Here is a 55,904-nt window from a genome sequence, read left to right as displayed (position 1 = left end):
CGCCGTACACGACGAGCGCATGCGGGTGCTCGGCGACTTCCGGGTCGAGGTTGTTCTGGATCATCCGGTAGGCCGCTTCGGCCAGCCAGGTCTTGCAGACTTTCTCGCTGCCGCGCGGCGCGCGGATCGTGCGCGTCGGATCGAGACGGGGATCGATGTGTTTCGGATGGTTCATGACGACTGCTCCCGAAGGAAAATGACTATCAAATAGGAATCAGAAATGCCCGGTGAAGCGATAACGGCTGCCGGGATGCCACAGATTCGCCACCGAGGCGACGACGCCCTGCGACCAGGTGCGTCGATGTAAAACCAGACACGGCTCGACGTCGTCCATCCGCAGCTGCTCGCGCCGCTCCGGCGCCGGGGCCGCCGCTTCGATCCGGTACTCGACGCGCTGCAGCGGAGCCGCGCGCATCAGGTACAGGTTCGGCGTCGTGTTCGTGAAATCCTGCTCGGCGTAATCCGGCGCGACCGCCGGATTCACCCATCGTTCTTCGAGCTGCACGGGCTCGTCGTTCTCGAAGTGCAGCACCTGCGAATGAAACAGCTTCGTGCGCACGGCGACCTGCATCTCGTCGGCGAGCGCGTCGTCGGCGCGGATCGTGTCGAGGCCGAGCACGCTGGCGTGATACGCATGCCCGCGTGCGCCGACTTCCTCCGAGATGCTGCGGATCGCCACCAGCGTCGACTCGTACTTCGGCCGCGCGACGTAGGTGCCCGCCCCCTTCATGCGCGTGAGCACCTGCTCGGCCGTCAACTCGCGCAGCGCGCGGTTGACGGTCATGCGCGCCACCTTGAATTCGCGCGCCAGCTCGTTCTCGGACGGCACCTGATCGCCCTCCTCCCACTCGCCTGCGTGGATGCGGGCCAGGATGAAATCCTTGATCTCCTGGTAGACCGGCGCGCTCATGGGCTTACTGTTCCGACGCGAACGAGAACGGCGCGACCTTTGCGAACGCGCGCTCGCCGACCAGCTTGGCGATCACGGCGATGTCCGGTGCGAAGTAGTGATCGAGCTCGTAGTGCGCGACCTTGGCGCGGATCGTTTCCATCACCGGCGCCAGCTTCGGGCTCGTGTGGTACGGCGCGCGCAGGTCGACGCCTTGTGCGGCGGCCAGCAGTTCGATCGCGAGGATGTGCTTCGTGTTGTCCGCGATGTCGGCGAGCTTGCGCGCGGCGAACGTCGCCATCGACACGTGGTCTTCCTGGTTCGCCGAGGTCGGCAGCGAGTCGACCGATGCCGGGTGCGCGAGCGTCTTGTTTTCCGATGCGAGTGCGGCCGCCGTCACGTGCGCGATCATGAAGCCCGAGTTCACGCCGCCGTCCCGCACGAGGAACGGGGGCAGGCCCGACAGCGTCGCGTCGATCAGCAGCGCGATGCGGCGTTCGGCCAGCGCGCCGATTTCCGCTGCGGCGAGCGCGAGATTGTCGGCCGCGAATGCGACGGGTTCCGCGTGGAAGTTGCCGCCCGACAGCACTTCGCCGGTATCCGGGAAGATCAGCGGGTTGTCCGACACGGCATTCGCTTCGACCAGCAGCACGTCGGCCGCATGGCGCATCTGGTCCAGGCACGCGCCCATCACCTGCGGCTGGCAGCGCAGGCTGTACGGGTCCTGCACCTTGTCGCAGTCGCGGTGCGACTGGTTGATCGGCGAGCCTTCGAGCAGGTCGCGATACGACGCGGCCGCGTCGATCTGGCCTTGGTGGCCGCGCAGCTCATGAATGCGTGCGTCGAACGGCTTCACCGAGCCGGCTGCGGCGTCGACCGACAGCGCGCCGGCGACGAGCGCGGTGCGGTACAGGTCTTCGATCGCGAACATGTTGTCGAGCGCCAGCGCGGTCGATGCCTGCGTGCCGTTCAGCAGCGCCAGGCCTTCCTTCGCCTGCAGCGTCTGCGGCGCGAGGCCCGCGACGCGCAGACCGTCGAGTGCGCTCGCACGCTCGCCGCGGATGAACACTTCGCCGACGCCCAGCAGCACGGCCGACATGTGCGCGAGCGGCGCGAGGTCGCCCGATGCGCCGACCGAGCCCTTCACCGGGATCAGCGGCAGCACGTCCGCGTTGAACAGCTTGATCAGCGCGTCCATCACTTCGCGACGGATGCCCGAGTGGCCGCGGCCGAGGCTCGACAGCTTCAGCGCCATCAGCAGGCGCACCGACGAGCGTGCCATCGGCTCGCCCACGCCGACCGCGTGCGACAGCACGAGGTTCTTCTGCAGCAGTTCGAGCTGGTCGTGCGGGATGTGCGTGCTGGCCAGGCGGCCGAAGCCCGTGTTGATGCCGTAGGCCGGCTCGCCCTTCGCAGCGATGTCGGCGACGGCCTTCGCGCCGGCGTCGATCTTCGCGAAGCTGGCCGGGTCGAGCGCGAGCTGCACGGATTCGCGTGCGATCTGGCGCAGTTGCGGGAGGGTCAGATGGCCGGGGGTCAACGTAATCATGTGAGCAATCCTGTCTAGACAAGTTCGGAATGGATTGAAGTGTAGCCACGCCAACTTGTCTAGACAACCCGTTTTTCATCGATTTCGACTCGGGAGTTTCCCTGATGCCCGGCGCGGCCCGCCGCATCGGCCCGTGTGATCCGGCGCTTAACAGTTGTTGCAATTATTTTGTTTTTGGCAACATACGGATCACCATTCGCCATGGAGACCGCCATGTCCTTCCCGTCACGACTCGCCATCCGGTTCGGCCGCCCCCTGCTATTCGCCGCGTGCGCACTCGCGTGCGGCGCGTCGCTCGCCGCGGAGCCGCTGTCCGGCACGCTCGAGAAGATCCGGCAGAGCAACCTGATCTCGATCGGCCACCGCGAAACGTCGGTGCCGTTCTCCTACGCCGACGCGAACGGCAAGGTCATCGGCTTCTCGCAGGACCTGTGCGACCGCGTGATCGCCGCCGTGAAGGCGCGCATCGGCAAGCCCGACCTGCAGGTGCGCTTCATTCCGGTCACGTCGCAGAACCGCATTCCGCTCGTGCAGAACGGCACCGTCGATCTCGAATGCGGCGTGACGACCAACCTCGCCGCGCGCCACGCGCAGGTCGCGTTCTCGACCACCTTCTTCGTCGCGACGACGCGCCTGCTCACGCGCACGACGTCGGGCATCCGCGACTTCCCGGATCTCGCCGGCAAGACGGTCGTGACGAACCAGGGCACGACGTCCGAGCGCCTGCTGCGCAAGATGAACGAGGAAAAGAAGATGAACATGCAGATCATCAGCGCGAAGGATTACGGCGAAGGACGCCTCACGCTCGAATCGGGCCGCGCGGCCGCGTACATGATGGACGACGTGCTGCTCGCGGGCGTGCGCCAGCTCGCTGCGAAACCGGCCGACTGGCAGATCGTCGGCACGCCGCAATCGTCGGAGGCCTACGGGTTCATGCTGCGCAAGGACGATCCGCAGTTCAAGGCGCTCGTCGACGGCGTGCTCGTGCAGTTGATGAAGCACGGCGAGATCGACGCGCTGTACGACAAGTGGTTCATGAAGCCGGTGCCGCCGAAGGGGCTGTCGTTCGACTTCGCGATGAGCGACGTGATCAAGGCGCGCTATGCGGCGCCGAACGACGCGCCGCTCGAATGAGCGCCGCGCGCTGACCGCGGCTCACGCACGCGTCCACGCGACGCACGCCGCATAGCCGGGCGCCGCGTCGAGCCACGCCGCATCGAACGCCGCGACGCCGGCGGCGGGCGCGGCCGGCTCGACGATCGTCGTCGCGGGGGTCGCGCCATCGCGCGGCGGCATGACCGCGAACGCGCTCAGCCCGCCGACGATGCCCGTGCCGAGCGCCTTGAGCAGCGCCTCCTTCGCACTCCAGACGCGCATGAATGCGCCGGCGCGTTCGGCCGGCGGCAGGCTGTCGAGATAGGCGGCCTCGGCGGGCGCGCAAACTTCGCGCGTCAGCGCACGCCAGTCGGTCGCGCGGTTGCAGCACTCGATATCGACGCCCACGCGCCCCGCGGGGGCCCACGCAATCAACGCATGATCGCCCGCATGCGACACGTTGAAGTCGAGCGACGCGCGATGCGCGCCGTCCAGCGACGGCCGACCCGATGCATCGACGACGATCGCCACCGCCCGCGGCGCGATGCCGAGGGCCGTGCCGAGCACGTCGCGCAGCGCGGCGCGCGTCGCGGCGCTGCGCACCGTATCCTCATGCCGCATGAAGCGTGCGGCCCGCGCGCGCTCGCCGTCGCTCAGGGCCGCATACGCGGGCGACGCAAGCGGTACGCACCAGTCGAAATCGACACGCGCGATCTGCACGCCGGCGCGCGCCGCGGCGGGCGGCGCGTCGAGCCGCTGCATGCGCCAGGCGCGGGAGCTTTCAGACGGAGAAACGGAATCGGGCGGGACGAGCATCGACGTGCGGCGGCCTGTGAAAGGAAACGTCCGATGTTAATCGATCAGATGGTATGGCGACCCGTTGCGGCCCGCCGGCGTCAATGCTGCCGGCACGGGACGCCGCGCTGACGCTCGTCGTTCTCGCGGCAGGCACCGGCGTGACATGGCCGCCCGGTCACCCGTTCGCTGCAACGCCCGGCACGCCGCTGGCGGGCCCACGCCCGCGCGATGCCGGGTGAATCGCATGCACGTTGCCCGGCGCATCGGCCGGCAGCGCGCCGTGTTGCAGCCAGTAGAGCGCGAGCGGCCACAGTGTTTCGGTGAAGCGGCTGTGGAAAAACGCGAAATGGCCGATCGCGTCGACGCCGATGTCGGCCGGCGCGATCCGCAGATGCGTGACGTCGCTGCCCGTGTAGTAGCCGACCAGCCGCTCGATCGCCGCGACCGTGCCGAACCCGTCGTCGTCGAGGCCAATCGCGAGCATCGGCGCCGACAGCCCCGCGAAGCGGGCGGGCAACGCGGCGCGGCTCGCGGCGGGTTCGGCGAGCGGGCCGCTCGTATAGCCCTCCTCGAAGCGTGCCTGCGAGCGCACCCACGACAACGCGACGCCGCGCGGCGTGTCCTCCATCCAGCCGAGCCGCTTCGCGGGCACGTAGCCGAACACGGCCGCGAGCACCGGCATCGCGACGTGCCACTTCCACCACATGCGCCGCCGTTCGGCCGGCCGGTAATCGCGCCAGTACGCATACTGCGCGCCGACCGTCACCGCATGCCGCACGTGGACGTTCGATGCGGCGAGCCCCAGCGCGAACCCGCCGATGCTGTGCGCGACGACGTCGATCGGCTGGCCCGGAAACGCGTCGCGTGCGTAGCGCAGCGCGGCTTCGCAATCGAGCCGCCCCCAGTCGAGCCAGTTCGCGCGCAGCTTCGCGAGCTGCGCCGGGCGCGACCCGCCGATGCCGCGATAGTCGTAGACGAGCACGTCGCGCCCCTGGGCGAACAGCCAGGCCGCGAAACGGAAGTAGTAGTCGCAACGCACCGACGTCGCGCAATTGATGACCGTCACCGGCCGCACGACACTGCCGCCGCGATGGCGCCATACATGGCCGCGCAATGCATAGCCGTCGGCCGCGCGCAGCGTCACCGGCTCGGGCGGCAATGCGTCCGCCGCGCGGGTGCCCTGCGTCATTTCGCTGCCCTCGTTCGAAATCGTCATCGTGTCTCCGGTCCCATGCTTCGCGGTCCGTCCGGGTGAGCGCGTCAGTGCCTGCCCACGTCCATGCTTCGCAGCCGGCCGGGGCGTCGCCCGCCCCATCCTTCACCGCCCGCGCCAGCCTCCATTGAACTTGACGCGCCCCGCGTTCTCAACCAATCTTGCTGCTCCGTTCGCATGAGTCACGCGCATGTCAACGCCGCTCGTCCGTCTCCCGTCGCTCGACCTCGTCCGCGGTTTCGTCGCCGTCGGCCGCCGCATGAGCATCACGCTCGCAGCGCAGGACCTCTGCGTCACGCAATCGGCGGTCAGTCGCCAGGTACATGCACTCGAAGCGCACCTCGGCGTCGCATTGCTGCAGCGCGGCTACCGGAAGATCGCGTTCACGCCGGAAGGCGAGCGGCTGTTTCGCGTCGCGGATGCGGCACTGCACGGGCTGCAGGACACCATCGCCTCGCTCGCGGCCACGCGCGAGCGCCAGCCCGTCACGATCACCGCCAGCATCGGCGTCACCGCGCTGTGGCTGCTGCCGCGGCTCGGGCGGCTGCAGGCGCGCCTGCCGGAGATCGACCTGCGCGTCGCCGCGAACGACAAGGTACTCGATTTGCGCGCCGAAGGCATCGACCTCGGCATCCGCTATTGTCCGCGCGACCGCGCGCCGGCCGGCGCGCTGCGCCTGTTCGACGAGATCGTCGTGCCGGTCGCGCATCCGGCGCTCGCCGCGCGGCCTGTCACGAACGCGGCCGCGATCGCCGACCACGTGCTGCTCGAATTCGACGGGCCGCCGCAGCCGCAATTGCAGTGGCGCGCGCACCTGCACGCGGCCGGGCTCGGCGACGCGCGCCCGAAAGGCGTGCTGCGCTTCAACCAGTACGACCAGGTGATCCAGGCGGCGATCGCGGGCCAGGGCGTCGCGCTCGGCCGGCTCGCGCTCGTCGCGCCGATGCTCGCGGACGGGCGGCTCGCAGTGCTCGGGCCGCACACGCAGGCGCTGACGGATGCGTACGGCTACTGGCTGTTCCAGCACGATCCGGCCCCGCGCCGCGAAGTCGCCGACGTGCGCGACTGGATGCTCGCCGAAGCGGCCGAATGCGATACCGCGATGCGTGCGCACGGCGCGGCGTCAGCGTAAGCCGGCGCGGCCTTTGCGAACAAACCTGACCGCTGCCGGGCGCCTGCGCCCCACTCCGCGCGCCCCACATCGCATTCCTGCCACGCATGCCAACCTGACCGAATGATCGCTTGAGCGACGACGGGCACGATCGTCTAATCGGATCGAGCGCGGCCGTGTTGCCGCGCGCCTTCATCCGGAGACACGCATGACCCCGATCGAGCAGGAAGTCCGCCGCCGCTGGCTGCCCGTCCTGGCCGGCGGCCTGATCATGGGCGCCGCGCTCGGCATCCGCCACGTGCAGGGCCTGTTCCTCGCGCCGGTGTCGCTCGACCACGGCTGGTCGCGCGAAGCGTTCGGGCTCGCCCTCGCGCTGCAGAACCTGATCTGGGGCGTCGCGCAGCCGTTCACCGGGATGGTCGCCGATCGCTTCGGCTCGCTGCGCGTGATCGTCGCCGGGATGCTGCTGTATGCGGCCGGGCTCGTCACGATGGCGCATGCGGCGACGACCGGCATGTTCACGGTCGGCGCCGGGCTCGTGATCGGCATCGCGCTGTCGGGCTCGGCGTTCGCGTCGATCTATGGCGCGCTGAGCCGCCTGTTTCCGCCCGACCGCCGCGGCTGGGCGCTCGGCGTCGCGGGCGCGATCGGCGGGCTCGGCCAGTTCTGCATGGTGCCCGTCGCGCAGACGCTGATCGGCGGCATCGGCTGGCGGCACGCGTTCATCGCGCTGGCGCTCGTCGCGGCGCTGCTCGCACCGCTCGCCCTGCTGCTACGCGACCGACCCGCGCGGGCTGCCGCCGCCGGCCCCGACCAGTCGATCGGCGAAGCCGTGCGCGAGGCGTTCGCGCATCGCGGCTTCTGGCTGCTGAACGCGGGCTTCTTCGCATGCGGCTTCCAGCTCGCGTTCATCGCGACGCATCTTCCCGCGTACCTGCTCGACCACGGGCTGCCGGCACGCCACGCGAGCGTCGCGCTCGCGCTGATCGCGCTGACCAACGTGGCCGGCACCTATGCGTGCGGCCATCTCGGCGGGCTGCTGCGGCGCAAGTACGTGCTGTCGGTGCTGTACCTCGTGCGGGCGCTCACGATGGCCGCGTTCGTCGCAGCCCCCCTGTCGCCCGCGAGCGTCTACGTGTTCGCGGCCGTGATGGGATTCACGTGGCTCGGCACCGTGCCGCTGACGAATGGCGTGATCTCGCAGATGTTCGGCGTGCGCTACATCGCGACGCTGTTCGGCTTCGTGTTCTTCGGGCACCAGCTCGGCAGCTTCTTCGGCGTCTGGCTCGGCGCGGTGGTGTACGACGCGACGCATTCGTACATGCCGCTGTGGATCGGCTCGATCGCCCTCGGCGTACTCGCGGCGTTGCTGCACCTGCCGATCAACGACGCGCGCGTCGCGCGCCCGGCATCGGGCAACGCGGCATGGGCATGATCCGCGCGGCGCTGGCCGCCGGCACGCTCGCGTTCGTCGCGTGGTGCGGCGCGGCCTATTTCAGTTCGGGCGTCGTGTACGCGCTGCTCGAACACGTCGCGTTCTGCAATTGATGCGGCCGTCCGGCGCGTGCGGTCAGCGGCGCTTCGGCAACGCCGCCAGCGCATCGAGCGCACGAGCACGCGCGGCCGCATGCTCGACGAGCGGCGCCGGGTAATCGACGCCGAGCCGCACGCCGGCCGCGTCGAGTTCCAGCGGCGACGCTTCCCACGGCGCGTGGATCGATGCGTTGTCGAGGCCGGCAAGCTCGGGCACCCAGCGCCGCACGTACGCGCCGTCCGGATCGAACTTCTGCCCCTGCGCGACCGGATTGAAGATGCGGAAATACGGCGCGGCGTCGGCGCCGCAGCCGGCCACCCACTGCCAGCTCGCCGCGTTGTTCGCGGGATCGGCGTCGACCAGCGTGTCCCAGAACCACGCTTCGCCCGCACGCCAGTCGAGCAGCAGGTGCTTGATCAGGAACGACGCGACGACCATCCGCACGCGGTTGTGCATCCAGCCGGTCGTCCACAGTTCGCGCAGGCCCGCATCGACGAGCGGATAGCCGGTCAGCCCGCGCTGCCATGCGCGCAGCGCGGCGGGATCGTCACGCCACGGCATCGCGTCGAACTGCGCGCGGAAGTTGTCGGTCGCGAGCGCCGGGAAGTGGTACAGCAGCGTGTAGCTGAATTCGCGCCAGCCGAGTTCGCTCAGGAATTTGTCGGCGTCCGCGGCAACCGCCGCGCCGCCTGCGCTCGCGGCACCCTGCACCGCGTGCCACACCTGTCGCGGCGACACGTTGCCGAAGCGCAGGAACGGCGACAGCCGGCTCGTCGCGGGACGGTCGGGAAGATCGCGCGCGTCCGCATAGCCGGCGAGCGATGTCGTCAGGAACGCGTCGAGCTGCGCGTGCGCGCCGGCTTCGTCGGGCATGGGCCACGCATCGCGCAGGCCGCCGGCCCAATCCGGCGAATGCGGCCGCAACGCAAGCGCGTCAAGCGCCAGCGCGCGGTCACGCAGGGTTTTCGGCCACGGATGAAACGCGATCCGCTCGGGTTCCGGCAGCGGCGCGGCGACCGTGCGATCCCGTCGCGCCGCACGCCAGTACGCGGTGAACACCTGATACGGGGTGCCGCCGCCCGTCAGCACCTCCCACGGCTCGTTCAGCAGGCTGCCGTTGCTGCTCTCGACCGTGACACCGCGCGCCTTGAGCGAGGCCTTCAGCGCCGCGTCGGCGTCGCGCTGCGGTTGCGCGTAGCGGCGGTTCCAGTACACGGCTTGCGCGCCCGTGTCGTGCACGATGCGCTCGATCTCGCGCGGCGCGTCGCCGCGCAACAGCAGCAGGCGCCCGCCATGACGCGCGAGCGCCGCGTCGAGCCCGGCCAGCGACCCGTGCAGCCACCAGCGCGCCGCGCCGCCGAGCGTTCGTCCGGCGCCGTCGCCCGTGTCGTCGACGAATACGCAGATGAGCGGCCGGCCAGATTCCACCGCGCGCGTCAGCGCGGGCTGATCGGTCACGCGCAAATCGTCGCGAAACCAGACGATCACGGGAGCAATGGACGACTTGGCGGACACGGGCACCTCGAAGACGAAAGCGGAAAGAGACCCGTATTGTCGCGGCTGCGCTGCGTGGTGTCGACGTTCTGCGTGCATGATGCGCCGGCGCGCCCCTGCCGCCGACCGTCGCGGCGATCGCACCACCCTGCCGCCCCGGTGAAACGCCTTAGTCCATTCCGACGATTCTTCGCCGCGTGCGCCGGCCTACGCTCGATGTCGGGTGCGCTGCGCTGCGCGGCACGTGCCGGCGAAAACGCCCCCGCACGTCCCGAGCCACACCCGTCACGCGCGCCGACCGATACCGGCGCGACTCCTTGCGACTGCCGCGACGCGTCCCGCCACCCGGGTAGGCGCGGTTTCATCCGATCCGATACATCGCCATGACCAAACCCTCGAATCTCGTCACCTCGATCACCGTCGACATCGACGCACCGGCCTCCGTCGTCTGGGAAGTGCTGATCGACTTCCCGCGCTACGGCGAATGGAACACGTTCTGCGTCGGCTTCGAAACGACCGGCAGGCTCGGCGATTTCGTGCACATGCAGGTGCGCATCCCGGGCACGGAGACCGTGATTCCCGTCAACGAGATCCTCGTCGCGTACGAACCCGAACGCCTGCTGTCGTGGGAGCAGCGCCCGACCGACGACAACAAGGACGCCGCGCGCCGCGACCAGTACATCGACGCGATCGGCGCGGAGCGCTGCCGCTATTTCACGACCGACCAGTTCCTCGGCGTCAACGCGGACACGATCATGCAGAACCACGGCGCTTGGGTGAAACAGGGGTTCGACCAGTGCGCGCGCGACGTGAAGCAGCGCGCCGAAGCGCTCCACGCGGCACGCCGGCGCAACGGCGCGTGACCGGGAGCCGCCGGTGCCCGATCTGCAAACGCTGTCCGACCATCACGACATCCGCGAGTTGATCGTCGCGTATTCGAGCGCGATCGACACGCGCGACTTCGACGCGCTCGACGCGGTGTTCACCCCTGATGCTGCAATCGACTATCGCGCGATGGGCGGCATCGCCGGCCGCTATCCGGAGGTGAAGGCGTGGCTGCGCACCGTGTTGCCGCAGTTTCCGCAGTACCAGCACATGGTCGCCAACCTGTCGATCCGGCTCGACGGCGATACCGCACGCGGCCGCACGATCTGCTTCAATCCGATGGAAGTCGCGCTGCCGGACGGCGGCACGCAGGTGATGTTTCTCGGGCTGTGGTACGTCGACCGGTTCGTGCGCACCGCGCAAGGTTGGCGCATCGCCGAGCGCGTCGAGGAACGCTGCTACGGTCACAACGTGCCGGCCGTGCTCGCGGGCGCGACCGGTTGATCCATTCGCGATGCGCGCGTCGTGCGCAGGTGCACGGCGCACGCATCGTCGCAGCCCGCTGCGTCAATCGAGCCTGAACGCGGCCTCGAATCGCTCGGCAAATGCGTCGAACTCGGTTTCCGGCAGATGGTTGATGCCGCCCGCGCGCTTGCGCCCGCCGCCGGTCGGAAAGCCGCGACAGAATTCGTCGGCGCCGAGCGGCCGGCCATCGGGCACGCGCACGCTGACGACGAGCCCGCCGTCCGCGCGCGGCGACAGCACTGCGAGCGCCGCATGCGGCGCGTTGCGCATCCGCTCGTTCGCGAGCATGCCGGTCGCGCGCCGCGCCCACGGATGATCAGGCATCCGGACCAGCGTCGCACCGGGCACCTCGCGCAGCGGCGCGAGTGCGCACGCGCGCGCCATGTCGTCGCGGTAGCCGTCGCGCAGCGCGGCGAACACGGTTGTCGCGCGCACGAAATCAAGCGGGTCGACGCACGGCAGCATCGCATCGGCGAGCGCGGCCGGGTCGAAATGCAGATCGCCGACACACTCGCCGTACGCGTTGTAGTTCAGGTAGAGCCCGAGTTCGGCGAGCGTGTCGCGTTGCGCCTCGTCGATCCCGTGCTCACTCGCCAGCGCGTGGCCGAGCGCCGGCAACTCGTCGCCGAACGCCGCGACGATCGCCCAGCGCACGTGCCGGCCGTCGAGATAGCGGTTCACGATCGCGCTCGTGCACACGTCGGCCGCCGTGTCGATATGCGCGTCGAAGCGCGGATCGTCGGGCAGTTCACCCGCGAAGTGATGGTCGAAATAGCGGACCGTCGCGCCGTCGCGCAGCAGCCGCGCACACGCGTCGCGATTCTGGTCGTGCGACACGTCGAGCACGGTGACGATGTCGCCCGCCCGCGCGTCGATCCGCTCGAGCAGCTTGATGTCGCGTTTCACGCCGGTCACGAGCGTGCCGTGCACGCCCTCCGCGAGCCGCAGCTGCTGAAGCGCGCACAGCCCGTCCGCGTCGCCGTTGAATGCAAAGAAGTGTCGTGTTTCGTGGTTGTCCTGCATGATCCTTTGCTCCATCGTCAGGGCATGAAATCGCCGCCATTCGCGTCGAGCGTCGCGCCCGTCACCGCATTCGCATAGTCCGACGCGAGGAACAGCGCCGCGCGCGCGCAGTCGTCGTCGGTCGGCAGCTTCGCGAGCGCGATGCTCGACGCGATCGGCGCGATGACCTGCTCTTCCGTCATGCCGTACTCGGCAGCCGCCTGCCGGAAATACGTCTGGGTCGGCACGCCCCACATCCACCCCATGTGGATGCTGTTCGCGCGAATGCCGTGCACGCCGAGTTCGCGCGCCAGGTATTTTGCCGCAACCGCGAGCGCCCCCTTCGATACAGCGTAGCCGCCTTCCCCTGCAAACGGCTTGCGGGTCGCCTGCGTGTTGATCATCACGATCGCGCCGCGCTTGTGCCGCTTCATGTGCGGCACGACTTCCTGCGTGAGCGCCATCGTGCCGAACACGTTGGTGTCGAACACCGCACGCCAGCCGTCGAGGTCGGCCTCCTCCACCGGTTCCGGAAACGTGCCGTGCACGAATGCGCTGTTCACGAGCGCGTCGATCCGGCCGAAGCGCTCGACGGCCTGCGTCGCGAGCTGGCGGCATTGTGCACGGTCGGTGATGTCGGTCTGCACCTTCAGCACATCGCAGTCGACGCCGAGCGCATGGATTCGCGCTTCGGCATCGTCGAGCTTTTCGAGGGTGCGCGCCGCGACGACCACGCCGCGCGCACCCTCGCGCGCGGCCTCGGCGGCGAGCTTCACGCCGAGCCCCGGCCCGATTCCGGAAATCACGACGATCTTGTCCTTCAGCAACATGGGTTGTCTCCTGGTTGTCGTTGATCTCGCGAGCAATGGCCGTCAGCCGGCTGCCCGCAGGTGCCGCGCGCGATACGCGGCGAAGTCGCGCGCGAGCTGTGCATCGGTGAAGCCGAAGCGCGCGATCGAATAGTCGTGCGGGGCGCGCTTGTCGCGGCCGTTGCGCGCCATCCAGTCCGTCATCGCCGTGCGCTGCCGCGCATCGAGCGGCATCCCGGCAAACGCGTACACGGCCTCGGCAACGCCGAGCGGATTCGACACCGTGTCCTCGAAGCGCACGTCGAGGAAGCGGTCGGCCGGCAGCGCATCGCGCGCGGCCATCGCCGCACCGATCGCGCGTGCCATCCCCGCGTTCCACTGCGCACCGACGGCAAGCGGATCCGGATCGTCCGCATACATCTGCCACAACGTGTGCGCCATGCTCGCCATCGACGGAATCGTCTGCGCCGGATCGCGATGCGTGAGCACGACCTGCGCACGCGGAAATACGCGGCACAGCACGTCGAGCGCATGCAGGTGCTGCGGCGTCTTCAGCAGCCAGCGCGCAGCCGGCGCGACGCCGCGCTGCGCCTTTTGCCATTGCAGGAACTGCAGCATCCGCCTCAGGTACGTATAGACCGGCGTGAGATCCTGCCGCGCGAGCCACGCGGTGTAGCGCGGCACGTTCGCATACGAATCCATCGCGCACACGAACGCATGCTCCATCAGCATGAACTCCTCGTCCGCGAGCATCGCATCGAGCGGATGGATCGTCAGGATCTGCGGAATGCAGTCGATCATCGTCGCGACCTCGGCCCGCGCACGCGCGATGCGCACCGTCGGCTCGGCGAGCGTCTCGCCTGCAAGCGGCGCCGGGTAGCGGGTTTCCCACCACGCGGCCGCATGGAAGCGCGGGTCGACGGCCAGCAGGCGCTGCAGCAGCGTCGTACCGGTGCGCGGCAGGCCGACGATCACGAGCGGATCGTCGATCGCGATCTCCGCGATTTCCGGATGACGCCGGAAGTAATCCTCGATGACGAGCCGGTTCACGAGCTGGCCGACGAGCTTCTCGCGCATCATCTCCGCGCCGCGTGCGGACAGCTTCGCTTCGTCGATCAGCGACGCGCACATCACGTCGAGCGCTTCGCGATACGGCCCGTCACCGAATGCGGTCAGTCCGCCCGCGCGCGACACGGCTTCGGCGATCAGCCCGTCAGGCGCGAGCAGCGTGCGGGTTCGATCCAGCGGCGCGTTCATGCGGCCTCCTTCAGCGTCGCGAGCTTCACCACCCGCGTGCGCGGATGCACCGGCTGCGCGGCGCCCACCCAGCGCCAGCAGATCGTGCCGGTGCGATGCCCGGCCGTATCGAGCCAGTTCGCATCGCCCGGCCGTGCGGCCGCGACGACCACCGTCACGCCGCCGTCCGCATTCAGCCGCACGCTGTGCTTGTTCACGCAGATATCGAAGTGCCGGTAATCGAGCGATTCCATCCAGTAGTTGTTGAGCTGCACGTTCCAGAAGTCGCAGTCGGGTACCGTGTCGACGTCGATCACGAGTGCTTCGTCATCGGCCAGCGACCAGCACGAGTGGTAGTAATAGATGTTCGGATCGCCGCCGACCGACTGGCACAGCGCCTGGTCGGCGGGCGGCAGCGCATTCACGTGCGACCGGTAGCTCGCGGCCCAGTCCGCGAACAGCTTCGACGTCTGCTCGACGAACTGCGCGGCGCGCGTGAGGCCGCCCTGCAGCACGAGCGGGTCGAGCGGCGCCGGGCGATCGTCGGCGCCGATGCGCTCGATCTTCAGTTGTGCCGGCGTTTCCGCGCGCCGGTCGAGGAAGGTCTGGCGCACCAGCAGCGCGTTGGTGCCCGGCTCCATGCGCACCCAGTTGCCCGCACGCGGCGTTTCGCTCAGCACGATCTCGAAGCTGCCGTCCGGCGCGATATCGAGCTGCTTCGCGTCGAGAAAGCCCGTCTGCAGCATCTTGCCGTCGGTCTCGTAGCCGCCCTTCTGCGTGCCGAAGCTCAGGTAGGCCACCGTGCCGCGCCGCCCCGTCACGCGATATTCGCAGCGGCCGTCGAGACGCGCGTACTGGTACAGGTTGTCGGGATTGTCGGCGCCGATCTTCGCGGTCTCGTGCGACGGCGAGAAAAAGCCCGGCCACGCACCGTCCGCGAACTCGACGTGCATCTCGAGCGCGATGCGCATCAGCCTGCTCAGGTAGCGGAATCCTTCCGCGCGCGTCAACGGATCGTCCGGCGCCTCGGCGCGCAGGATCTGTTCTCCGCTGCGTTTCAGGGTGTCGCAGAAGTCGGCCCAGGTCTGGCCCGAAAGCAATTGCGTGGCACGTTTGTCGTCCGTCATGTGTCGTCTCCGCCGATGGTCGAGCGCTCACCTTAAGCGTCGCCGTCGCGCGCCACTTCGTCCGGGTGGACTAAGGAAAGATCCGCGTCACCGCCGTGCCGCGGCTTAGTCCACCCGGACGAAGATCGGCATGCCGCTCGCCCGATACCGTCGGTGTCATGCACGAAACGCCGCACATGTCGCGCGGCGCCGGCATGAAACAAGGAGACGAACGATGTTGACCCACTTGGAGCGGCTGGAGGCCGAAAGCATCCACATCATGCGCGAGGTGGTCGCCGAGAGCGAGAACCCGGTGATGCTGTACTCGATCGGCAAGGACAGCTCGGTCATGCTGCATCTCGCGATGAAGGCGTTCTACCCGGCGAAGCCGCCCTTTCCGCTGCTGCACGTCGATACGACCTGGAAATTCCGCGAGATGATCGCGTTTCGCGACGAGACGGCCACGCGCCTCGGCCTCGACCTGCGTGTGCACATCAACCCTGAAGGCATCGCGAACGGCATCGATCCGTTCACGCACGGCTCGGCCGTGCACACCGACGTGTGGAAGACGCAGGGGCTCAAGCAGGCGCTCGATCACTACGGCTTCGACGCCGCGTTCGGCGGCGCCCGCCGCGACGAGGAGAAATCGCGCGCAAAGGAGCGCATCGTGTCGCTGCGCTCGGAACAGCACCGCTGGGACCCGAAGCGCCAGCGCCCCGAACTCTGGTCGCTGTACAACGCGCGCAAGCGCAAGGGCGAAAGCCTGCGCGTGTTCCCGATCTCGAACTGGACCGAGCTCGACATATGGCAGTACATCCAGCTTCACGACATCCCGATCGTGCCGCTCTACTTCGCGAAGGAACGGCCCGTTGTCGAACGCGACGGCGCGCTGATCATGGTCGACGACGAACGCCTGCCGCTGCGCGAAGGCGAAGTGCCGCAGATGCGCAAGGTGCGCTTTCGCACGCTCGGCTGCTATCCGCTGACGGGCGCGATCGACAGCGACGCGACGTCGCTCGACGACATCCTGCAGGAGATGCGCGAGACGCGCACGTCCGAACGGCAAGGACGACTGATCGACAGCGATTCGGCCGGTTCGATGGAAAAGAAGAAACAGGAGGGATATTTCTGATGGCACACGTTCTCACCGCGCCCGAGGCAAGCGCCGCCGACGAAGCGCACGCACCAACCCAGGACCTGCTGCGCTTCATCACGTGCGGCAGCGTCGACGACGGTAAGAGCACGCTGATCGGCCGCCTGCTCTACGAATCGAACATGCTGTTCGACGACCAGCTCACGCAGCTCGAGGCCGATTCGAAAAAGGTCGGCACGCAAGGCGGCGAACTCGATTTCGCGCTGCTCGTCGACGGCCTGTCGGCCGAGCGCGAGCAAGGAATCACGATCGACGTCGCGTACCGCTTCTTCGCGACCGCGCGACGCAAGTTCATCGTCGCCGACACGCCCGGCCACGAGCAATACACACGCAACATGATCACCGGCGCGTCGACCGCCGATCTTGCCGTGATCCTGATCGATGCGCGCAAGGGGGTACTCACGCAGACGCGCCGCCACAGTCATCTCGTCGCGCTGATCGGCATCAAGCGCGTGGTGCTCGCGATCAACAAGATGGACCTGGTCGACTACGACCGCGCCGTGTTCGAGCGCATCGACGCCGACTATCGTGCGTTCGCGGCCGAGCTCGGGCTGGCGGAGATCGTCAGCATCCCGATGTCGGCGCTGCGCGGCGACAACGTGATCGCGCCAAGCGCGCGGATGCCGTGGTACGCGGGCCCGACGCTGATGCAGCATCTCGACACGCTGCCGCTCGCCGCGCGCGTGACCAGCGACGAACCGTTCCGGCTGCCGGTGCAGTGGGTCAACCGCCCGCACCTGAACTTCCGCGGTTACGCGGGCAGCATCGCATCGGGCGAGGTCCGCGTCGGCGAGCGCGTGCGCGTGCTGCCGTCCGGCAAGGAGAGCCGCGTCGCGTCGGTGATCACGCAACGCGGCGAAAGCGACCTCGCGCGCGCCGGCGAAGCGGTGACGCTCACGCTCGCCGACGAGATCGACATCAGCCGCGGCGACATGATCGCGCGCGCGGATGCGCCGCCCGAGGTGGCCGACCAGTTCGAGGCGACGCTCGTGTGGATGCACGACGCGCCGCTGCTGCCCGGCCGCCCGTATCTCGTGAAGCTCGGCACGCAGACGGTCGGCGCGACCTGCGCGACGCCGAAGTACAAGATCGACGTGAACACGCGCGAGCATCTCGCGGCGCGCACGCTCGCGCTCAACGAGATCGGCGTGTGCAACCTGAGCCTCGACCGGCCGGTCGCGTTCGACCCATACGACCGCAACCGCCACACGGGCGGCTTCATCGTGATCGACCGCGTCACCAACGACACGGTCGGCGCCGGGATGCTGCACTTCGCGCTGCGCCGCGCGCACAACGTGCACTGGCAGGCGGTCGACGTCGACCGCGCCGCGCGTGCCGCGCAGAAGGCGCAGACGCCGCGGATCGTGTGGCTGACGGGCCTGTCGGGCGCCGGCAAGTCGACGATCGCGAATCTCGTCGAGAAGCGCCTGCATGCACTCGGCAAGCACACGTACCTGCTCGACGGCGACAACGTGCGGCACGGGCTCAATCGCGATCTCGGCTTCACCGAGGCCGATCGCGTGGAGAACATCCGGCGCGTCGCCGAAGTCGCGCGGCTGATGCTCGACGCGGGGCTCATCACGCTCGTGTCGTTCATCTCGCCGTTCCGCGCGGAGCGCGACATGGCGCGCGCGCGGGTCGGCCCCGACGAGTTCGTCGAAGTGTTCGTCGACACGCCGCTCGCGGTGGCCGAAGAGCGCGACCCGAAGGGCCTGTACAAGAAGGCGCGGCGCGGCGAGCTGAAGCACTTCACGGGCATCGATTCGCCGTACGAACCGCCCGCGCAGCCCGAACTGCGCGTCGACACGGTCGCCGAGTCGCCGGAAGAAGCGGCCGATCGGATCGTCGCGTACCTGCTGCGCGAGCGCGCGGCGTAAGCGCCGCAAGCGGGCAGCCCGGCGGTTGCCGGCCTGCCCGCGTCGCCTACTCCGTTCGGATGACGCGGGCCGCCGGGCGGCCGGTATGCTGGTCCGGGAATCCTTCATCCCGACCAGGAGAACACGAGCATGCCCATCGCGCTGGCGCCCGGCGACCCGGCCGCGCACGACGGTTTCGACGACGCGGCGTGGACGGCGCGCGAACTCAGCGCGTGGCTCGGGCTCGTCTATCAGGGCCCGTCAGAGACAACCCCGTGGGCCGGCTTCCTCGAAGCGGTCCGCGCGCGGCTCGACGCGCGCTTCACGACGCTGGTGCTGCGCAACCCCGGCGGCGCGCGGCACGGGCTCATCATCAACGCGTCGGCGCATGGCCCGCTGCTGCCCGGCGAGCCGTCGTACAGCGAGCAGTTCTACGCGCTGTGCCCGTTTCTCGACCAGCCGCCCGGCCAGGTCTTCACGGCCGACCGGCTGTTCGGCGAAACCGCGTGGCGCGCGCACGATTTCTACCGGCAGTACCTGCAGCCGCTCGACCTGCGCTACATCCTCGGCGCGAACCTGCGTGGCGAACGTGGCGTCGAATGCGCGTTCTTCGTGAGCCGCGCGCACGGCGGCCGCGATTTCGACGCGGCCGAGCGCGCGCAGGTCGCGACGCTGCTGCCGCACCTGCAGCGGGCGGTCGAGCTGCACGCGGCGTTCGACGTGCTCGATGCCGAACGCGCGCTGTATGCGGGCACCGTCGACCGGCTCGACGTCGGCACCGCGATCGTCGACGAGGACGGCCGCGTGATCAAGCGCAACCGCATCGCCGAGCGGCTGATCGAGCAGCAGGACGGGCTGTGCGTGCGCCAGGAGCGGCTCCACGCATCGTGCCCGCTCGACGAGCGCCGGCTGCAGAAGGCGCTGCAGGCCGCGCTCGAGCATTTCCGTGCGGGCGCGCTCGCGCGCATCGAAGCCACCACGCTGTCGCGCCCCGGCGGCGCGATGCCGTTGAGCGTGCTGCTGCGCCCGCTCGCGCCCTACCGCGGCGCCGAGGACCGCCAGCATCGGCCAGCCGTCGCCGTGTTCGTCCGCGATCCGGCGTCGTCGCCGCAGACGTCGCGCGACATGCTGCACCGGCTGTTCCGGCTCACGCCGATGGAAACCGAAATCGCGCTGCTGCTCGTCGACGGGCTGACGCTCGACGAAGCGGCCGCCGCGACCGGCATCACGAAGAACACCGCACGTGCGCACCTGCGCGGCATCTTCGCGAAGACGGGCGCCACACGGCAGGCCGTGCTCGTGAAGACGCTGCTCAACAGCGTCGTGTCGATGGCGTAGCAAAGGCGACGGCAGCCGCCGGACGGGCGGCCCGTCCGATGCCCCCCGCGCGCAGTGCGGGCCGCGACCGAAGACGCGGCAATGGGCGCCTACCCGTCTCATGTCATACGTCATCAGACATGAACGAGTCACTGACGCTCCTCATGAAATTCCCCAATTTCTGGGCAATTTCCGGGTAAACCCGCGACGTCTTCATCGACACTCAGGCGTACCATGTCATACGACGACATACTACACAAACGGCCACCCGGATGCCGACGCGGGCCACCGCCCCGTCCGCCGCCGCCCGACCGGAGACACGCTTGAACCCGCCCTCGCCCGCCCTGTCCGGACGCGACCCGCTCGCGTCCGCCGTCTCGAAAGTGAAGTGGCACGTGCTGCCGCTCGTGCTGATCATGTTCATCGCGAACTACATCGACCGCGTGAACGTCGGCTTCGTCGATCGCCACCTCGAGGCGTCGATCGGCATCGGCGCGGCCGCGTACGGCCTCGGCGCCGGGCTGTTCTTCGTCGGCTATGCGCTGTTCGAGGTGCCGTCGAACCTGCTGATGCAGCGCTACGGCGCACGCATCTGGCTGGCCCGGATCATGGCGACGTGGGGCATCGTCGCGGCCGCGATGGCGTTCGTGTGGAACGACACGTCGTTCTACGCGCTGCGCTTCCTGCTCGGCGCGGCCGAGGCCGGCTTCTTCCCCGGCGTCGTGCTGTACCTGTCGCAATGGCTGCCGCCGCAGGAGCGCGGCAAGGCGATGGCGATCTTCCTCGGCGGCTCCGCGTTCGCGTCGGTGCTGTCCGGGCCCGTTACCGGCGCGCTGCTGTCGATCCGCGGTTTCGGCCTCGAAGGCTGGCAATGGATGTTCCTGATCGAAGGGCTGTTCTCGGTCGCCCTGTGCGGCGCGAGCTGGCTGCTGCTGAAATCGCATATCCGCGACGCGACCTGGCTCACGGCCGAAGAACGCACGGCGCTCCAGAACGCGCTCGACGACGAGCGCGCGACGCGCGACGTCCGCTCGAACGTGCCGGTGCGCGCCACCGCGCTGCTGCGCGATCCGCAGATCATGCTGTTCTGCTTCCTGTATTTCTCGATCCAGCTGACGATCTACGCGGCCACGTTCTGGCTGCCGACGATCATCCGCAAGATGGGCGGGCTCACCGATTTCCAGGTCGGCCTGTACAACACGATTCCGTGGATGATCGCGATCGGCGCGATGTACGGCTTCGCGGTGCTGTCGTCGAAGTGGAGGCATCCGCAGCGCTGGCTCGCGGTCGCGCTGGTGCTCGCCGCGTGCGGGCTGTTCGCGTCGACGTCGCGCGATCCGGTATGGTCGTTCGCGTCGATCTGCTTCGCCGCACTCGGCTTCAAGGCCGCCTCGTCGCTGTTCTGGCCGATCCCGCAGGGCTATCTCGACACGCGCGTGGCCGCGGCCGTGATCGCGCTGATCAACTCGGTCGGCAACCTCGGCGGCTTCGTCGCACCGACGGCGTTCGGCTATCTGAAGCAACATACGGGTTCGATCACGGGCGGGCTGTATGCGCTCGCGGTCGCTTCGCTCGTCGCCGCGGTCGCCGCGCTGTTCGCGCGCACGCACCGGCGCAGCGATCCGCCGCGCGGCCTGCCGGCCGACGCGTCCTTCACGAACGCTTCGATGCTCCGCCATGCCGAACACTGACCGCCTGACCGTCGTCGTCTCGAATGCCGCCGACGGCGACCTCGCCACCTTCTCGCTCGCGGCCAACGGCACGCTTGCGCCGCTCACCCGCTATCCCGCGGCCGACGTCGCGATGCCGATCGCCGTGCCGGCCGATCGTGCGCGGCTCTACGTCGCGACGCGCGGCGAACAGCCGACGATCGTCGCGTTCCGCGTCGTGGCGGCCACCGGCGCGCTCGTGCGCATCGGCACCACCGCGATCGACGCGAGCCATGCGTACCTGTCGCTCGACCGCAGCGGCCGCTGCCTGCTCGGCGCGTCGTACGGCGGGAATTCGCTGAGCCTCTACGACGCCGCGCGCGTGCGCGACGGCGACGGCACGCCGCTGCAGGTCACGGGCGGCATCGCGAACGCGCACGCGGTGATCGTGTCGCCGGACAACCGTTTCGCATACGTCAGCTCGCTCGGCTCGGATCGCGTGTTCAGCTTCGCGCTCGCCGAGGACGCAGCCGGCCTGCGCGCGCTCGAACACGGCGAAACGCGCGTGCCGGCCGGGTTCGGCCCGCGTCACCTGCAATTCGCGGATGACGGCCGCACGCTCGTCGTCGTCAGCGAATTCCAGGCCACGCTTGCGACGTTCGCGCGCGACCCCGACACCGGCCGGCTCGGTGATGCACATGTGAGCGCGCGCCATCCGGCCGTCGCCGAACTCGCGCAAGGCCATGCGCGGCCGCCCGCGCCCACCGAACCGTCCGTCTGGGCCGCCGACCTGCACCTGACGCCCGACGAGCGTTTCGCCTATGTCAGCGAACGCACGTCGAGCCGCCTGCTCTGCTATCGCCGCAGCGAAGACGGCACGTTCGAACCCGCGCACGCGACCGCCACCGAAACGCAGCCGCGCGGGTTCGCGATCGACCCGTCGGGACGCTGGCTCGTCGCCTGCGGCGAACAGTCTGAATTCGTGTCGGTGTATGCGATCGCGCCGGACGACGGCGCCCTGTCGCCGCGCGCACGCGTGCCGGGCGGACGTGGGGCGAACTGGGTCGCGATCGTCTGAAGCCGTGACACGCGGCGCATGCCGCAGCAGGCCCGCCACGCAGGCCGGTGCGTAACCGCGTTCAGCGCCGCTCGCTCGGCGCGACGCCCGTCCAGCGCTTGAACGCCCGCGTGAAATTGGCGCGATCCGTATAGCCGACGCGCGCGGCGATCTCGTCGACCGGCAGCCGCGTGCCTTCGAGCAACCGCAGCGCGTCGCGCAACCGGATCTCGTCGAGCAGCGTCGAATAGGTCGCGCCGTACTCGGCGAGCTTGCGCTTGAGCGTGCGCGCCGACACATGCAGCTCGCGCGCGACGTCATCGACCGACGGATAGCCGCCCTCACCGCAAATCAGCAGGTTGCGCACGCGCTCGACGATGCTTTCCGCATAGCCGAGCCGCGCGAGTTCGGCCTCGCACTGCTGCACGATCATCTGCGCGGTGTGCGCGTTCGCGGTGCCGATCGGCTCGTCGAGCAACGCGGCATCGCAGCGGATGCGGTTCGCGCTCGCGTCGAAATGACAGCGCGGCAGCCGCGCGCGATAACGCTCGAACCACGGCGGCTCCGGCCATTCGAAATGGAGTTCGGCACGCGACTGCAGTGTGCGCCCCGGCACCGGATGCAGCAGCGAGTTGAACAGGATCGCCGTCTCGACCAGGAAGTTCTCGACCGCGAACTGGCGCAACCGGCCGAGCGGAAACGCTTCGAACACGTCGATGTCGACGATTCCGTCGAGTTGCGCGAGCCGCACCGAGAAGAACGGCACGCGCGTCGGCAGGTAGCGGATGCCGAGCGCGATCGCCTCGCCGAGCGTCGCGCAGCTCATCAGCCCGAAGCCGATCAGTCCCGCTTTCGTCAGGCTGCTGCGCAGGCCGATCTCGATCGCGATCGACGGGTCGTCCGTCGCGTCGAGCAGGTTGAACACGATCGCTGCCTGCTGCAGCGGCGTGATGCGCGCATCGGGCTGCGCGAGCCGGTCGCGCTCGACGCCCGAACCGGCCAGCACGCGGCCGCCGTCGATGCCGCGCTCCTCGGCCAGCATCAGCATGAACAGCGCATACGCGGACGACACCGTCGCCTTGTTCAGCTGGCGCGCGGCATCCGGGACGGACAGGACCATGCGGCGGACTCCGGAGCGGTTTCGGCGGATTGTAGCGTCGCTGGCCCGCAATGACACCGGGGCGTGACTCTAGCCGCGCCGGTCGGCCATCGTGGCCCGAAATGACACCACCATTGGCACCCGCGGCCCTCGCGCGCGGCCCGGTGCGCACCTATGCTTGTCACATCGGCATTGCGCCCCACCCTTTCCGCAGGAATCCCGGTCGATGAGCCAACCCGCACGAACCGCCTTTCGCCACGACGCGGACAAGGTCGCGTACGTCCGCCGCGAGGTCAACGCCGCGAGCGACGCGATTCGCGCGCGCTTTCCGCTGCTCGACAACCAGAACCTCGTCGGCGCGACCGTGATGGCCGTCTCCGTGAGCGCGATGCTCGCGATCGCGTGGCTCTATGCGCGCGGATCGATCGCTTGGTACGTCGCGCTGCCGCTCGCCGCGTTCGTCACGTCGCTGATCCACGAGCTCGAGCACGACCTGATCCACCTGATGTACTTCAAGAAGACGCCGTGGGCCTATCACCTGATGATGGCGCTGTGCTGGCTCACGCGGCCCGGCACGATCAACCCGTGGACGCGGCGGCGCATGCACCTGCATCACCACAAGGTGTCGGGCGGCGAATCGGATCTCGAGGAATTCGGCATCACGAACGGCGAGCGCTGGGGCGTGAAGCGCCTGCTGATGATCGCGGACGGCATGCTCGCCGTCGTGCTGCGGCCCACCGCGATGCGCCGCAAGGTGAAGCAGTACGTGGCCGCGCAGCCGGTGCAGGATCCGTCCGAGCGCCTGCAGTTGCGCGTCGAGCAGGTGTCGTCGTACATGCCTGTCGGTCACGTGTACTACGTGCTGTGGCATGCGTTCATCGTCTATCACGTCGGCCTGTTCGCGCTGCGTGCGTTCGGCTACCCGGTGACGGCGCCGGCCATGGTCGAGCGCGTGATGAGCGTCGTCGATTTCCTCGCCGTGGTGTGGCTCGGGCCGAACTTCGTGCGCAGCTTCTGCATCAACTTCGTCAGCTCGAACATGCATTACTTCGGCGATATCGATTCACGCAACGTGATCCAGCAGACGCAGGTGCTCAACCCGTGGTGGATGCTGCCGTTCCAGCTGTTCTGCTTCAACTTCGGCAGCACGCACGCGATCCATCACTTCGTGGTGCGCGACCCGTTCTACATCCGCCAGCTGACCGCACGCACCGCGCATGCGGCGCTGCGTGAAGTCGGCGTGCGCTTCAACGACGTCGGCACGTTCGCGCGGGCGAATCGCTGGGGCAGTTATCGTGCGGCGCGCGGCACGCGCCAGGCTCAGGCCGACGCGTAACGCACCACCTCAAGCGCCGATCGGCGGCATCGGCCCTTGCCCGCGGATCCACGACCAGTTCGCGAGCTCGGCCATTTCCTTGTCGCCACGGCTGTCGCCGTACGCGAACAATTGTTTCGGCGGCCGGTCGCCCCACCACCCGCGCAGCCGCACAACCTTCTGCGGCCCCCAGCAGTTTTCGCCGTCGAGCCGGCCGGCGAAGGCGCCGCGCTCGAATGCCAGCCGCGTCGCGAGCACCGCATCGAAGCCGGCCGTCTTCGCCCACTTCTCCAGATACAGCGACGGCGACGCGCTCACCAGCACGACTTCGTGCCCGCGTGCCCGATGCTCGCGGATGCGTTCGAGCATTTCCGGGCGCACGAGGCTCGGCAGATAGGTGTCGACGAACGTGCGCGCCTGCGCATCAAGCGCATCCTCGCGCACCGGCCCGAACGCGAACGATGCGAATTTCGCTTTCGCGTCGCCACGCGACAGCAGCCCGGCCTTCATCGCAATGATCCACGGCAGCGCGCGCAATCCGGCCCACGCGAAGCGCGGCGTGCCGACCGCATAGCGGACGAAATGGCGAAAGCTGTCGGTCGTCGTGATGGTGCCGTCGAAATCGAATGCGGCAACGATGCGGTCAGTCATGGAGAATCGGCGGGAAAGCGATGAGATGCCCGGGAAGATAGCAGACTCGGGCCAGCGCACGTGAAATGGCGTGACGCGACGTGGCCTGCGCAGCGAACACGCGCGCCGCAGCGCACGCGTTCGTGCCCGTCGCGCCGTGTGCTCAGCGCTGCGGCCGCGCCGCCAACGCCGCCGGCAGCACGACGTTCATCAGATGATCGGCGCGCGACAGCAGATCGGTCACGCGCTCGTCGAGCCCGCGCAATTGCGCGGGTTGCATGCGGATCTGCTGCACCGCCTGCCCGACGATGTTGCGGCGGTCGAACAGCGTGCGCTCGACACCTGCATCGTCCGGCGCGCGCACGACGTCCGACACCGCACTCAGCGCCGCGAGCACGACCACGAGGTTTTCTTCCGCATGGCGGACCTTCGCGGCGAGTTCTTCGGTACGACGCGGGAAGAAGCCGAGCGACTGCTTGAGCGCCCCGATCGCCGCGCGGTAGTCGACATGGCCCGTCGCCGCGCCGAACCAGCGCTCGAACATGCCCGCCTTGCGTGTCGCCTGCGCGAGCATGCCGGCCATCATGTCGGCCGCACCGAGCTCGTTGAATTCGCGCGTCGTGGCCGCCACGGCTTCGACGAGGTTGCCCGCCGTCTCCAGCGCGCCGTCACCGATCGTCGCGATCGTCGCGAGCTTGAGCGGCACCAGTTGCCGGATGTGCCGCTCGATGCGCGGCGCGTAGTCGGGATAGAGATTCGGGAAACTGGCCTGCGCGGCGCGGAAGCACGCTTCGAGCTGCGGATGGTTCGATTCGCCGAACACCGCACGGCCGACCGCCTCGGCCGGCGCCGTGCGCACGGTCTTGCCGGACGCGGGCGCCGGCCCGAAGTCGAGCGCCTGCGGCGCCGGCCGCTCGGGCCCGCGTGCAACCGGCGCCGCGGCCGCGGGCGGCGCGTCGAACGCAAGACGCCCGGGCGTGCGCTCGGGCGTCGTATCGAACTCGAGCCGCTTCGGCTCGTCGGACGGATTCGTCATCGCTGCTTCCTGCCCGGCGCGGCGGTATCCCGCCGGCCGGGCTGCCGCCAGTCAGACCGCGCCGCCGTACGCGCGCACGAAGTCGCCCAGGCCACGGTTGTAGCCGGCGCCGACCGCCTTGAACATGAAGTGACCGTCGCGGCGATAGAAGCTGCCGACCTGCACCGACGTCTCCATCGAGAAGTCTTCCTCGAGCGCGTACTTCGCGATCACCGCGCCCGACACTTCGTCGGCGATCTGGATGTAGCTGTTGCGCACCTGGCCGAAATTCTGGCGACGCGCTTCGGCCTGGTCGATCGTCACGACCACCGAGATTTCCTCGATGTCCGCGGCCAACTTCGTCATGTCGATGAAGATCACCTCGTCGTCGCCGTCGCCGCTGCCCGTGCGGTTGTCGCCGCTATGCACGACGCCCAGGCACTTCGACGCGGGCATCCCGCGCTTCGGGAAATCGTCGCCCGGCTGGATGAACGTGTCCTTGCGCTCCATCGTGCGCACTTCGCTGTTGTAGAACACGAAGTGCTGATCCGAGATCAGCTTCGGATTGCTCTGCGCGTCGTACTTGCACAGGAACACCGACACGTCGAGATCGAAGTCCGTACCCGTGTCCGTGGCGTTCGCATCCCAACCGAGACCGATGCGGAACTTCTGCGTGCCGGGCGCTTCCTTCGACAGGTTGACGCGACCGCCTTTCGACAAATTGATCATCTGAACCTCTTCTGCTGGAACCGCCGTTGTGCCGGCGGCAATGCCGGGCCGCCCTGCGCGGCCCCTCGTTGATGGTGTTCGACCCGCGCGCGACGCCAGGTCACTCGCCCGCTACAGCCGTGCGGTCTTCCTTGCGTTGCACGACGATCGACGACCACACGGCCGCCGCGATCATCGCCGCACCGACCAGGCCGGTAATGACCTCGGGCACCTCGAACTTCACGCCGAGGAACATGATCGTTGCGAGCGCACCGATTGCCCAGAACGCGCCGTGCTCGAGATAGCGGTATTGCGCGAGCGTGCCCTTCTTCAGCAGCACGAGCGTCATCTCCCGGATATACGCCGCACCGACGCCGAGGCCGAGCGCGATCAGGAAAATGTTGTTCGACAGCGCGAACGCACCGATCACGCCGTCGAAGCTGAACGACGAATCGAGCACTTCGAGGTACATGAAACCCGCGACGCCCTCGCGCACCACGCGCGTACCCGTCTCCTCGCCGCCGATCAGATCGCCGATGCCGTGCGCGATCACGAAGCTGATCACGCCGAACGCCCCCGCGAGCAGGAAGGCCACCTGCTCGGCTGCCGGCACGTAGAGCGACGCGACGATGACGATGGCGAGCGTCAGTGCCACTTCCAGCGCCGTGATGCGGCCGAGGTGGCTCATCGGGCCTTCCAGGAAGCCGATCCAGTGCTCGTCCTTGCCGGTGTCGAGCATGAACTTGAAGAACACCATCAGCAGGAACGCGCCGCCGAATGCGGATACCTGGTGATGCGCGGACGTGAGGATCGACGCGTACTGCGCCGGCGACTCGATCGCGAGCTTCAGCGCGTCCCACATGCCGATGTGGCCGATCACCGCGACGATCAGCAGCGGGAACACGAGCCGCATGCCGAACACGGCGACCGGCAGGCCGAACACCATGAAGCGGTTGCGCCACTTCTCCGACCAGTTCTTGAGCACCGATGCGTTGACGACCGCGTTGTCGAGCGACAACGAAATTTCGAGCACCGACAGGACCGCGACGATCAGCATGTCCTTCACGCCGCCGAGGAGATAGGCCGCGATCAGCGCGAGCACCGTGAGCGACAACGGGATCTTGAAGTCTTTCAACATGATGGGGGTAATCGAGTTCGGGATAAAAGGCGGGCGGGCTGCGCTTACTTCGCGCGCACCCAGTCGCAGAATTCCTGCGTGATCAGCTGTTCGTAGATCTGTTCGTCGCTGACGTCGAGCGATTCGAGATGCAGGAAGCCGACGTTCGGCATCTCGTCCGCGACTTCCGCGAGGAAGCCGAATTCGCTCGGATCGCCGACGCCGACGAGCGACCAGTACAGCGGGTAGTGCTGCGACTCGGCGAGCAGCTGGCGCACGCGCTTGCGGTCGTTCTTCGGGTTCTGGCCGTCGGTGACGAACAGCACCCATGCGGGCAGATGGCCGTTCACCGGCGCGGCGGCGGCCGGCGCGGGCGCCTCGTCCGCGCCGCCGAACAGCCGGCTCAGGAAGCCGCGCTTCTCTTCGCGCTTCGGCGACGGCGCCGGCGCACGGAAGAAGAAGTCGACGATGTCGTTCATCACCGGTGCGTACTGCGTGCCGCCCCACTTGTCGATCCGCGCGTTGAGCACATGATCGGAAATATACGAGCCGTAGTTGTCCGGCGTTGCGGTCGGCAGGCGGTCGTAGCCTTCGGTGAAGGTCCACGTATCGACTTCGCCGTTGTCGTCGAACTTCAGTGCGATGCCGAGAATCCGGTCGTGCGTGTCCTGGATCACGCCCGACTGGTACAGCGGCTTCGCGGAGCCGGAGATGTCGAGCGCCGCGCCGACGCGCACGACGGGCGGCTTCAGGATCTGGCGTTTTTCGAGGACGATCGCGACCTTCGCCGCGCGTTTCTCAAGCGTAATCATGCGGTGTTCTCTCGGTTCTTTCAGTTGTGCTTCGGAGCGAATCGGGTGATCAGGTCCTGTTCGAGCTGGCGCAGGCGCGGTGCGTCCTGCTCACGCTGGCGACGGCCGTCGGCGATGATCTGCGTGATGTCGTCGAATGCGCCGAACAGCTGCTGCTGCGCGTATTCGAACGTGTCGGTCGAGATCACCGGGCGCTGGCTCAGCTTCGCGACTTCCTGCGCGTTCTGGCGGTTCAGGTCGGCCTGCGCGCGGATCGCCTCGTCGGCCGCGTCGTACGTCGCATTGGCGAGCGCCGCCGCGCGCTTCGTGCTGAGCTGCTCGAGGTAGAGCGCGAACGCGTTGGTCCACGCGGGGATCAGCACGGTCTTGATCGTCATGAACTTCGACGTCAGCGTGCGTTTCTGGTCCTGCTCCATCCGGATCTGCGGCGCGAGCTGCTTCGACATCAGCATCGCGCGATCGAGATCGTCGAGCTTGCTTTCGAGCGCGTCGACCTTGCGCTTCACGTCGAGCAGGCGCTGTGCGGCAAACGCGTCGTCCACCGGCTGCTGGCCGGCCGCGAGATGCGCACGCAGCGTCGCGAGCGCCGTTTCGCCGTGCGCCTTCGACTGCGCGAGCTCCTGGTGCAGCGCGTAGTTGTCGTTGTACATCCGCTCGAGCTCGTCGATGCCGGCCTTCTGGCGCTGCGCATGGTTCTCGAGCTCGACGACGAGCGTGTCCATCCGCTTGCTCACCGACTCGTATTGCGACAGCAGCTTCTCCTTGGTCGAGCGGAACAGCCGCGTGACCTGGGTGAGCAGCCCGCCCTTGTCGGCGCCGCGCGGGTCGAGCCCCTTGGCGGTCGCGATCAGTTCGTTGAGCTTGTCGCCGAACTGGTCGGCATCCGCCGCGCGGACGCTCGCGAGAATCTGCTGGGAGAAGGCCGCGATCCGCGTGCCCTGCGTCGCGCCGAGCTGGTCGATCTCGTCGACGGTGATCAGGCGGACGTTCTCAGTCGGGCGTGCCGCCGGCGTGGCAACGGCGGCGGCAGGCACGATGACGGGCGCTGCAACGGGTGACGAAGACGGGGTGGAAGAACGATCGCTGACCGCATCGGAATTCTTGTCGTCGAAGAGCGGCTTCATGTGGCTACCACGTTTCCTTTTCTGCTTTCTGCTGCGTGTTGTCATGCGCGCGAGGCGCGCATCCGCGATTGCCGCCGTGCTCTCTCACGGGCGGCAGACGGACAATAAATGGCCCGAGCGCGTTGCGTCAAGGGAAGGAATTCTTTCAATTTCCATTCATTTTGTAATGTGACGGGTAGACGCGAAGCCCGATCGTCGCTGCTTCTGCCGTCGTGCATGCAGGCCACGCAAGATTCGAGCGCATCGAAACTTACATGTCAGATCAATGTGAAAGAGAAATGAAACCGCCTGTACCGGCGGGTTTCAGACGGCGCGCCTACGTGGACGAGACGCGCGCGAGTGCCGATCGCGCGCTACCGGTCCTGCACGCGATTCATCCCGAGCCGAGGCAGGAAGAACGGCACCGATCGGTCACGAATCGTGAAATCCCACCGTCCTTCGATGTCCACGAACGTCGCACTGAAATGGCGGTCGTCGGCCCACGTCATGTCGTCCAGATGGCACGACGCGTACATCGCGCCGACCGTGCGCCGCGCGAGTTCCTTCAACGGATCCTTCGACACGAGCGTGAACGTGACGGCCTCCTCGAACAGGCAGTCGTAGTCGGTGACGAGCAGATAGGCGTCCGGCGTCTCGAACTGGCGAAGCAGCACATAGCCGGAAACGGTGAGGCCGCAACGTTCGCCGTTCACGAGCACATGCGTGCGCGACGGCCACGTTTCATACGGACCGTCGTGCGTTTCGAGCGTGAAGCGCTCGATCGGCTTCATCGCCGAGCCAGCTGGTGGAGGGCTTGTTCCCGATGCATCGCCGCGTCAGTTCGCGACCTTGCGATACAGCGCGACGTAGCCCGCGAGCATCAGCAGCAGCGACCCGCTGACACGGTTCAGCCACTTCTGCCCCGCGGCCTTCCACACGCGCACCGAATGCACGCCGAGCAGTGCATAGCCGGTCATCCCGGCGACGTCGATCGCAACGATCGTCGCCGCAAGAATCGCGTACTGCGGCGCGATCGCATACGACCGGTCGACGAACTGCGGCAGCAGCGCGGACATGAACAGGTAGTACTTCGGGTTGCTCATCGCGACGAAAAAGCTCTTCAGGAACGCGGTCCGGCGATCGGGCGTCGCGTGATCGAGCGCCTGCGCAGCGGCGGAGCCGCCGGATGACAGCAGCATCCGCACGCCGACATAGGCGAGCCACGCCGCACCGGCCAGCTTCAGCGTGACGAATGCCGTTTCCGACGCGTCGAGCAGCATCCCGAGACCGCACCCGACCAGCGCAACGAGCACGACATCGGCCGTGACAGCCCCCAGCATGCCGACCATCGCGTGACGCAATCCGTACCGCGAGCCGTTGCTCATCGCGAGCAACACCGTCGGACCGGGCGTCGCGACGCCGACGGACAGGATCAGGGCAAATGCGAGCAAGGCGGACAGCGACATGGCGGGGGCGTTCCTGTTGAACGAAGGGCTGGAAAATGCAGGCGGACGGAGCATGATCGCATGATGGCGCGACCGCCCGCTCGACGGTTGTCCGGCGGGCCGCCGACCTCGCGCCCCGTCCGATTTGCATGGATCGTCGGACGGAGTGGCGGACTGCCCCCGGAGTTTGCTATACTCTCGGTCTTCCGGAGAGATGGATGAGTGGTTTAAGTCGCACGCCTGGAAAGCGTGTATAGGTTAATCGCCTATCGGGGGTTCGAATCCCCCTCTCTCCGCCAGTATTCAAAAATGCCCGCGCCAGCGGGCATTTTCGTTTCCGGAGAGAGGCAAGCCGACAGGTCGGCTGGCACGGGGAATTCGAAGGGAGTCGGTCGGCTACAAGAACGGGGCGACCGTCGCTGCAACCTCTCGAAAAGGAACGGACGACGAGGTGACGTTTATCTTCAAACGCGACGGCCTCTGGTCGTGGAAGTTGAGCGCAGTCAATCTGCCGATCGACAAATTCGGTTCAAACTGATCACCAGGAAGCGGCCCCGCCCCTGCGCAGCCGGCTCGCTTCCCTGCTTGATCCGAGCGTGCAGCACACAGCAAATCCCAAACACCCCACGCTAAAGAAGCGTATTCTCCTGACGATATCCAGGGTTTCATCACCGCGAGTCAGATCCATGCGATTGAGTCCACGGTTCGCCATGATGGCTGTTGCTGCGACGATGCTGTCAGCTTGCGCGACGGCATTTTCGCCCGCGTCGATCAGCACGACCATCGCGGTGACCGCTCCCCCGCCGCTCGAAAAATCGCTGCGCGACGGCGGATCGTCGACCGACCTGTCGGTCATCGGTCAGCCCGCCTCCCCATTTCGCACGCTTCTTTCCGTTCGCGACTGCGCCGCAGGCAAATGCGCAGCGGGAATTGCCAAGCCGACGCTCGCGGTCACGGTCCAGCGCGTGTCCGAGGGACAGGCGGCGATACGGTTCTCGGTCAACGGAGAGATCGGCAGCAGCCAGACGCTGACATCGCAAGCCGGGAACGCCACGTCGGAAGTAATCATGTCGATCCCGTCCGGCGTGACACCGATCAACGATCAATTTGCCGTCGATCGGGTCGCGACGATCAAGGTTGGCGAGTTCCGCCACGTGGCCTTGCCGCATGGCATCCGTGCCTATGTCTGCGTCGCCATCCCGAACGCCAAAGGCGTGACGGATGGAAGCTGTGATTTCAACCGGGTGCAGACGACCAAGGGAGCCGAGCTCGGCATTTCAGCGCTCTGACCCACCCGTCATGGCGCCAACACGAACGGGTCCCGGCACTTGAGCAATGCCGGACGACACCCGCGTCACGGATGCCGGATGTAATCCACCAGCGCCCGCGTATATTCATCCGGCTTTCGGTCAAACAGACTCACGACGATCGCCACCGCGAACCCCGCCGGCACCCCGAACACCCCCGAGCTGATCGGCTCGATCCCGAACCACGTACTCCCCGCGAACCCCGTCAGCTGCGTGAAGTACGGATAGGTCGACACGATGTAGTACACGCACACGGCGAGCCCGGTCACCATCCCCGCGATCGCGCCACGCGTCGTCGTGCGCTTCCAGAACACGCCGAGCACGAGCACTGGAAAGAAGCTCGAGGCCGCCAGCGAGAACGCGGCGCCGACGAGAAACAGGATCTTCCCGGTATTGAGCGACGCGACATACGACGCGAACAGCGCGACCCCGAGCAGCAGCACCTTCGAGATCGTCACGCGCCGCTGGCTCGACGCATCGGGCGCGACCATGCAGTAATAGACGTCGTGCGACAGCGCGTTCGCGATCGTCAGCAACAGCCCGTCCGCGGTCGACAGCGCCGCGGCCAGCGCACCGGCCGCGATCAGCCCCGACACGACATACGGCAGCCCGGCGATCTCCGGCGCGGCCAGCACGACCATGTCCGGCTGCATCTGGATTTCCGACCAGTGCACGATGCCGTCCCGAATCACCTCGACGACGCTGATCAGGTCGGGCTCGAAGTGATGCCATTGCGTGACCCACGCCGGCAATTCGGCGAACGGCCGCCCGACGAGGTTCGCGAGGATCTCGTACTTGATCAGCACCGCGAGCACCGGCACGCTCAGGTAGAACAGCGCGATGAAGAACAAGGTCCACCCGACCGAGCGCCGTGCGGACGCGACCGACGTGGTCGTGTTGTAGCGCGTCAGGATGTGCGGCAGGCTCGCGGTGCCGAGCGACAGGCACAGCAGCAGCGCAAGGAAATTCCGCTCGCGCGGCTTGCGTTCGTCTTCGCTCGCGGCGGGAAACGGCTCGTGCATCGGCACGGGAGGCTCGGCACGGGCCAGCAGATCGTCGCGCGCCTGCGTCCACGCGACGCGCGCCGCCGCCGGATCGCGCGGGAAATCGGCCAGTTCGCGCTCGCGCTGGCTGATCTCGCGCAGCGGCCCGTTGTGGCGGCGCAGGTCGGCCAGCTGGTCGGCGAGATGCCGGCGGGCGTCCGCATGGGATGCCGGCAGCCGGTCGAGCCGCGTCTGGATATCCGCGGCCTGCCGGCGGTACGTGTCGCGCACCTGCTGCTCGTCGAACGCATCGCGCACCTGCGCCTCGCGCGCCGCGACCCGCTCCATCAGCTTGCCGTAATTGAACTGCGGCACGGGGCCGAGCCCGTTCTTCATCGCGATCAGCGACACCGGAATCAGGATCGCGCTGATCAGGATGATGTACTGCGCGACCTGCGTCCACGTGACCGCGCGCATCCCGCCGAGAAACGAGCACACGAGAATGCCCGCGAGCCCGCAGAAAATCCCGATCGCGAAATCGACGCCGATGAAGCGCGTCGCGATCAGGCCGATCCCCTGGATCTGCGCGACCAGGTACACGAACGAACACAGGATCGCCGCACCGGCCGCCAGCGCGCGCACGGCCGTACTCGAAAAGCGCGTCCCGAGAAAATCGGGAATCGTGTAGCGCGCGAGCTTGCGCACATAAGGCGCGAGCAGGAACGCGACGAGGCAGAACCCGCCCGTCCAGCCCATCACGTAGGCGAGCGCATCGTAGCCGGTCGCGTAGAGCGATCCGGCCAGGCCGATGAACGATGCGGCCGACAGCCAGTCGGCCGCGGTCGCCATCCCGTTGAAGGCAGACGGCACGCGCCGCCCGGCCACGTAGTATTCGACGAGATCGGACGTGCGCGACAGCAGCCCGATCACCGCATACACGGCGATCGGCACGAACAGGAACACGTAGCCGATCCAGACGCCGGAGCCGGTGGCCCGCTCGATCCGCCACATCAGCAGCACGAACCCGAGAAACCCCAGCGTGTAGAGCGCGTAGGCGCGGATCAGTCGGCGCGTCAGCATGGATCAGCGCCCACCGTTCACGTGGCCGGCGCGTGCCGCATGATCGTCGTACGCACGGCGCAGCGTGCGGTCCGCGCGTTGCATCAGCCCGATGTAGACGACGATCAGCACGAGGTACACGAGAATCGCGCCCTGTGCGCCGACGTAGAACGGCAGGCTGAACCCGGCGAAACGGATCCCGGCGAGCGCGGGCCCGAAGAACGGCACGATGAACGATACCGAAAAGCCGATCACCATCAGCACCGCGATCAGCGCGACGTTGAAGCGCCAGTAGCGTGCGTGGGCACGCGCGAGCGGCTCGGGAACGGGAGGAGGCGCGGCAGGCGCGGGACGGGTCGGAACGGTCATGCCGTTATGTAACAAAAAGCCCCTGCGCGGGCAATCGGGATTGCCGCGCAGGGGCTCGTGCGCGTGATGCGCAACCGGTACGATCAGCGCACTTCGGCGAGTTGCTCGAGGATGGCCGGGTTCTCGAGCGTGGACGTATCCTGCGTGATCGCCTCGCCCTTCGCGAGCGAACGCAGCAGGCGCCGCATGATCTTGCCCGAGCGCGTCTTCGGCAGGTTGTCGCCGAAGCGGATGTCCTTGGGCTTTGCGATCGGCCCGATCTGCTTGCCGACCCAGTCACGCAGCGTCTTCGCCAGCGCCGCCGCTTCCTCGCCTTCCGGACGCGAACGCTTCAGCACCACGAACGCGACGACCGCCTCGCCCGTCGTATCGTCCGGACGGCCGACCACGGCCGCCTCGGCCACGAGCTCGTGCGAGACCAGCGCCGATTCGATTTCCATCGTGCCGAGCCGGTGGCCCGACACGTTCAGCACGTCGTCGATCCGGCCCATGATCGTGAAGTAGCCGGTGTCCTTGTCGCGCACGGTGCCGTCGCCGGCCAGATACAGGCGCCCGCCGAGTTCCTCGGGGTAGTAGCTCTTCTTGAAACGCTCCGGGTCGCCCCAGATCGTGCGGATCATCGCGGGCCACGGGCGCTTGACGACGAGAATGCCGCCCTGCCCGTTCGGCACGTCCTGGCCGGTTTCGTCGACCACCGCGGCCATGATGCCCGGCAGCGGCAGCGTGCACGAACCGGGCACGGTCGGCGTCGCGCCCGGCAGCGGCGTGATCATGTGGCCGCCCGTCTCGGTCTGCCACCACGTGTCGACGATCGGGCAGCGCTCCTGGCCGACGTGCTTGTGATACCACATCCATGCTTCCGGATTGATCGGCTCGCCGACGGTGCCGATGATGCGCAGGCTCGACAGGTCGTAGCTCTTCGGATGCACCTTGTCGTCGGCCTCGGCCGCCTTGATCAGCGAGCGAATCGCGGTCGGCGCGGTGTAGAACACGGTGACCTTGTGGTCGCCGATCATCTTCCAGAAGCGCCCGGCGTCCGGGTAGGTCGGCACGCCTTCGAACACGACCTGCGTGCCGCCGCATGCGAGCGGGCCGTACGTGATGTACGTGTGGCCGGTGACCCAGCCGATATCGGCCGTGCACCAAAACACGTCGGTGGGCTTCCAGTCGAAGGTCCACTTCATCGTCTGCGCGGCCCACAGCAGGTAGCCGCCCGTGCTGTGCTGCACACCCTTCGGCTTGCCGGTCGAGCCCGACGTATACAGGATGAACAGCGGGTGCTCAGCGCCGACCCATTCCGGCTCGCACTGGTCGGATTCGCCGGCCGTCAGTTCGTGCATCCACAGGTCGCGCTCGGCGTGCCAGTCGATCTTGCCGCCGGTGCGGCGATAGACGATCACGCTCTTCACGGCCTCGCAGCCGCCCAGCGCGATCGCTTCGTCCGCGATGCTCTTCAGCGGCAGCGTCTTGCCGCCGCGCGCCTGCTCGTCGGCCGTGACGAGCGCGGTCGCGCCGACGTCGACGAGCCGCTCGTTCAGCGACTTCGCGGAGAAGCCGCCGAACACGACCGAGTGCGTCGCGCCGATGCGCGCGCAGGCCTGCATCGCGACGATGCCTTCGATCGACATCGGGATATAGATGACGACGCGGTCGCCCTTGCCGATCCCGCGCTTCTTCAGCGCATTTGCGAACCGCGATACGCGTGCGAGGAGATCCGCATAGGTGACGCGCGTGACGGTGCCGTCGTCGGCTTCGAAGATCACCGCGACGCGCTCGCCGTTACCGGCTTCGACGTGACGGTCGAGGCAGTTGTACGACGCGTTCAGCTCGCCGTCGTCGAACCACTTGTAGAACGGCGCGTTGGACTCGTCGAGCACTTTCGTGAACGGCTTGTGCCACGCAAGACCCTCGCGCGCGCGACGCGCCCAGAATCCTTCGTAATCGTTCTCGGCTTCAGCGGCGAGCGCACGATAGGCCGGCATGCCGGAAATGGTCGCCGCCTGTTCGAGCGCCGCGGGCGGCGCAAACTGACGGGTTTCGTGAAGAACCGATTCAATCGCAGACATCGACTACCCCTTGGTGAACATGAATCCTCTGCATGGCGGCGCGATCGTGCGCGCCGCGCGTCTTGGCCGGCGCAAGCGCGCCGCTGTCTCCTACCCACCACCCGCGCACGGCCCGAAGGCCGCTGCGCGATGCTGCGCCGCACCACGTCGCACGAAGGCGACCGGGCGACCCGACAGTTTCCACGATAAGCGCTCGAACTTACCCGTCACTTACGCGGCACGGCCGTTTCGCCCTTCGGGCGGCGCCCGCGTGCAGCTTTACGCTGTAACGAGCGCGACCCTACAATCCTAACTGAACTCGCCTTCCGGATTCCAGCTTGAATCGCTACGCTTTCTTTCTCGTGCTGTCGATGCTGTTCGTCGGCAGCAACGTCGGTATCGGTAAATCGATCGTCGTCTTCGTCCCCGTCGCCATCCTCGCCACGCTGCGCTTCGTGATCGCGATCGCCGTGCTGTGGCCGCTGTTCAGCCCGGTGAAAATGCGCACGGTCAAGCGCGGCGAATGGCTGAACCTGTTCCTGCAGGCGTTCTTCGGCACCTTCATGTTCACGCTGCTGATGCTGAACGGCGTGCAGCGCACGAGCGCGGTCGCGGCCGGCGTGATCACCAGCACGATCCCGGCGATCGTCGCGCTGTTCGCGTGGCTGATCCTGCGTGAAAAACCGAACGGCCGTGCGCTCGTGTCGATCGCACTCGCGATCGCCGGCGTCGTGACGATCAACCTCGCGAACGGCAGCGCGGCCGGGCACGGCACGTCGTCGCTGACCGGCAACCTGCTGATCCTCGGCGCGGTGTGCTGCGAATCGATCTACGTGATCCTGTCGCGCCGCCTCACGCAAACGCTCGCGCCAATCGACATCTGCGCGTACACGCACCTGTTCGGCCTGTGCCTGATGCTGCCGCTCGGCGCGACGGCGATGTGGCATTTCGATTACGCGAGCGTGCCGGCCGGCACCTGGGCGCTCGTCGTCTGGTATGGCCTGTCGGCCAGCATCTTCTCGTTCTGGCTGTGGATGAAAGGCATCCGGCACGTGCCGGGCAGCCTTGCCGGCGTGTTCAGCGCGGTGCTGCCGGTCGCGGCCGCCGCGTATGGCATCGCGTTCCTCGGCGAGCGCCCGACGCTCGCCCACGGCATCGCGCTCGCGTGCGTCGTCACCGGCATCGTGCTGGCCAGCCTGCGCGTGAAACGCGTGCCGGCCGCCGCCTCCTGATCCGTCCCCGGCAGCGCCGGCGCGTCACTGCAGTCGCGCCGGCCAACGCGTTACAATAGCGCGCCTTTTCAAGATTACCCCCGATACCTGCGCACCGCGCCCGACTGTCCACCATGTCTGCCCCGCATTCGCCCGGCCGCCCCGCGCGTCGCCCGCTTCGCCCGCTTCCCGCGCTGATTTTCATGAGCCGCTGGCTCCAGGTTCCGCTTTACCTCGGCCTGATCGTTGCGCAAGCCGTCTATGTGTTCCTGTTCCTGAAGGAAGTCTGGCACCTGCTGTCGCATGCGACGAGCCTCGACGAAATCAGCGTGATGCTCGCGGTGCTCGGCCTGATCGACGTGGTGATGATCTCGAACCTGCTGATCATGGTGATCGTCGGCGGTTACGAGACGTTCGTGTCGCGCCTCGGCATCGAGGGCCACCCCGACGAGCCCGAGTGGCTCGACCACGTGAACGCGGGCGTGCTGAAGGTCAAGCTGTCGATGGCGCTGATCAGCATTTCGTCGATCCACCTGCTGAAGACGTTCATCAACCCCGACCAGCACACGATGCACGCGATCATGTGGCAGGTGATCATCCACGTGTCGTTCCTGGTGTCGGCGCTCGTGATGGCGTGGGTCGACCGCCTGACGACGCACACGCACCCGGCCCATTTCCACGAGCCGCACGCCCACGGCGCGCACGCGCCCGCGGCGAACGAGCCCCGCAAGCCGGCCGACGCAGCCGTCAACGCATAAACGCATTCCCCACAGTCCCCACAGAGTCTCAGCCATGACCGTCATCAAACAGGAAGACCTGATCCAGAGCATCGCGGATTCGCTGCAGTACATCAGCTACTACCATCCGCTCGACTACATCCAGGCCCTCGGCCGCGCGTACGAGCTGGAAGAGAGCCCGGCCGCGAAGGATGCGATCGCGCAGATCCTCACGAACAGCCGCATGTGCGCGGAAGGCAAGCGCCCGATCTGCCAGGACACCGGCATCGTCACGATCTTCGTGAAGGTCGGCATGGACGTGCGCTGGGACGGCGCGACGATGGGCCTCACCGACATGATCAACGAAGGCGTGCGCCGCGGTTACACGCACCCGGACAACGTGCTGCGCGCGTCGATCGTCAATCCGCCGGAAGGCGCCCGCAAGAACACGAAGGACAACACGCCGGCCGTGATCCACTACGAGATCGTGCCGGGCGACAAGGTCGACGTGCAGGTCGCGGCGAAGGGCGGCGGCTCGGAGAACAAGTCGAAGTTCGTGATGCTGAACCCGTCCGACTCGATCGTCGACTGGGTGCTGAAGACGGTCCCGACGATGGGCGCGGGCTGGTGCCCGCCCGGCATGCTGGGGATCGGCATCGGCGGCACCGCCGAAAAGGCGATGCTGATGGCGAAGGAATCGCTGATGGAGCCGATCGACATCCAGGAAATCATCGCGCGCGGCCCGAAGGACTGGGTCGAGGAACTGCGCGTCGAGCTGCACGAGAAGGTCAACGCGCTCGGCATCGGCGCCCAGGGCCTCGGCGGCCTGGCAACCGTGCTCGACGTGAAGATCATGGCGGCACCGACGCACGCGGCATCGAAGCCGGTCGCGCTGATCCCGAACTGCGCGGCGACGCGCCATGCGCACTTCGTGCTCGACGGCTCGGGCCCGGCCAAGCTTGAAGCGCCGTCGCTCGACGCATGGCCGAAGGTCAACTGGGAACCGAACACGGAAACCAGCAAGCGCGTCGACCTCAACACGCTGACGCCGGAAGAAGTCGCGAGCTGGACGCCGGGCCAGACGCTGCTGCTGTCGGGCAAGATGCTCACCGGCCGCGACGCTGCGCACAAGCGCATCGCCGACATGCTCGCGAAGGGCGAGAAGCTGCCGGTCGACTTCACGAACCGCGTGATCTACTACGTCGGCCCGGTCGATCCGGTCCGCGACGAAGTGGTCGGCCCGGCAGGCCCGACGACGGCCACGCGCATGGACAAGTTCACCGAGACGATGCTCGCCCAAACCGGGCTGATCTCGATGGTCGGCAAGGCCGAGCGCGGCCCGGTCGCGATCGACGCGATCAAGAAGCACAAGGCGGCCTACCTGATGGCCGTCGGCGGTGCAGCTTACCTCGTGTCGAAGGCGATCCGCGGTGCGAAGGTGCTCGCGTTCGAAGACCTCGGCATGGAAGCGATCTACGAGTTCGACGTACAGGACATGCCGGTGACGGTCGCCGTCGATTCGTCGGGCACGTCGGTGCACCAGACCGGTCCGAAGGAGTGGCAAGCGAAGATCGGCAAGATCCCGGTCGCAGCCGCTTAAGCGCGATCGAACGAAAGGCCGGACGCGAGTCCGGCCTTTTTACTTCTCATTCTCATTATTGTGTGTGGCCGGTTGTTCGAGGCTGATTCTCATTACACGCAAAAGGCAGGCCCGGCAAGGCTTCGAGGCTTGGCTTTTCTCGTTCGAGCGATTATCGTTCGGTTTCTGAAGCCCCACTGAACAAGGAACAAGCCATGCAAGGCGACAAGAAAGTCATCGAATATCTGAACGCCCAGTTGAAGAATGAACTCACGGCGATCAACCAGTACTTCCTGCATGCGCGCATGTACAAGCACTGGGGCCTCGAGAAGCTCGGCAAGCACGAGTACGACGAGTCGATCGGCGAAATGAAGCACGCCGACTGGCTGATCGAACGCGTCTTCATGCTCGACGGCCTGCCGAACCTGCAGGATCTGCACAAGCTGCTCGTCGGCGAGGAAACCGAAGAGATCCTGAAGTGCGACCTGAAGCTCGAACAGATCTCGCAGTCCACCTGCAAGGAAGCGATCGCCTACTGCGAATCGGTCCGTGACTACGTGTCGCGCGAGATCTTCGAAAAGATCCTCGACGACACCGAAGAGCACATCGACTGGCTGGAAACGCAGATCGACCTGATCGGCAAGGTCGGCCTGCAGAACTACCAGCAAACGATGATGGGGTCGCCGGAGTAAACTCGCTCCACGCTTCCCGTTACCGCCCCCGGCCCGTTCATGTCGACACCCTCCGTTATTCCTGCGACGGCCACGACCGTCGCCCCCATCGGCATCTTCGATTCAGGGCTGGGCGGCCTGTCGGTGCTGCGCGCCGTGCGCGCGCAGCTGCCCGACGAATCGTTCATCTACGTCGCCGATTCGCACCATGCGCCGTATGGTCCGCGCGACGAGGCGTTCATTACGGAACGCACGCTGGCAATCGGCGAGTGGCTGGCCCGCGAAGGGGCGAAAGCGCTCGTCATCGCGTGCAACACGGCGACCGCACGTGCGATCGCCACGGTCCGCGAACACTTGTCGATGCCGCTCGTCGGCGTCGAGCCGGGCATCAAGCCGGCCGCCGCCGTGTCCGCGAGCGGCGTCGCGGGTGTACTCGCCACGCAGTCGACGCTGAACAGCCCGCGCTTCCAGGCGCTGCTCGACCGCTACGGCGCCGGCCGCCGCTTCATCTGTCAGCCCGGCCACGGGCTTGTCGAAGCCATCGAGCGCGGCGATACGAATTCGCCCGCGTTGCGCGCGTTGCTCGACAGCTACCTGCAACCGATGCTCGACGACGGCGCCGATACGCTGGTACTCGGCTGCACGCATTACCCGTTCTTCACGGAAACGATTCGTGACCTTGTGGGCGACCGCCTGACGCTCGTCGACACCAGCGACGCGATCGCGCGCCAGCTCGTGCGGGTACTCGACGAGCGCAACCTGCGCGCACCGGCCGGCACGCGCGCAGCACCGCCCCGCTTCTGCTCGACCAGCGACGGCCGCCAGTTGCAGGTGCTCGCCTCGACGCTGCTCGGCCTCGCCGCACCGGTCGAATCCGTCACCATTTCCTCGCCGAACGCGCGCGCCTGCGCGACCGCCTGATACCGGCCGGCACGCCCACTTCCGCGTGCCGCTCCACCCTCCCGACGTTTCAAGGGTCCGATGCCCTTAAAAAAAGCCTGCCCCAGGCTTGTCAACGTCCACGAATTTAATGATAATAATTCGCATTACCGTTAGCTATCGCAACTCATCATGATCGTCTGCGTGTGCAAGTCTGTTTCCGATCGCAAGATTCGCGCGTCCCTCGCAGAGGGCGTGAACTCTTTCGATGAACTCCAGTTCGAGCTTGGCGTGGCCACGTGCTGCGGCAAGTGCGAGGAGTCCGTACGCGACCTCATGGCCGAACAGGGCGTCTGCGCGAGCCGGTGCGGTGTCGAGCATCACGCTCACCCGATCCCGGTCACGTTCTACGAACGCAAGGCCGCCTGACCGGCGCCGAGTGTGCGCATGCGGCCCAGGCCGCATTTTTTGTTTTGACCGTCAGCAAGCCACCGTCTGCGCGAGCCAGCGGCTTACCTGCCCAGGAGCCTGTCATGGAATTGCTGATCGGATTTGTGACCACCGTTTGCATCTCGCTGCTGATCTTCCGCAAGTGATGCCGATTCACCCGCCGCGCCCCGGGTGCGACATCGTTCTTTCAAGCTAACATGCAGGCTTCGCATCTCGCTCCTGCCGGCGCCGTGCCGGCTGCACCACGTATGAATCCCCGAGTGATCGTCGTCGCGGTCGGTGTGCTTGCCGCACATGCGATCATGCTGACGGCCGCCTGGCTCCATCGCAACGCGCCGCCGCCGCCGAAGGAGATCGAGGTTCAGTCGATCACCGCGCAGCTCATTCCGCCTGCCCCTCCTGCCCAGCCGGTCGCGGTCCAGTCGGCCGCGCAGCAGCCTACGCCGCCCAAGCCCACGCCGCGCGTGAAGCCGAAGGTCGAGCCGAAGCCGGTGCAGAAGGCGGTCCCGACGCCTCAACCCGTCTCGCAGGCACCATCGCCGACGCCCGCGCCGGCAGTGGCCGACCCGACACCGGCTCCGGCCGCGCCGGCGCCTGCTGCACCGGCTGCAGCACCCGGCCCGGCGCGCGAGACGATGCAGGTCAGCGCGCCGAAGAACGTGTCGGCGCTCAGCTGCAATTTCGTCAAGCCGACCTATCCGTCGATGTCGCGCCGTCGCGGCGAAACGGGCACGGCCTATGTTCACTTCATCATCGGCGTGACGGGCAAGATCGAAAGCGTCCAGCTGCAGAAGAGCAGCGGCTACCCGCGTCTCGACGAAGCCGCGCTCGACGCGACGCGCGCCAGCACCTGCCCGCCGTATATCGAGAACGGCCAGGCGATCCGCGCCGCCCATACGCTGCCCTTCAACTTCACGCTTGACGACTAACCCGTCATATTCGGTAGATTCAAAGGAAACAAGAAAATGCAAAGCTACGGTATCGCGCACGTCTGGGCGCAAGGTGATTTCGTCACGCGCGCCATCGCGATCACGCTGCTCGTGATGTCGGTCCTGTCGTGGATCGTGATCGTCATCAAGGGCTGGAACGTGATCCGACTGAACCGCCTGACGAAGAACGCCGAACAGGCATTCTGGCATTCGGACAATTTCGACGACGGCGTCAAGAAGCTCGGCCTCGCCGCATCGACGCCGAACGACAACCCGTTCCTCGCGCTCGCGCTGTCGGGCAAGGAAGCCGCCGATCACCACCACCAGACGCAACCGCACCTGCACGATCGCATGGACGTGTCGGACTGGGTCACGCGCTGCCTGAAGGACACGATGGACGAAGGCATCTCGCGCATGCAGAGCGGTCTCGCGATCCTCGCGTCGATCGGCAGCACGGCGCCGTTCGTCGGCCTGTTCGGCACGGTCTGGGGGATTTATCACGCCCTGCTCGCGATCGGCGCATCCGGCCAGACGTCGATCGACCAGGTCGCGGGCCCGGTCGGCGAATCGCTGATCATGACCGCCTTCGGCCTGTTCGTCGCGATCCCGGCCGTGCTCGGCTACAACGCACTCACCCGCGCGAACAAGGGTGTCGTCAGCAAGCTGCGTCGCTTCGCGCACGGTCTGCATGCGTACTTCGTGACGGGCGCGAGCCTGGCCTCGTCGTCGACGCGCGACGGCCTGCGTCTCGCGACGCGCGCCAGCTGAGGCGGGGTGAACCATGGCAATGAACACCGGTTTCAGCGACGATGACGACGATGCAGTGATGAGCGAGATCAACATGACGCCGCTCGTCGACGTCATGCTCGTACTCCTGATCATTTTCCTCGTGACGATCCCGGCGATGCAGCATGCGGTGAAGATCGACCTGCCGCACGCCAGCAGCCAGCCCGTCGACGAAAAGCCGCAGACGGTCGACGTCGCGATCCAGGGTGACGGCACGATCCTGTGGGACGACCACACGGTCACGCGCGCACAATTGCAGGAACGCATCGCGGAAGCGGCAAAGCGCACGCCGCAGCCGGAGTTGCACCTTCGCGCGGATCGCAAGGTCGCGTACGAACACGTCGCGGAAGTGATGTCGGATGCGCAGGCAGGCGGCCTGACGAAGCTCGGCTTCGTGACGGAGCCGGGCGCGAAAGCGAAGTAACGCGCGCACGTCTTGCGGTAACGCATCGCCGGCGCCTAGCCGGCCGCACCTAGCCGGCCGCGCACAAAGTAAAAGGCCTTCATCGCCAGATGAAGGCCTTTTTTCATGCGCACGCGGGCGCCTTCGGGCGGCGGGCTCTTTGGCGGTATCGGTTGCGCCTCGAGCAACGCAAATGCGACTCTGCCGTGGTCTGCACGGACTGCGCGTTCTGCCCTATCTGGCTCACAATATATGCGGCCACCTGATTTCGCTCAGAACTTCCTTCACGAAATGGGATTTCAATATAGGCCCGCATGCACGCGCATTCAAGGTTCCGGCGATTGAAACTTGCGATTGCAGGCGACGCTTCAATGACAAAACAAATTTGCGTCGCCGTGCACGTCGTGTTCAGGTCGCCGAAACATCGGCCGCCGCTTCCTTCTTTGCGCGTTCCGGGCACCCCGGATCCTTGTAGGCGCCATGATCGAGCTTCTCGACCAGATAGTCGACGAACGCACGCACCGCGGGCGGCATCCCCTGCCGCGACACGAACACCGCGTACAGTTGCGGCACGGGCAACGTCCAGCCCGGCATCACCGGCGACAGTTGCCCCGCGCGCAGCGCGTTGCCGTACATCATCTCCGGCAACGCCGCGATGCCGAGGCCATCGAGCACGGCTTCACGGATCGTCATCAGGTCGGCCGTCACAAGCCGCGGGTCGTGCTCGTGCACGTGACGCGTTCCGTCCGGCGCGATCAGGTTGAACACGTGCCGCCCGTCGACGCTCGGCGTATCGAGTGTCTCGAAGCCGCTCAGGTCGTCCGGTACCAGCGGCGGCGCATTCTGGCTCAGCAGGCTCGGCGCGCCGACCAGCATCTGCTCGGTGCGCCACAGCGGCCGCACGACGATGTTCGCGTTCTGAGGCGGCTCCGAGCGCACGCGCAGCGCGACGTCGATCGAATCCTCGAACAGGTCGATCACCCGATTCGTCACGCGGACGTGCACCTTCACCTCGGGATAGCGACGCAGGAATTCGGGCAGGATGCGCGACAGCATCGTCTGCGACAGCGTCACGGGCACGCTGACGCGCACCGAGCCGCGCGGCGATGAGCGCAACTGCTGCACCGCGTTCATCGCCGCCTGCGCTTCGGCCAGCATCGCCTGGCAATGCTGGTAGAACAGTTCCCCCGCCTCGGTCAGCGCGAGCTTGCGTGTGGAGCGCTGCAGCAGGCGCACGCCGAGCGCCGCCTCGAGTTCGGTCAGGCGCCGCGACAGGCGCGATTTCGAGATGCCCAGCACGCGCTCCGCGGCCGAGAAACCGCCATGTTCGACGACCTGCGAAAAGTACATGAGGTCGTTCAGGTTATGTGCATCGATATTCATGTCATCGTTCCAATTTCAGAACAATCCATTGCGAACCTTCGCGAATTGAACGGTAAAACGCCCAATATAATAGCGCTATGTTTCAAAAATAACGCTATTCCGTTGATTTCGAGGGCTTCCGCATGACGACCGCTCGCTCGCTTGACCGCACCTACCCCGCGCTTCGCACGACCGAAGGCGGCGGCTTCGTGGTTCACCGCCCGTTCCCGACCCGGCTGCTGATGGATTTCGATCCGTTCCTGCTGCTCGACGAAATGGGCCCCGTCGACTACGCGCCCGGCGAAGCCAAGGGCGCCCCCGACCATCCGCATCGCGGCTTCGAGACCGTGACCTACGCGCTCGACGGGCGCTTCCGCCATCGCGACTCGTCCGGCCATGCCGGCACTCTCGGCCCGGGCGACGTGCAATGGATGACGGCGGGCGCCGGCGTCGTGCACAGCGAGATGCCGGACCCGGAATTCGCGCAAACGGGCGGTCGCTCGCACGGTTTCCAGCTGTGGGTCAACCTGCCGCGCCGCGACAAGCTGATCGCACCGCGCTACCAGGAGATCCCCGCCGACCGCATCCCGACCGCGACCTCACCTGACGGCCGCGCACGGGTGCGCGTGATCGCCGGCGAAGCGTTCGGCGTCCGCGCCGCGATCGAGACACGCACACCGATCCTCTACCAGCATTTCACGCTGCAACCGGGCGCAACGGTCACGCAGACCGTCCCGGCAGGCTATCGTGTGTTCGCCTATCCGATCGACGGAACGGGCCTCTACGGGCCCGCCAGGCAGGCGGTCGACGCACGACACATGGTCGTGTACTGCGATGACGGCGACACCGTCACGTTCGCCGCCGGCGACACGCCGCTCGACCTGCTCCTGATCGGCGGCGTGCCGCTCAACGAGCCGATCGTCCGCTACGGGCCGTTCGTGATGAACACCGAGGAAGAGATCCGGCAGGCGGTCGTCGACTACCAGACCGGTCGCATGGGGCGCATCGAAGCATGACGCACGGACGGGCGCGCAGGTGCCGCGAAACCGCCCGTTTTGCGTCACAATGACTTCTTGAACCACGTGGCCGCCCGCCACCAGAAGGAACTCGTCCCCTTGAACTTCGAACATCTGATCCAGATCAATTCCGACGATCCGGCCGTGCCGACCCTCACCCGCGACCAGCTCTGGGAAGGTCTCGTGTTGCGCGCCGAACAGCCGCAACTGTTCGTGCTCGGTCTCGACAGCTGTGTCGTCCACGAACGGACGGACACGACGCTCGAACGCGAGCTGCACTACGGTCACGCGACCGTGCGCGACCACGTCACGTTCACGCCGAACCAGCAGGTTCGCTACGACATCCTCGCCGCCGATGGCGAGATCGGCGGCTCGCTGACGATGACGATCGAGGAGCGCGACGACCACGAGCTGTTCCTGCGTTTCGAATACCGCACGACGCTGGTCGTCACGGACGACAGCGAAGACGCGCGTCAGACGCACGGGATCGTCAAGGAAGCGTACCGCACGTCGGATATCGACACGGTCCGCCTGATCCGCGAATACGCGCAGGGCCGCAAGGATCCCGATCCGCTGCACTGAACCCGATGGCGGCCTGCGGGCCGCCCCTTTGACTCAAGCTATCAGGTTCTTCGTTTCGATCGATAAAGAGTTTTTGTAAATGGGAATAGTTATCATTTAGAATTCATTCCATCGTATCGACAGTCACCGATCAACCGAATGACCGACACCATGCGCCCGACCCCGACCACGCTGACCTTGCGCCGCACGACCGGCACCGCAGGCAGCAGCCGTCAGAAGACGGCAGCGGTCACCACGCCGGCGAAACCCGCCGGCAACCGCGAAGCAGGCACGCGGGTCGTCAGCAGCGATGCGCTGCTGCAAGGCCAAAGCCACGTCAGCATCGCGCATAACGGAGAGACCTATCAGTTGCGCGCCACACGGCTCGGCAAACTGATCCTGACGAAGTAAGACAGAGTATTGTGGGGACCACCTCCCTGAGAGGTGTTGGGCAGTAGCCAGCGTAACGGCTTGCACGCGAGATCTAGACCCCTTCGTGCAAACACACTCAAGCAGCCGTTGCAGCAAGCCAAGCCACTTTTTTTTGGTTCTCGCACAAGGAAGAAAAAAAGCGACACGTCCTTCGACGTGTCGCTTTTTTGTTTGGGCGCCCGATGCGTGAAGCATGCCGCCCAGGTTCGTTACCGCGTCGCTGCGTGACCGCCGAAGCGGCACGCGATCCGCTTCAGAAACCCCAGAACATCAACCACCAGGCGCTGTCGATGACGGCAAGCGCGACGGCGAACCACGCGAACGCCGCAAGCCGGCGCGGCCAGCCCGCATAACGCCCCGTCACTTTCCACGCGAGCCACGCGCTCCATGCGTTGGCGCCGACCAGGATCGCGATGCGCACATCGGTCGCCCAGCCGAGCGGCACATGCTCGGCACGCAGCAGCGACAGTGTCGTGGCCGACAGGCCAAGGAACACCCCCGCTCCTGCAATCGGAATCAACGCCTGTGCAAGATGATGCAGCCGCACGCGATCGAAGCGGCCGAGCATCAGCGTCGCGCCGGCCAGCAGCACCAGCAGCGCCGTGCCGTACACGAGCCCCGTGCCGACGATGTAGCTGATGACCAGCCCGCCGTCGAGCCACGAGAACACGTCGTTACGATCCGGATAGTGCGTGAGCAGGAACCACGGCGCATTGGTCTCGAGCGGCCACGTGATGTCATGGTCGATCAGCCAGCCCGCAAGCCATTGCTTGATCTGCACGAACCACGGGCTGACGGTCCAGTGGAACGCACCGATCGCGACGCCGAGCAGGCCGTACAGGATCAGCGCGGTGTCCCACGGGTTCGCCTGCTGCGCGCCGAGGTTCACGACCTCGTCGGACGGCGAGCGCAACGACAGCGAGATCGCATCCCGGTGCCCGCTGCAGCGGCCGCACATGTGGCAGTCCGCCGCGCCCTTCATGTTGCGCAACGGCACGAGCGGCGCGCAGTTGATCGGAATCACGCGATGCCCATGCTCGCCGTTCTTGTACGACCGGCGCCATGCATCCTCGTCGACCTTGTAGCGCATCGGCGCGAGCCGTGCGAGCAGCCCGAACACGCCGTTGACCGGGCACAGATACTTGCACCACACGCGCTTTTCGCGGCCGTACAGCACGCCGATCACGATCGCGCCGACGGTCGAGCCGCCAAGTACGAACAGCACCGCGAGCGGGTACTGGTACACGCTCACCATCTGCCCGTAGATCGTCGTGAGCCCGAACGCGACGAACGGCCAGCCGCCCCACCGCATCCAGCGCGGAATCGGGCCACCACGGCCGAACTTGCTCGCGAATTCGGTGAGCGCCCCTTCCGGACACAGCACGCCGCACCAGACACGGCCGAGCATCACCATCGACAGCAGTACGAACGGCCACCAGATGCCCCAGAACGTGAATTGCGCGATCAGCGTGAGGTTGTTCCACAGGTGTGCGGAGTCGTCCGGCAGCGGCAACACCGCCGGCACGATGATCAGGAACGCATAGACGGCGACGACGGCCCACTGGATGCCGCGGATCAGCGCACCGTGGCGCTGCATCCATTGGCCGGCCTGCGCGAGCCAGCCCTGCTTGGCTGCGGCGACAACGCTCATGCCGCGCGACCTGCCGCGACTGCCGGACGACGGCTCGCGCGCTTCATCAGCAGCCAGACCACCGCCCAGTACACCGCATACGCGACCAGGTTGGTCAGCGCCGGGTGGGCACGATAGCCGGTCAGCGTGGCGACGAGCGAGCCGAACGTGCCCGAATCATCGAGGATCGCGGACGTGTCCCACACCTGCGAAATGCCGAGCGGCAGGATTTCCTTGTCGATCAGCTTGTCGACGCCCGTCTGGAACAGGCCGGCGCCGAGGAACAGCAGCATCACTTCCGTGACGCGGAAGAAATGCCGCCACGAGAAATACTTGCCGCCGAGTTGCAGCAGATAGAACGTGAGGAACGCGAGGCCGAGGCCGATCACGACCGCGAGCATCTGGCTGCCGTCGACGTGACCCGACTGGCCGAAACCGAGACCGTACAGGAAGATCACCGTCTCGCTGCCTTCGCGCGCGATCGCGAGCGCGACCAGCACCGCGACACCCCACCAGTTCGAATCGCGCGTGCTCTGCTGCAGCGATTGCTCCATGTCGCGCTTCAGCGTGCGGCCATGCCGGCGCATCCACAGCACCATCTGCACGATCAGCACGCATGCGATCAGCACCATGGCAGTCTGGAAGTAGTCCTGCGCGTCGCCGGACAGCACTTCGGTGAAACCGACCAGTGCGGCACCGAGGCCGACGGCCATCAGCAAGCCGACACCGACGCCGGCCCAGAGAAAAGGCAGGCCGCGGCGCGCGTCGTCGTCGCCGTTTTTCAGCCATGCATAGAGAATGCCGACGACGAGCAGCGCTTCGACGCTCTCCCGCCAGACGATGAACAAGATCTGACCCATCGATACCTCCTGACGCGCGGTACACCAGGCAGGTGCGCCCGCGCGCAGATAAAACGCATTACTTCGCGACGATCACGCCCTGCGCCTGCTGGTGGAAATCGTCGAAAAACTTGTATTCACCCGGTGACAACGGTGCGACGACCACGAATGAATCGGCGCCCGGCGCGAGCACCTTCTCCTTGCGCAGTTGCACGCTCTCGAATTCGGCGGCGCCCTTGCCGGTGTTCTTGATCTCGATCTTGAAACGCTGGCCGGCCGGCACTTCGATGCGGGCGGGATTCAGCTTGCCGTCCGTCATCTCGAGCTTGAACGTCGGCAGATCGGCAGCGTACGCTGCGCCGGCAAGCCACAACGCAGCGGCTGCGGCAACGATTTTCTGGGGAATTTTCATTCTGGGTTCTCTACGCCGACGGCGCGCCGAAGCGCGCCGTTCGTGATGCCACCGATCAGTAACCGCCCTTCTTGCCGATACCGGCGAACGGGAAGTCGTACTCGAGGGTAATGGGCTTGAACCATGCGCCCACGCCCGTTTCCTTGTCGATGTGACGGCCGAACGCCATGTGGCCCGTCTGCATCGGCGGCTTGACGACCATCGTCAGGTGGTACTTGCCCGGGCCGTTCAGCTTCACGTTGTCGCCGTAGTGCGGACCGTCGCTCGCGACCATGCCCATCAGGTCGCCTTCAGCCTTCCACTTCGTGTCGCCCTGCTTCGTCAGCTTGTACGTGACCTGCAGGTACGGCATCCAGTCGCCTTCCGCGAAACCCGTCGGGTTGTTCTTGACCGCATGGATGTCGGCCTCGAGGTGGATGTCGGAATCCGACGCCTTGCGCATCATCCCTTCCGGGTCCATCGTGATCGGCTGCAGGTACACCGCGCCGATTTCCATGCCGCCCTGGATCTGCTGCTTGCCGATCGGATATTCGGCAGCCGAGGCCGACATCGCGGCAAGCGCCGCCGCTACCGCAACCGTCGTGCGGATGAACGAAGAACCCAACATGGACACTCCTTGTTATTTGATCTGGAACCATGCGAACCGACCGCCAGCCGGCCCACTGAAAACACTAACGCGACAAAGAACGTTAATGCGAACAATTCTCAATAATCACTAAGTTTAGCACCGAACCTGTTTCGGAACAAACGACGAGCCGTGTAAACCCCTGATCCGACAAGGCTTACAGGTTCGTTACGCAGGGTTTCGGTGACGCTTGGAAAGATTTACCGGCCGCCGTTGACGTGATCGCCGACGTTCGCGCCGAACACACGCTCGCGCAGCAGCGCAAGTTGGTCGCGGGTCGCGGCGGCCTTCTCGAACTCGAGATTCTTCGCGTAGTCGGCCATCTGCTTTTCGAGGCGCTTGATTTCCTTGGCGAGCTGCTTTTCCGACATGTCCTCGAATTTCGCGCGCTGCTGCGCCTCCTTCAGCTCCGCGCGTGCCTCGTCCGCGTTGTAGACGCCGTCGATGATGTCCTTGATGCGCTTCACGACCCCGCGCGGCGTGATGCCCATCTTTTCGTTGTGCGCGATCTGCTTCGCACGGCGCCGCTCGGTCTCGCCGATCGCGCGCTTCATCGACTCGGTCATGTTGTCCGCGTAGAGGATCGCCTTGCCGTTCACGTTCCGCGCCGCGCGGCCGATCGTCTGGATCAGCGAGCGCTCCGCGCGCAGGAAGCCCTCCTTGTCCGCGTCGAGGATCGCGACGAGCGACACCTCGGGAATGTCGAGCCCTTCCCGCAGCAGGTTGATCCCGACCAGCACGTCGAACGTGCCGAGCCGCAGGTCGCGGATGATCTCGACGCGCTCGACCGTATCGATGTCGCTGTGCAGGTAACGCACCTTGACCCCGTGATCGGCCAGAAACTCGGTGAGCTGCTCGGCCATGCGCTTCGTCAGCACGGTGATCAGCACGCGCTCCTCGGCCTTGACGCGCGCGTTGATCTCGGCCAGCACGTCGTCGACCTGCGAGCTCGCCGGCCGCACTTCGATTTCCGGATCGACCAGGCCCGTCGGCCGCACGACCTGTTCGGCGATCTGCCCGGTCACGCTCTTCTCGTAGTCGGCCGGCGTGGCCGACACGAACACGACCTGGCGCATCTTGCGTTCGAACTCGGGGAACTTCAGCGGCCGGTTGTCCAGCGCCGACGGCAGCCGGAACCCGTAGTTGACGAGGTTTTCCTTGCGTGCGCGGTCGCCGTTGTACATGCCGTTCAGCTGGCCGATCAGCACGTGCGACTCGTCGAGCAGCATCAGCGCATCGGGCGGCAGGTAGTCGACGAGGGTCGGCGGCGGATCGCCGGGCGCCGCGCCCGAGAAATGTCGCGAGTAGTTCTCGATGCCCTTGCAGAAGCCGAGCTCCTGCAGCATCTCGAGATCGAAGCGCGTGCGCTGCTCGAGGCGCTGCGCCTCGACGAGCTTGCCGTCGTTGTGAAAGTACTCGAGGCGCTCGCGCAATTCGTCCTTGATCGTCTCGACCGCGCGCATCACGGTGTCGCGCGGCGTCACGTAGTGCGACGACGGATACACGGTGAAGCGCGGGATCTTCTGCCGCACGCGCCCCGTCAGCGGGTCGAACAGCTGCAGCGTCTCCACCTCGTCGTCGAACAGTTCGACGCGCACGGCCAGCTCCGCGTGTTCGGCCGGGAAGATGTCGATCGTGTCGCCGCGCACGCGGAACGTGCCGCGCTGGAAATCCTGCTCGTTGCGCGTGTACTGCATCGCGATCAGCCGCGCGATCACGTCTCGCTGGCCGAGCTTGTCGCCGGCGCGCAGCGTCAGGATCATCTGGTGATATTCGGACGGATTGCCGATACCGTAGATCGCCGACACCGTCGCGACAATCACGACGTCGCGGCGCTCCATCAGGCTCTTCGTCGCCGACAGCCGCATCTGCTCGATGTGCTCGTTGATCGACGAGTCCTTCTCGATGAACAGGTCGCGCTGCGGCACGTACGCTTCAGGCTGGTAATAGTCGTAGTACGAGACGAAGTACTCGACCGCGTTGCGCGGGAAGAACTCGCGAAATTCCGAGTAGAGCTGCGCGGCGAGCGTCTTGTTCGGCGCGAACACGATCGCCGGGCGGCCGAGCCGCGCGATCGTGTTCGCCATCGTGAAGGTCTTGCCCGAGCCCGTCACGCCGAGCAGCGTCTGGAACGAGAGGCCGTCCTCGACCCCTTCGACGAGCGTCTGGATCGCGGTCGGCTGGTCGCCTGCGGGCGGATACGGTTGATACAGCTGGAACGGCGACCCTTCGAAGGTCACGAATTTCGATTCGTCGAGCGCGTCGCCGGTTTCGGCTTTATGTTCGGACATGGAATGCGGCCGGAGCGAGGGCAAAGAAAGCATTCTAGCGCTTCGCGGCCTCGCGAACTGCTGCCGGCTCCTGACGCGCGACGGCCGCCCAAAATCGCGATCCCCGGCCGAATTTCGCCGCCGAAACGCCGCCCCCGCCTGCGTGAATTCGCTACAATGTCAGGCTGCTGCGCTTTCCGGCGTCGTGCCTGCCAGCGCGCGGTTCATCCACCGCGCCCGCCCCGCCCGTTGAAAGCCTGACCCTCTTTTCACTACTGCCGAATCATCATGTCGCTCTTCTCCGCTGTCCAGCTTGCTCCCCGCGACCCGATCCTGGGCCTGAACGAAGCCTTCAACGCCGATACGCGTCCGACCAAGGTCAACCTCGGCGTCGGTGTGTACACGAACGAAGAAGGCAAGATTCCGCTGCTGCGCGCGGTTCGTGAAGCAGAGAAGGTGCGTGTCGAAGCCGGCCTGCCGCGCGGCTACCTGCCGATCGACGGCATCGCCGCCTACGATGCGGCCGTGCAGAAGCTGCTGCTCGGCAACGACTCGCCGCTGATCGCGGCAGGTCGCGTGGTCACGGCCCAGGCACTGGGCGGCACGGGCGCGCTGAAAATCGGCGCCGATTTCCTGCGCACCGTGAACCCGAACGTGAAGGTCGCGATCAGCGATCCGAGCTGGGAAAACCACCGCGCGCTGTTCGAAGCAGCCGGCTTCGAAGTCGTTGCGTACCCGTATTACGACGCTGCCACCAATGGCGTGAACTTCGAAGGCATGCTGTCGGCACTGAACAGCTACGCGGCAGGTACGGTCGTCGTGCTGCACGCGTGCTGCCACAACCCGACCGGCGTGGACCTGACCGAAGCGCAATGGCAACAGGTCGTCGACGTCGTGAAGGCACGCAACCTCGTGCCGTTCCTCGACATGGCCTACCAGGGTTTCGGCGAGAACATCGAGGCCGATGCCGCTGCCGTGCGCCTGTTTGCCGCGGCTGACCTGAACGCATTCGTGTCGTCGTCGTTCTCGAAGTCGTTCTCGCTGTACGGCGAGCGCGTCGGCGCACTGTCGATCATCACGTCGAGCAAGGAAGAAGCGACGCGCGTGCTGTCGCAACTGAAGCGCGTGATCCGCACGAACTACTCGAACCCGCCGACCCATGGCGGCGCCGTGGTCGCAGCGGTGCTCGCTTCGCCGGAACTGCACGCTTCGTGGGTGCAGGAACTCGGTGAAATGCGCGATCGCATCCGCGCAATGCGCAATGGTCTCGTCGAGCGCCTGAAGGCAAGCGGTGTCGATCGCGACTTCAGCTTCATCAACGAGCAGCGCGGGATGTTCTCGTATTCGGGCCTGACCTCGGCGCAAGTCGATCGCCTGCGCGACGAGTTCGGCATCTACGCAGTCGGCACGGGCCGGATCTGCGTCGCAGCACTGAACACGCGCAACCTCGACGTGGTCGCCAATGCGGTCGCAGCCGTCCTGAAGTAACACGGCTTGAGCAGGCGGCAGCCGTCATCGTCCCCGCCCTGCCAAAATGAAAAACGCGCTCCGTGGAGCGCGTTTTTTATGCCATTCACCGGCGGGCAGCGACCCGCCCGCACCCGCATCACTGCATGAACCAGCCGTGGCTGACGACGACCGACTGGCCCGTGAGCGCGGCGCTCGGGAAGGCCGACAGGAACAGCACCGTCTGCGCGACGTCCTGGACGGTCGTGAACACGCCGTCGACCGTATTGCCGAGCATCACCTTCTTCACCACTTCCTCTTCGCTGATCCCGAGTTCCTTCGCCTGCTCCGGAATCTGCTTGTCGACCAGCGGCGTGCGCACGAAGCCCGGACACACGACGTGCGAGCGCACGTTGTGCTTTGCGCCTTCCTTCGCCAGCACGCGGGCCAGGCCGAGCAGGC

General features: G+C 66.8%; 55 protein-coding genes and 1 tRNA gene (1 of these 56 running past the window's edge). 27 read left to right on the top strand and 29 right to left on the bottom strand.

The window, feature by feature from the left end:
* The 3 genes in view from hutU to hutH are tightly spaced (at most 39 nt apart) and all read right to left on the bottom strand, a layout consistent with a single transcriptional unit that may run on beyond the window.
* Positions 1–175 carry the 5' portion of a urocanate hydratase gene (gene hutU / locus QZM35_RS37130; protein ID WP_089425798.1) on the bottom strand. It extends 1,514 nt beyond the left edge of the window, so 175 of the gene's 1,689 nt are visible here — the first part of the coding sequence; its start codon is at positions 173–175; the stop codon falls past the left edge of the window.
* Between the two features lie 39 nt (positions 176–214).
* Entirely contained in the window at positions 215–910 is a 696-nt protein-coding gene (hutC, locus tag QZM35_RS37125) for a histidine utilization repressor (protein ID WP_069248398.1), read from the bottom strand.
* A gap of 4 nt (positions 911–914) precedes the next feature.
* Positions 915–2,438 carry a histidine ammonia-lyase gene (gene hutH, locus QZM35_RS37120; RefSeq protein ID WP_301777748.1) on the bottom strand — a complete coding sequence of 508 codons (1,524 nt, stop codon included), beginning with the start codon at positions 2,436–2,438 and terminating at the stop codon, positions 915–917.
* 213 nt (positions 2,439–2,651) lie between these two features.
* Between hutH and QZM35_RS37115 the strand changes: the two genes are divergently transcribed.
* Positions 2,652–3,572: a glutamate/aspartate ABC transporter substrate-binding protein gene (locus tag QZM35_RS37115; protein WP_301777747.1), complete on the top strand. Its 921-nt coding sequence runs from the start codon at positions 2,652–2,654 to the stop codon at positions 3,570–3,572.
* A gap of 21 nt (positions 3,573–3,593) precedes the next feature.
* On the opposite strand, the gene QZM35_RS37110 is transcribed toward QZM35_RS37115, so the two are convergent.
* Both QZM35_RS37110 and QZM35_RS37105 read right to left on the bottom strand, forming a co-directional pair.
* Positions 3,594–4,349: a 4'-phosphopantetheinyl transferase superfamily protein gene (locus QZM35_RS37110; protein ID WP_089431279.1), complete on the bottom strand. Its 756-nt coding sequence runs from the start codon at positions 4,347–4,349 to the stop codon at positions 3,594–3,596.
* Between the two features lie 157 nt (positions 4,350–4,506).
* Complete coding sequence (locus tag QZM35_RS37105; RefSeq protein ID WP_301777746.1) at positions 4,507–5,547, bottom strand: alpha/beta fold hydrolase; 1,041 nt, start codon at positions 5,545–5,547, stop codon at positions 4,507–4,509.
* A 187-nt stretch (positions 5,548–5,734) separates the two neighbouring features.
* Between QZM35_RS37105 and QZM35_RS37100 the strand changes: the two genes are divergently transcribed.
* From QZM35_RS37100 to QZM35_RS37090, 3 genes are all read left to right on the top strand, one after another.
* On the top strand, positions 5,735–6,676 hold the full coding sequence (locus tag QZM35_RS37100; RefSeq protein WP_089431281.1) for a LysR substrate-binding domain-containing protein: 942 nt from the start codon (positions 5,735–5,737) through the stop codon (positions 6,674–6,676).
* A gap of 187 nt (positions 6,677–6,863) precedes the next feature.
* Positions 6,864–8,090 (top strand): MFS transporter, encoded by a 1,227-nt coding sequence (locus tag QZM35_RS37095; protein WP_301777745.1) that lies wholly within the window; start codon positions 6,864–6,866, stop codon positions 8,088–8,090.
* Positions 8,081–8,203 (top strand): hypothetical protein, encoded by a 123-nt coding sequence (locus QZM35_RS37090; protein ID WP_256976638.1) that lies wholly within the window; start codon positions 8,081–8,083, stop codon positions 8,201–8,203. The genes QZM35_RS37095 and QZM35_RS37090 overlap by 10 nt, the downstream gene beginning before the upstream one ends.
* A 22-nt stretch (positions 8,204–8,225) precedes the next feature.
* Here QZM35_RS37090 and QZM35_RS37085 read toward each other — a convergent pair whose 3' ends face one another.
* Positions 8,226–9,704, bottom strand: a complete 1,479-nt coding sequence (locus QZM35_RS37085) for a deoxyribodipyrimidine photo-lyase (protein WP_089425959.1) — start codon at positions 9,702–9,704, stop codon at positions 8,226–8,228.
* A 362-nt stretch (positions 9,705–10,066) separates the two neighbouring features.
* Here QZM35_RS37085 and QZM35_RS37080 point away from each other — a divergent pair, with 362 nt between their 5' ends.
* Entirely contained in the window at positions 10,067–10,546 is a 480-nt protein-coding gene (locus QZM35_RS37080) for an SRPBCC domain-containing protein (RefSeq protein ID WP_301777744.1), read from the top strand.
* Between the two features lie 13 nt (positions 10,547–10,559).
* A complete protein-coding gene (locus QZM35_RS37075; RefSeq protein WP_301777743.1) occupies positions 10,560–11,012 on the top strand; it encodes a nuclear transport factor 2 family protein in 453 nt (150 codons plus the stop codon).
* 63 nt (positions 11,013–11,075) lie between these two features.
* Here the strand turns inward: QZM35_RS37075 and QZM35_RS37070 are convergent, their stop codons facing one another.
* Genes QZM35_RS37070 through QZM35_RS37055 form a run of 4 tightly spaced genes read right to left on the bottom strand, consistent with a single transcriptional unit; the run spans position 11,076 to position 15,207 of the window.
* Positions 11,076–12,056 (bottom strand): acetyltransferase, encoded by a 981-nt coding sequence (locus tag QZM35_RS37070; RefSeq protein ID WP_301777742.1) that lies wholly within the window; start codon positions 12,054–12,056, stop codon positions 11,076–11,078.
* Between the two features lie 17 nt (positions 12,057–12,073).
* On the bottom strand, positions 12,074–12,865 hold the full coding sequence (locus tag QZM35_RS37065; protein ID WP_301777741.1) for an SDR family oxidoreductase: 792 nt from the start codon (positions 12,863–12,865) through the stop codon (positions 12,074–12,076).
* Positions 12,866–12,907: 42 nt separating this feature from the next.
* Positions 12,908–14,101 (bottom strand): sulfotransferase, encoded by a 1,194-nt coding sequence (locus QZM35_RS37060; protein ID WP_089431284.1) that lies wholly within the window; start codon positions 14,099–14,101, stop codon positions 12,908–12,910.
* On the bottom strand, positions 14,098–15,207 hold the full coding sequence (locus tag QZM35_RS37055) for a DUF1214 domain-containing protein (RefSeq protein ID WP_301777740.1): 1,110 nt from the start codon (positions 15,205–15,207) through the stop codon (positions 14,098–14,100). Before QZM35_RS37055 ends, QZM35_RS37060 begins: the two co-directional genes overlap by 4 nt.
* A 130-nt stretch (positions 15,208–15,337) precedes the next feature.
* Here QZM35_RS37055 and cysD point away from each other — a divergent pair, with 130 nt between their 5' ends.
* The 5 genes from cysD (at position 15,338) to QZM35_RS37030 (ending at position 22,239) form a co-directional block, all read left to right on the top strand.
* The gene (gene cysD, locus QZM35_RS37050; RefSeq protein ID WP_277396923.1) at positions 15,338–16,318 is read left to right on the top strand and encodes a sulfate adenylyltransferase subunit CysD; all 981 of its coding nucleotides are present in this window, start codon (positions 15,338–15,340) and stop codon (positions 16,316–16,318) included.
* Positions 16,318–18,216 carry a sulfate adenylyltransferase subunit CysN gene (gene cysN / locus QZM35_RS37045; RefSeq protein ID WP_301777739.1) on the top strand — a complete coding sequence of 633 codons (1,899 nt, stop codon included), beginning with the start codon at positions 16,318–16,320 and terminating at the stop codon, positions 18,214–18,216. The genes cysD and cysN overlap by 1 nt, the downstream gene beginning before the upstream one ends.
* Positions 18,217–18,345: 129 nt before the next feature.
* Positions 18,346–19,533: a helix-turn-helix transcriptional regulator gene (locus QZM35_RS37040; RefSeq protein ID WP_089425810.1), complete on the top strand. Its 1,188-nt coding sequence runs from the start codon at positions 18,346–18,348 to the stop codon at positions 19,531–19,533.
* Between the two features lie 302 nt (positions 19,534–19,835).
* Positions 19,836–21,203, top strand: a complete 1,368-nt coding sequence (locus QZM35_RS37035; protein ID WP_301777738.1) for an MFS transporter — start codon at positions 19,836–19,838, stop codon at positions 21,201–21,203.
* Positions 21,190–22,239, top strand: coding sequence for a beta-propeller fold lactonase family protein (locus tag QZM35_RS37030; RefSeq protein ID WP_301777737.1), 1,050 nt, complete (start codon positions 21,190–21,192; stop codon positions 22,237–22,239). Before QZM35_RS37035 ends, QZM35_RS37030 begins: the two co-directional genes overlap by 14 nt.
* 61 nt (positions 22,240–22,300) lie before the next feature.
* On the opposite strand, the gene QZM35_RS37025 is transcribed toward QZM35_RS37030, so the two are convergent.
* Entirely contained in the window at positions 22,301–23,338 is a 1,038-nt protein-coding gene (locus QZM35_RS37025) for an AraC family transcriptional regulator (RefSeq protein ID WP_089431291.1), read from the bottom strand.
* Between the two features lie 205 nt (positions 23,339–23,543).
* Here QZM35_RS37025 and QZM35_RS37020 point away from each other — a divergent pair, with 205 nt between their 5' ends.
* Positions 23,544–24,653, top strand: a complete 1,110-nt coding sequence (locus tag QZM35_RS37020; RefSeq protein ID WP_301777736.1) for a fatty acid desaturase — start codon at positions 23,544–23,546, stop codon at positions 24,651–24,653.
* A gap of 9 nt (positions 24,654–24,662) precedes the next feature.
* On the opposite strand, the gene QZM35_RS37015 is transcribed toward QZM35_RS37020, so the two are convergent.
* From QZM35_RS37015 to QZM35_RS36980, 8 genes are all read right to left on the bottom strand, one after another.
* The gene (locus tag QZM35_RS37015) at positions 24,663–25,283 is read right to left on the bottom strand and encodes an HAD family hydrolase (RefSeq protein ID WP_089425816.1); all 621 of its coding nucleotides are present in this window, start codon (positions 25,281–25,283) and stop codon (positions 24,663–24,665) included.
* 142 nt (positions 25,284–25,425) lie between these two features.
* The gene (locus QZM35_RS37010) at positions 25,426–26,298 is read right to left on the bottom strand and encodes a hypothetical protein (RefSeq protein ID WP_089425817.1); all 873 of its coding nucleotides are present in this window, start codon (positions 26,296–26,298) and stop codon (positions 25,426–25,428) included.
* A gap of 51 nt (positions 26,299–26,349) precedes the next feature.
* A complete protein-coding gene (locus QZM35_RS37005; RefSeq protein WP_089425818.1) occupies positions 26,350–27,006 on the bottom strand; it encodes a TerD family protein in 657 nt (218 codons plus the stop codon).
* 100 nt (positions 27,007–27,106) lie between these two features.
* Positions 27,107–28,123 (bottom strand): DUF475 domain-containing protein, encoded by a 1,017-nt coding sequence (locus QZM35_RS37000; protein ID WP_047852100.1) that lies wholly within the window; start codon positions 28,121–28,123, stop codon positions 27,107–27,109.
* Between the two features lie 44 nt (positions 28,124–28,167).
* Positions 28,168–28,914: a VWA domain-containing protein gene (locus tag QZM35_RS36995; protein WP_174975527.1), complete on the bottom strand. Its 747-nt coding sequence runs from the start codon at positions 28,912–28,914 to the stop codon at positions 28,168–28,170.
* Between the two features lie 20 nt (positions 28,915–28,934).
* Positions 28,935–30,038 (bottom strand): toxic anion resistance protein, encoded by a 1,104-nt coding sequence (locus tag QZM35_RS36990; protein WP_301777735.1) that lies wholly within the window; start codon positions 30,036–30,038, stop codon positions 28,935–28,937.
* 353 nt (positions 30,039–30,391) lie between these two features.
* A complete protein-coding gene (locus QZM35_RS36985; protein ID WP_301777734.1) occupies positions 30,392–30,808 on the bottom strand; it encodes a hypothetical protein in 417 nt (138 codons plus the stop codon).
* A gap of 45 nt (positions 30,809–30,853) precedes the next feature.
* On the bottom strand, positions 30,854–31,483 hold the full coding sequence (locus QZM35_RS36980; protein WP_301777733.1) for a LysE family translocator: 630 nt from the start codon (positions 31,481–31,483) through the stop codon (positions 30,854–30,856).
* Positions 31,484–31,670: 187 nt separating this feature from the next.
* On the opposite strand from QZM35_RS36980, the gene QZM35_RS36975 reads away from it, so the two are divergent.
* Positions 31,671–31,761: transfer RNA gene (locus tag QZM35_RS36975), tRNA-Ser, on the top strand.
* 387 nt (positions 31,762–32,148) lie between these two features.
* Positions 32,149–32,751, top strand: a complete 603-nt coding sequence (locus QZM35_RS36970) for a hypothetical protein (RefSeq protein WP_089425823.1) — start codon at positions 32,149–32,151, stop codon at positions 32,749–32,751.
* Between the two features lie 65 nt (positions 32,752–32,816).
* On the opposite strand, the gene QZM35_RS36965 is transcribed toward QZM35_RS36970, so the two are convergent.
* The 3 genes from QZM35_RS36965 to acs form a co-directional block, all read right to left on the bottom strand.
* Complete coding sequence (locus tag QZM35_RS36965; protein WP_089431318.1) at positions 32,817–34,832, bottom strand: sodium:solute symporter family protein; 2,016 nt, start codon at positions 34,830–34,832, stop codon at positions 32,817–32,819.
* Positions 34,833–34,835: 3 nt separating this feature from the next.
* Positions 34,836–35,180 carry a DUF4212 domain-containing protein gene (locus tag QZM35_RS36960; RefSeq protein WP_089425825.1) on the bottom strand — a complete coding sequence of 115 codons (345 nt, stop codon included), beginning with the start codon at positions 35,178–35,180 and terminating at the stop codon, positions 34,836–34,838.
* 83 nt (positions 35,181–35,263) lie between these two features.
* On the bottom strand, positions 35,264–37,246 hold the full coding sequence (gene acs, locus QZM35_RS36955) for an acetate--CoA ligase (RefSeq protein WP_301777732.1): 1,983 nt from the start codon (positions 37,244–37,246) through the stop codon (positions 35,264–35,266).
* Between the two features lie 317 nt (positions 37,247–37,563).
* Here acs and QZM35_RS36950 point away from each other — a divergent pair, with 317 nt between their 5' ends.
* From QZM35_RS36950 to QZM35_RS36910, 9 genes are all read left to right on the top strand, one after another.
* Positions 37,564–38,457, top strand: coding sequence for a DMT family transporter (locus QZM35_RS36950; protein ID WP_071333524.1), 894 nt, complete (start codon positions 37,564–37,566; stop codon positions 38,455–38,457).
* A gap of 113 nt (positions 38,458–38,570) precedes the next feature.
* A complete protein-coding gene (locus QZM35_RS36945; protein ID WP_039370107.1) occupies positions 38,571–39,194 on the top strand; it encodes a TIGR00645 family protein in 624 nt (207 codons plus the stop codon).
* Positions 39,195–39,228: 34 nt separating this feature from the next.
* The gene (locus tag QZM35_RS36940; RefSeq protein ID WP_069248436.1) at positions 39,229–40,752 is read left to right on the top strand and encodes a fumarate hydratase; all 1,524 of its coding nucleotides are present in this window, start codon (positions 39,229–39,231) and stop codon (positions 40,750–40,752) included.
* 194 nt (positions 40,753–40,946) lie between these two features.
* Positions 40,947–41,423 (top strand): bacterioferritin, encoded by a 477-nt coding sequence (gene bfr, locus QZM35_RS36935; protein WP_011352652.1) that lies wholly within the window; start codon positions 40,947–40,949, stop codon positions 41,421–41,423.
* 39 nt (positions 41,424–41,462) lie between these two features.
* Positions 41,463–42,323, top strand: coding sequence for a glutamate racemase (murI, locus tag QZM35_RS36930; protein WP_089425828.1), 861 nt, complete (start codon positions 41,463–41,465; stop codon positions 42,321–42,323).
* A gap of 150 nt (positions 42,324–42,473) precedes the next feature.
* Positions 42,474–42,710: a bacterioferritin-associated ferredoxin gene (locus QZM35_RS36925; protein ID WP_039370093.1), complete on the top strand. Its 237-nt coding sequence runs from the start codon at positions 42,474–42,476 to the stop codon at positions 42,708–42,710.
* A gap of 218 nt (positions 42,711–42,928) precedes the next feature.
* The gene (locus QZM35_RS36920) at positions 42,929–43,660 is read left to right on the top strand and encodes an energy transducer TonB (RefSeq protein WP_089425829.1); all 732 of its coding nucleotides are present in this window, start codon (positions 42,929–42,931) and stop codon (positions 43,658–43,660) included.
* A 36-nt stretch (positions 43,661–43,696) separates the two neighbouring features.
* Positions 43,697–44,428 (top strand): MotA/TolQ/ExbB proton channel family protein, encoded by a 732-nt coding sequence (locus QZM35_RS36915; protein WP_085043642.1) that lies wholly within the window; start codon positions 43,697–43,699, stop codon positions 44,426–44,428.
* Between the two features lie 13 nt (positions 44,429–44,441).
* A complete protein-coding gene (locus tag QZM35_RS36910; RefSeq protein WP_039370086.1) occupies positions 44,442–44,870 on the top strand; it encodes a biopolymer transporter ExbD in 429 nt (142 codons plus the stop codon).
* 387 nt (positions 44,871–45,257) lie between these two features.
* Here the strand turns inward: QZM35_RS36910 and QZM35_RS36905 are convergent, their stop codons facing one another.
* Positions 45,258–46,232 carry a LysR family transcriptional regulator gene (locus QZM35_RS36905; protein WP_011352658.1) on the bottom strand — a complete coding sequence of 325 codons (975 nt, stop codon included), beginning with the start codon at positions 46,230–46,232 and terminating at the stop codon, positions 45,258–45,260.
* Positions 46,233–46,354: 122 nt separating this feature from the next.
* On the opposite strand from QZM35_RS36905, the gene QZM35_RS36900 reads away from it, so the two are divergent.
* The 3 genes from QZM35_RS36900 (at position 46,355) to hemP (ending at position 48,199) form a co-directional block, all read left to right on the top strand.
* On the top strand, positions 46,355–47,227 hold the full coding sequence (locus QZM35_RS36900) for a pirin family protein (protein WP_089431322.1): 873 nt from the start codon (positions 46,355–46,357) through the stop codon (positions 47,225–47,227).
* 99 nt (positions 47,228–47,326) lie between these two features.
* Complete coding sequence (locus tag QZM35_RS36895) at positions 47,327–47,809, top strand: SRPBCC family protein (RefSeq protein WP_039370078.1); 483 nt, start codon at positions 47,327–47,329, stop codon at positions 47,807–47,809.
* 138 nt (positions 47,810–47,947) lie between these two features.
* Entirely contained in the window at positions 47,948–48,199 is a 252-nt protein-coding gene (hemP, locus tag QZM35_RS36890) for a hemin uptake protein HemP (RefSeq protein ID WP_039370075.1), read from the top strand.
* 274 nt (positions 48,200–48,473) lie between these two features.
* Here the strand turns inward: hemP and QZM35_RS36885 are convergent, their stop codons facing one another.
* The 5 genes from QZM35_RS36885 to uvrB all read right to left on the bottom strand — a co-directional run bounded on the left by QZM35_RS36885 (position 48,474) and on the right by uvrB (position 54,017).
* A complete protein-coding gene (locus QZM35_RS36885; protein ID WP_174975521.1) occupies positions 48,474–49,871 on the bottom strand; it encodes a 4Fe-4S binding protein in 1,398 nt (465 codons plus the stop codon).
* A complete protein-coding gene (locus QZM35_RS36880; RefSeq protein ID WP_027784952.1) occupies positions 49,868–50,710 on the bottom strand; it encodes an FTR1 family protein in 843 nt (280 codons plus the stop codon). The genes QZM35_RS36885 and QZM35_RS36880 overlap by 4 nt, the downstream gene beginning before the upstream one ends.
* A 58-nt stretch (positions 50,711–50,768) precedes the next feature.
* Entirely contained in the window at positions 50,769–51,101 is a 333-nt protein-coding gene (locus QZM35_RS36875; RefSeq protein ID WP_027786891.1) for a cupredoxin domain-containing protein, read from the bottom strand.
* A 55-nt stretch (positions 51,102–51,156) separates the two neighbouring features.
* A complete protein-coding gene (locus QZM35_RS36870) occupies positions 51,157–51,708 on the bottom strand; it encodes an iron transporter (protein ID WP_021163417.1) in 552 nt (183 codons plus the stop codon).
* Positions 51,709–51,926: 218 nt separating this feature from the next.
* A complete protein-coding gene (gene uvrB / locus QZM35_RS36865; RefSeq protein ID WP_089425833.1) occupies positions 51,927–54,017 on the bottom strand; it encodes an excinuclease ABC subunit UvrB in 2,091 nt (696 codons plus the stop codon).
* A 267-nt stretch (positions 54,018–54,284) separates the two neighbouring features.
* Between uvrB and QZM35_RS36860 the strand changes: the two genes are divergently transcribed.
* On the top strand, positions 54,285–55,484 hold the full coding sequence (locus QZM35_RS36860; RefSeq protein WP_301777731.1) for an amino acid aminotransferase: 1,200 nt from the start codon (positions 54,285–54,287) through the stop codon (positions 55,482–55,484).
* A 118-nt stretch (positions 55,485–55,602) separates the two neighbouring features.
* Here the strand turns inward: QZM35_RS36860 and QZM35_RS36855 are convergent.
* Positions 55,603–55,904, bottom strand: a 302-nt coding sequence (locus tag QZM35_RS36855; RefSeq protein ID WP_141661953.1) for an SDR family oxidoreductase, incomplete at its 5' end; no start/stop codon positions are given.

Source organism: Burkholderia sp. AU45274 (genome assembly GCF_030482505.1).
Lineage (GTDB): Bacteria > Pseudomonadota > Gammaproteobacteria > Burkholderiales > Burkholderiaceae > Burkholderia.
Note: the sequence above shows the minus strand (reverse complement) of the source record. Positions and strands in the feature narration are given on the sequence as shown.

What these genes read in the sequence shown, in the direction of transcription:
- hutC (WP_069248398.1), bottom strand. Translation starts at nt 910, where the DNA reads ATGAGCGCGCCGGTCTACCAGGAGATCAAGGATTTCATCCTGGCCCGC.
- hutH (WP_301777748.1), bottom strand. Translation starts at nt 2,438, where the DNA reads ATGATTACGTTGACCCCCGGCCATCTGACCCTCCCGCAACTGCGCCAG.
- QZM35_RS37115 (WP_301777747.1), top strand. Translation starts at nt 2,652, where the DNA reads ATGTCCTTCCCGTCACGACTCGCCATCCGGTTCGGCCGCCCCCTGCTA.
- QZM35_RS37110 (WP_089431279.1), bottom strand. Translation starts at nt 4,349, where the DNA reads ATGCTCGTCCCGCCCGATTCCGTTTCTCCGTCTGAAAGCTCCCGCGCC.
- QZM35_RS37105 (WP_301777746.1), bottom strand. Translation starts at nt 5,547, where the DNA reads ATGACGATTTCGAACGAGGGCAGCGAAATGACGCAGGGCACCCGCGCG.
- QZM35_RS37100 (WP_089431281.1), top strand. Translation starts at nt 5,735, where the DNA reads ATGTCAACGCCGCTCGTCCGTCTCCCGTCGCTCGACCTCGTCCGCGGT.
- QZM35_RS37095 (WP_301777745.1), top strand. Translation starts at nt 6,864, where the DNA reads ATGACCCCGATCGAGCAGGAAGTCCGCCGCCGCTGGCTGCCCGTCCTG.
- QZM35_RS37090 (WP_256976638.1), top strand. Translation starts at nt 8,081, where the DNA reads ATGGGCATGATCCGCGCGGCGCTGGCCGCCGGCACGCTCGCGTTCGTC.
- QZM35_RS37080 (WP_301777744.1), top strand. Translation starts at nt 10,067, where the DNA reads ATGACCAAACCCTCGAATCTCGTCACCTCGATCACCGTCGACATCGAC.
- QZM35_RS37070 (WP_301777742.1), bottom strand. Translation starts at nt 12,056, where the DNA reads ATGCAGGACAACCACGAAACACGACACTTCTTTGCATTCAACGGCGAC.
- QZM35_RS37065 (WP_301777741.1), bottom strand. Translation starts at nt 12,865, where the DNA reads ATGTTGCTGAAGGACAAGATCGTCGTGATTTCCGGAATCGGGCCGGGG.
- QZM35_RS37060 (WP_089431284.1), bottom strand. Translation starts at nt 14,101, where the DNA reads ATGAACGCGCCGCTGGATCGAACCCGCACGCTGCTCGCGCCTGACGGG.
- QZM35_RS37055 (WP_301777740.1), bottom strand. Translation starts at nt 15,207, where the DNA reads ATGACGGACGACAAACGTGCCACGCAATTGCTTTCGGGCCAGACCTGG.
- cysD (WP_277396923.1), top strand. Translation starts at nt 15,338, where the DNA reads ATGCCGCTCGCCCGATACCGTCGGTGTCATGCACGAAACGCCGCACAT.
- cysN (WP_301777739.1), top strand. Translation starts at nt 16,318, where the DNA reads ATGGCACACGTTCTCACCGCGCCCGAGGCAAGCGCCGCCGACGAAGCG.
- QZM35_RS37040 (WP_089425810.1), top strand. Translation starts at nt 18,346, where the DNA reads ATGCCCATCGCGCTGGCGCCCGGCGACCCGGCCGCGCACGACGGTTTC.
- QZM35_RS37030 (WP_301777737.1), top strand. Translation starts at nt 21,190, where the DNA reads ATGCCGAACACTGACCGCCTGACCGTCGTCGTCTCGAATGCCGCCGAC.
- QZM35_RS37025 (WP_089431291.1), bottom strand. Translation starts at nt 23,338, where the DNA reads ATGGTCCTGTCCGTCCCGGATGCCGCGCGCCAGCTGAACAAGGCGACG.
- QZM35_RS37020 (WP_301777736.1), top strand. Translation starts at nt 23,544, where the DNA reads ATGAGCCAACCCGCACGAACCGCCTTTCGCCACGACGCGGACAAGGTC.
- QZM35_RS37015 (WP_089425816.1), bottom strand. Translation starts at nt 25,283, where the DNA reads ATGACTGACCGCATCGTTGCCGCATTCGATTTCGACGGCACCATCACG.
- QZM35_RS37010 (WP_089425817.1), bottom strand. Translation starts at nt 26,298, where the DNA reads ATGACGAATCCGTCCGACGAGCCGAAGCGGCTCGAGTTCGATACGACG.
- QZM35_RS37005 (WP_089425818.1), bottom strand. Translation starts at nt 27,006, where the DNA reads ATGATCAATTTGTCGAAAGGCGGTCGCGTCAACCTGTCGAAGGAAGCG.
- QZM35_RS37000 (WP_047852100.1), bottom strand. Translation starts at nt 28,123, where the DNA reads ATGTTGAAAGACTTCAAGATCCCGTTGTCGCTCACGGTGCTCGCGCTG.
- QZM35_RS36995 (WP_174975527.1), bottom strand. Translation starts at nt 28,914, where the DNA reads ATGATTACGCTTGAGAAACGCGCGGCGAAGGTCGCGATCGTCCTCGAA.
- QZM35_RS36990 (WP_301777735.1), bottom strand. Translation starts at nt 30,038, where the DNA reads ATGAAGCCGCTCTTCGACGACAAGAATTCCGATGCGGTCAGCGATCGT.
- QZM35_RS36985 (WP_301777734.1), bottom strand. Translation starts at nt 30,808, where the DNA reads ATGAAGCCGATCGAGCGCTTCACGCTCGAAACGCACGACGGTCCGTAT.
- QZM35_RS36980 (WP_301777733.1), bottom strand. Translation starts at nt 31,483, where the DNA reads ATGTCGCTGTCCGCCTTGCTCGCATTTGCCCTGATCCTGTCCGTCGGC.
- QZM35_RS36970 (WP_089425823.1), top strand. Translation starts at nt 32,149, where the DNA reads ATGCGATTGAGTCCACGGTTCGCCATGATGGCTGTTGCTGCGACGATG.
- QZM35_RS36965 (WP_089431318.1), bottom strand. Translation starts at nt 34,832, where the DNA reads ATGCTGACGCGCCGACTGATCCGCGCCTACGCGCTCTACACGCTGGGG.
- QZM35_RS36960 (WP_089425825.1), bottom strand. Translation starts at nt 35,180, where the DNA reads ATGACCGTTCCGACCCGTCCCGCGCCTGCCGCGCCTCCTCCCGTTCCC.
- acs (WP_301777732.1), bottom strand. Translation starts at nt 37,246, where the DNA reads ATGTCTGCGATTGAATCGGTTCTTCACGAAACCCGTCAGTTTGCGCCG.
- QZM35_RS36945 (WP_039370107.1), top strand. Translation starts at nt 38,571, where the DNA reads ATGTCTGCCCCGCATTCGCCCGGCCGCCCCGCGCGTCGCCCGCTTCGC.
- QZM35_RS36940 (WP_069248436.1), top strand. Translation starts at nt 39,229, where the DNA reads ATGACCGTCATCAAACAGGAAGACCTGATCCAGAGCATCGCGGATTCG.
- bfr (WP_011352652.1), top strand. Translation starts at nt 40,947, where the DNA reads ATGCAAGGCGACAAGAAAGTCATCGAATATCTGAACGCCCAGTTGAAG.
- murI (WP_089425828.1), top strand. Translation starts at nt 41,463, where the DNA reads ATGTCGACACCCTCCGTTATTCCTGCGACGGCCACGACCGTCGCCCCC.
- QZM35_RS36925 (WP_039370093.1), top strand. Translation starts at nt 42,474, where the DNA reads ATGATCGTCTGCGTGTGCAAGTCTGTTTCCGATCGCAAGATTCGCGCG.
- QZM35_RS36920 (WP_089425829.1), top strand. Translation starts at nt 42,929, where the DNA reads ATGCAGGCTTCGCATCTCGCTCCTGCCGGCGCCGTGCCGGCTGCACCA.
- QZM35_RS36915 (WP_085043642.1), top strand. Translation starts at nt 43,697, where the DNA reads ATGCAAAGCTACGGTATCGCGCACGTCTGGGCGCAAGGTGATTTCGTC.
- QZM35_RS36910 (WP_039370086.1), top strand. Translation starts at nt 44,442, where the DNA reads ATGGCAATGAACACCGGTTTCAGCGACGATGACGACGATGCAGTGATG.
- QZM35_RS36905 (WP_011352658.1), bottom strand. Translation starts at nt 46,232, where the DNA reads ATGAATATCGATGCACATAACCTGAACGACCTCATGTACTTTTCGCAG.
- QZM35_RS36900 (WP_089431322.1), top strand. Translation starts at nt 46,355, where the DNA reads ATGACGACCGCTCGCTCGCTTGACCGCACCTACCCCGCGCTTCGCACG.
- hemP (WP_039370075.1), top strand. Translation starts at nt 47,948, where the DNA reads ATGACCGACACCATGCGCCCGACCCCGACCACGCTGACCTTGCGCCGC.
- QZM35_RS36885 (WP_174975521.1), bottom strand. Translation starts at nt 49,871, where the DNA reads ATGAGCGTTGTCGCCGCAGCCAAGCAGGGCTGGCTCGCGCAGGCCGGC.
- QZM35_RS36880 (WP_027784952.1), bottom strand. Translation starts at nt 50,710, where the DNA reads ATGGGTCAGATCTTGTTCATCGTCTGGCGGGAGAGCGTCGAAGCGCTG.
- QZM35_RS36875 (WP_027786891.1), bottom strand. Translation starts at nt 51,101, where the DNA reads ATGAAAATTCCCCAGAAAATCGTTGCCGCAGCCGCTGCGTTGTGGCTT.
- QZM35_RS36870 (WP_021163417.1), bottom strand. Translation starts at nt 51,708, where the DNA reads ATGTTGGGTTCTTCGTTCATCCGCACGACGGTTGCGGTAGCGGCGGCG.
- uvrB (WP_089425833.1), bottom strand. Translation starts at nt 54,017, where the DNA reads ATGTCCGAACATAAAGCCGAAACCGGCGACGCGCTCGACGAATCGAAA.
- QZM35_RS36860 (WP_301777731.1), top strand. Translation starts at nt 54,285, where the DNA reads ATGTCGCTCTTCTCCGCTGTCCAGCTTGCTCCCCGCGACCCGATCCTG.